This window comes from Micromonospora sp. NPDC049175, assembly GCF_043197345.1.
Classification (GTDB): Bacteria; Actinomycetota; Actinomycetes; order Mycobacteriales; family Micromonosporaceae; genus Micromonospora.
In genome coordinates this window covers 380,064-437,734 of sequence record NZ_JBICSY010000003.1, presented here as the reverse complement: position 1 = coordinate 437,734, position 57,671 = coordinate 380,064, and the positions used below count along the sequence as shown (strand labels likewise).

43 protein-coding genes and 1 pseudogene (2 of these 44 cut by a window edge) are annotated in these 57,671 nt (G+C 72.6%); 26 read left to right on the top strand and 18 right to left on the bottom strand.

Going from position 1 to position 57,671, the window contains the following annotated elements; translation table 11 throughout:
* From ACGFH8_RS15800 to ACGFH8_RS15790, 3 genes are all read left to right on the top strand, one after another.
* On the top strand, nucleotides 1-1,891 hold the 3' portion of the coding sequence (locus ACGFH8_RS15800) for a DEAD/DEAH box helicase (protein ID WP_393367538.1). Its footprint begins 623 nt before the window's first position; 1,891 of the gene's 2,514 nt are visible here — the last part of the coding sequence; its start codon lies beyond the left edge, outside the window; the stop codon is at nucleotides 1,889-1,891.
* 156 nt (nucleotides 1,892-2,047) lie between these two features.
* Complete coding sequence (locus ACGFH8_RS15795) at nucleotides 2,048-2,692, top strand: hypothetical protein (RefSeq protein ID WP_393367536.1); 645 nt, start codon at nucleotides 2,048-2,050, stop codon at nucleotides 2,690-2,692.
* Nucleotides 2,693-3,056: 364 nt separating this feature from the next.
* Complete coding sequence (locus ACGFH8_RS15790) at nucleotides 3,057-3,962, top strand: endonuclease domain-containing protein (RefSeq protein WP_393367535.1); 906 nt, start codon at nucleotides 3,057-3,059, stop codon at nucleotides 3,960-3,962.
* Nucleotides 3,963-4,125: 163 nt separating this feature from the next.
* On the opposite strand, the gene ACGFH8_RS15785 is transcribed toward ACGFH8_RS15790, so the two are convergent.
* The 5 genes from ACGFH8_RS15785 to ACGFH8_RS15765 all read right to left on the bottom strand — a co-directional run bounded on the left by ACGFH8_RS15785 (nucleotide 4,126) and on the right by ACGFH8_RS15765 (nucleotide 10,396).
* Nucleotides 4,126-5,073, bottom strand: coding sequence for an ABC transporter substrate-binding protein (locus ACGFH8_RS15785; protein ID WP_393367533.1), 948 nt, complete (start codon nucleotides 5,071-5,073; stop codon nucleotides 4,126-4,128).
* A gap of 62 nt (nucleotides 5,074-5,135) precedes the next feature.
* Complete coding sequence (locus tag ACGFH8_RS15780; protein WP_393367531.1) at nucleotides 5,136-6,071, bottom strand: ABC transporter ATP-binding protein; 936 nt, start codon at nucleotides 6,069-6,071, stop codon at nucleotides 5,136-5,138.
* A 20-nt stretch (nucleotides 6,072-6,091) separates the two neighbouring features.
* Nucleotides 6,092-7,363 (bottom strand): iron chelate uptake ABC transporter family permease subunit, encoded by a 1,272-nt coding sequence (locus ACGFH8_RS15775; RefSeq protein ID WP_393367529.1) that lies wholly within the window; start codon nucleotides 7,361-7,363, stop codon nucleotides 6,092-6,094.
* On the bottom strand, nucleotides 7,360-8,400 hold the full coding sequence (locus tag ACGFH8_RS15770) for a FecCD family ABC transporter permease (RefSeq protein ID WP_393367528.1): 1,041 nt from the start codon (nucleotides 8,398-8,400) through the stop codon (nucleotides 7,360-7,362). The genes ACGFH8_RS15775 and ACGFH8_RS15770 overlap by 4 nt, the downstream gene beginning before the upstream one ends.
* A 61-nt stretch (nucleotides 8,401-8,461) precedes the next feature.
* Nucleotides 8,462-10,396, bottom strand: a complete 1,935-nt coding sequence (locus tag ACGFH8_RS15765) for a multicopper oxidase family protein (protein WP_393367526.1) — start codon at nucleotides 10,394-10,396, stop codon at nucleotides 8,462-8,464.
* 129 nt (nucleotides 10,397-10,525) lie between these two features.
* Here ACGFH8_RS15765 and ACGFH8_RS15760 point away from each other — a divergent pair, with 129 nt between their 5' ends.
* A complete protein-coding gene (locus ACGFH8_RS15760; protein WP_393367524.1) occupies nucleotides 10,526-10,885 on the top strand; it encodes a YciI family protein in 360 nt (119 codons plus the stop codon).
* A 46-nt stretch (nucleotides 10,886-10,931) separates the two neighbouring features.
* On the opposite strand, the gene ACGFH8_RS15755 is transcribed toward ACGFH8_RS15760, so the two are convergent.
* Entirely contained in the window at nucleotides 10,932-11,300 is a 369-nt protein-coding gene (locus ACGFH8_RS15755) for a cytidine deaminase family protein (protein ID WP_393367522.1), read from the bottom strand.
* Between the two features lie 166 nt (nucleotides 11,301-11,466).
* On the opposite strand from ACGFH8_RS15755, the gene hrpA reads away from it, so the two are divergent.
* Nucleotides 11,467-15,537 carry an ATP-dependent RNA helicase HrpA gene (gene hrpA, locus ACGFH8_RS15750; protein WP_393367520.1) on the top strand — a complete coding sequence of 1,357 codons (4,071 nt, stop codon included), beginning with the start codon at nucleotides 11,467-11,469 and terminating at the stop codon, nucleotides 15,535-15,537.
* A 19-nt stretch (nucleotides 15,538-15,556) separates the two neighbouring features.
* Here the strand turns inward: hrpA and rfbB are convergent, their stop codons facing one another.
* Together rfbB and ACGFH8_RS15740 are read right to left on the bottom strand one after the other, a co-directional pair.
* Nucleotides 15,557-16,597, bottom strand: coding sequence for a dTDP-glucose 4,6-dehydratase (gene rfbB, locus ACGFH8_RS15745; RefSeq protein ID WP_393367518.1), 1,041 nt, complete (start codon nucleotides 16,595-16,597; stop codon nucleotides 15,557-15,559).
* 160 nt (nucleotides 16,598-16,757) lie between these two features.
* On the bottom strand, nucleotides 16,758-17,687 hold the full coding sequence (locus tag ACGFH8_RS15740) for a LysR family transcriptional regulator (protein ID WP_393367516.1): 930 nt from the start codon (nucleotides 17,685-17,687) through the stop codon (nucleotides 16,758-16,760).
* A 35-nt stretch (nucleotides 17,688-17,722) separates the two neighbouring features.
* On the opposite strand from ACGFH8_RS15740, the gene ACGFH8_RS15735 reads away from it, so the two are divergent.
* From ACGFH8_RS15735 to ACGFH8_RS15705, 7 genes are all read left to right on the top strand, one after another.
* The gene (locus tag ACGFH8_RS15735) at nucleotides 17,723-18,454 is read left to right on the top strand and encodes a succinate dehydrogenase cytochrome b subunit (RefSeq protein ID WP_393367515.1); all 732 of its coding nucleotides are present in this window, start codon (nucleotides 17,723-17,725) and stop codon (nucleotides 18,452-18,454) included.
* 1 nt (nucleotide 18,455) lies between these two features.
* On the top strand, nucleotides 18,456-20,393 hold the full coding sequence (locus ACGFH8_RS15730; protein ID WP_393367513.1) for a fumarate reductase/succinate dehydrogenase flavoprotein subunit: 1,938 nt from the start codon (nucleotides 18,456-18,458) through the stop codon (nucleotides 20,391-20,393).
* A complete protein-coding gene (locus ACGFH8_RS15725; RefSeq protein ID WP_357245649.1) occupies nucleotides 20,390-21,154 on the top strand; it encodes a succinate dehydrogenase/fumarate reductase iron-sulfur subunit in 765 nt (254 codons plus the stop codon). Before ACGFH8_RS15730 ends, ACGFH8_RS15725 begins: the two co-directional genes overlap by 4 nt.
* A 1,492-nt stretch (nucleotides 21,155-22,646) precedes the next feature.
* The gene (locus ACGFH8_RS15720; RefSeq protein WP_393367511.1) at nucleotides 22,647-23,831 is read left to right on the top strand and encodes a zinc-dependent alcohol dehydrogenase; all 1,185 of its coding nucleotides are present in this window, start codon (nucleotides 22,647-22,649) and stop codon (nucleotides 23,829-23,831) included.
* Nucleotides 23,828-24,778, top strand: coding sequence for an SDR family NAD(P)-dependent oxidoreductase (locus ACGFH8_RS15715; protein ID WP_393367509.1), 951 nt, complete (start codon nucleotides 23,828-23,830; stop codon nucleotides 24,776-24,778). The genes ACGFH8_RS15720 and ACGFH8_RS15715 overlap by 4 nt, the downstream gene beginning before the upstream one ends.
* A 111-nt stretch (nucleotides 24,779-24,889) precedes the next feature.
* A complete protein-coding gene (locus tag ACGFH8_RS15710; protein WP_393367507.1) occupies nucleotides 24,890-25,903 on the top strand; it encodes a serine hydrolase in 1,014 nt (337 codons plus the stop codon).
* A gap of 289 nt (nucleotides 25,904-26,192) precedes the next feature.
* Nucleotides 26,193-27,353 (top strand): MBL fold metallo-hydrolase, encoded by a 1,161-nt coding sequence (locus ACGFH8_RS15705; RefSeq protein ID WP_393367505.1) that lies wholly within the window; start codon nucleotides 26,193-26,195, stop codon nucleotides 27,351-27,353.
* A 13-nt stretch (nucleotides 27,354-27,366) separates the two neighbouring features.
* Here the strand turns inward: ACGFH8_RS15705 and ACGFH8_RS15700 are convergent, their stop codons facing one another.
* Nucleotides 27,367-28,878 carry a deoxyguanosinetriphosphate triphosphohydrolase family protein gene (locus ACGFH8_RS15700; protein WP_393367504.1) on the bottom strand — a complete coding sequence of 504 codons (1,512 nt, stop codon included), beginning with the start codon at nucleotides 28,876-28,878 and terminating at the stop codon, nucleotides 27,367-27,369.
* A gap of 154 nt (nucleotides 28,879-29,032) precedes the next feature.
* Here ACGFH8_RS15700 and ACGFH8_RS15695 point away from each other — a divergent pair, with 154 nt between their 5' ends.
* The 7 genes from ACGFH8_RS15695 to ACGFH8_RS15665 all read left to right on the top strand — a co-directional run bounded on the left by ACGFH8_RS15695 (nucleotide 29,033) and on the right by ACGFH8_RS15665 (nucleotide 37,749).
* A complete protein-coding gene (locus ACGFH8_RS15695) occupies nucleotides 29,033-31,624 on the top strand; it encodes a Tex family protein (protein WP_393367502.1) in 2,592 nt (863 codons plus the stop codon).
* Nucleotides 31,625-32,482: 858 nt separating this feature from the next.
* Nucleotides 32,483-33,367: an aminoglycoside phosphotransferase family protein gene (locus tag ACGFH8_RS15690; protein ID WP_393367960.1), complete on the top strand. Its 885-nt coding sequence runs from the start codon at nucleotides 32,483-32,485 to the stop codon at nucleotides 33,365-33,367.
* A gap of 23 nt (nucleotides 33,368-33,390) precedes the next feature.
* Complete coding sequence (locus ACGFH8_RS15685; protein ID WP_393367500.1) at nucleotides 33,391-33,849, top strand: hypothetical protein; 459 nt, start codon at nucleotides 33,391-33,393, stop codon at nucleotides 33,847-33,849.
* Between the two features lie 249 nt (nucleotides 33,850-34,098).
* The gene (locus ACGFH8_RS15680) at nucleotides 34,099-35,256 is read left to right on the top strand and encodes a DegT/DnrJ/EryC1/StrS family aminotransferase (RefSeq protein ID WP_393367499.1); all 1,158 of its coding nucleotides are present in this window, start codon (nucleotides 34,099-34,101) and stop codon (nucleotides 35,254-35,256) included.
* Entirely contained in the window at nucleotides 35,253-35,906 is a 654-nt protein-coding gene (locus ACGFH8_RS15675) for a sugar transferase (RefSeq protein ID WP_393367497.1), read from the top strand. Before ACGFH8_RS15680 ends, ACGFH8_RS15675 begins: the two co-directional genes overlap by 4 nt.
* A complete protein-coding gene (locus ACGFH8_RS15670; protein WP_393367495.1) occupies nucleotides 35,903-36,550 on the top strand; it encodes a NeuD/PglB/VioB family sugar acetyltransferase in 648 nt (215 codons plus the stop codon). Before ACGFH8_RS15675 ends, ACGFH8_RS15670 begins: the two co-directional genes overlap by 4 nt.
* Nucleotides 36,547-37,749, top strand: coding sequence for a glycosyltransferase (locus tag ACGFH8_RS15665; protein ID WP_393367493.1), 1,203 nt, complete (start codon nucleotides 36,547-36,549; stop codon nucleotides 37,747-37,749). The genes ACGFH8_RS15670 and ACGFH8_RS15665 overlap by 4 nt, the downstream gene beginning before the upstream one ends.
* Before the next feature lie 60 nt (nucleotides 37,750-37,809).
* Here ACGFH8_RS15665 and wecB read toward each other — a convergent pair whose 3' ends face one another.
* From wecB to ACGFH8_RS15650, 3 genes are read right to left on the bottom strand one after another with little or no spacing between them, the layout of a single operon-like run.
* The gene (gene wecB, locus ACGFH8_RS15660) at nucleotides 37,810-38,934 is read right to left on the bottom strand and encodes a non-hydrolyzing UDP-N-acetylglucosamine 2-epimerase (protein ID WP_393367492.1); all 1,125 of its coding nucleotides are present in this window, start codon (nucleotides 38,932-38,934) and stop codon (nucleotides 37,810-37,812) included.
* Nucleotides 38,935-38,956: 22 nt separating this feature from the next.
* A complete protein-coding gene (locus tag ACGFH8_RS15655; protein ID WP_393367490.1) occupies nucleotides 38,957-40,081 on the bottom strand; it encodes an NAD-dependent epimerase/dehydratase family protein in 1,125 nt (374 codons plus the stop codon).
* Nucleotides 40,075-41,115, bottom strand: coding sequence for a polysaccharide biosynthesis protein (locus ACGFH8_RS15650; protein ID WP_393367488.1), 1,041 nt, complete (start codon nucleotides 41,113-41,115; stop codon nucleotides 40,075-40,077). Before ACGFH8_RS15650 ends, ACGFH8_RS15655 begins: the two co-directional genes overlap by 7 nt.
* Nucleotides 41,116-41,379: 264 nt before the next feature.
* Here ACGFH8_RS15650 and ACGFH8_RS15645 point away from each other — a divergent pair, with 264 nt between their 5' ends.
* Complete coding sequence (locus ACGFH8_RS15645) at nucleotides 41,380-42,768, top strand: O-antigen ligase family protein (protein WP_393367487.1); 1,389 nt, start codon at nucleotides 41,380-41,382, stop codon at nucleotides 42,766-42,768.
* A 6-nt stretch (nucleotides 42,769-42,774) separates the two neighbouring features.
* Here ACGFH8_RS15645 and ACGFH8_RS15640 read toward each other — a convergent pair whose 3' ends face one another.
* The 3 genes from ACGFH8_RS15640 to ACGFH8_RS15630 are packed head-to-tail and all read right to left on the bottom strand — an operon-like array spanning nucleotide 42,775 to nucleotide 46,536.
* Nucleotides 42,775-44,187 carry a glycosyl transferase family 1 gene (locus tag ACGFH8_RS15640; RefSeq protein WP_393367485.1) on the bottom strand — a complete coding sequence of 471 codons (1,413 nt, stop codon included), beginning with the start codon at nucleotides 44,185-44,187 and terminating at the stop codon, nucleotides 42,775-42,777.
* Nucleotides 44,177-45,583 (bottom strand): lipopolysaccharide biosynthesis protein, encoded by a 1,407-nt coding sequence (locus tag ACGFH8_RS15635; RefSeq protein WP_393367483.1) that lies wholly within the window; start codon nucleotides 45,581-45,583, stop codon nucleotides 44,177-44,179. The genes ACGFH8_RS15640 and ACGFH8_RS15635 overlap by 11 nt, the downstream gene beginning before the upstream one ends.
* A gap of 8 nt (nucleotides 45,584-45,591) precedes the next feature.
* A complete protein-coding gene (locus tag ACGFH8_RS15630) occupies nucleotides 45,592-46,536 on the bottom strand; it encodes an NAD-dependent epimerase/dehydratase family protein (RefSeq protein WP_393367482.1) in 945 nt (314 codons plus the stop codon).
* A 208-nt stretch (nucleotides 46,537-46,744) separates the two neighbouring features.
* On the opposite strand from ACGFH8_RS15630, the gene ACGFH8_RS15625 reads away from it, so the two are divergent.
* On the top strand, nucleotides 46,745-47,980 hold the full coding sequence (locus ACGFH8_RS15625; protein WP_393367480.1) for a glycosyltransferase family 4 protein: 1,236 nt from the start codon (nucleotides 46,745-46,747) through the stop codon (nucleotides 47,978-47,980).
* Here ACGFH8_RS15625 and ACGFH8_RS15620 read toward each other — a convergent pair.
* The gene (locus ACGFH8_RS15620; RefSeq protein ID WP_393367478.1) at nucleotides 47,896-49,218 is read right to left on the bottom strand and encodes a glycosyltransferase; all 1,323 of its coding nucleotides are present in this window, start codon (nucleotides 49,216-49,218) and stop codon (nucleotides 47,896-47,898) included. The genes ACGFH8_RS15625 and ACGFH8_RS15620 overlap by 85 nt on opposite strands.
* 2 nt (nucleotides 49,219-49,220) lie before the next feature.
* Nucleotides 49,221-50,297, bottom strand: coding sequence for a glycosyltransferase family 4 protein (locus tag ACGFH8_RS15615; protein ID WP_393367477.1), 1,077 nt, complete (start codon nucleotides 50,295-50,297; stop codon nucleotides 49,221-49,223).
* Between the two features lie 242 nt (nucleotides 50,298-50,539).
* On the opposite strand from ACGFH8_RS15615, the pseudogene ACGFH8_RS15610 reads away from it, so the two are divergent.
* A pseudogene (locus tag ACGFH8_RS15610) lies at nucleotides 50,540-51,601 on the top strand (glycosyltransferase); the annotation flags it as partial.
* 20 nt (nucleotides 51,602-51,621) lie between these two features.
* Here ACGFH8_RS15610 and ACGFH8_RS15605 read toward each other — a convergent pair.
* Nucleotides 51,622-52,320, bottom strand: coding sequence for an acyltransferase (locus ACGFH8_RS15605; protein ID WP_393367475.1), 699 nt, complete (start codon nucleotides 52,318-52,320; stop codon nucleotides 51,622-51,624).
* 148 nt (nucleotides 52,321-52,468) lie between these two features.
* Here ACGFH8_RS15605 and ACGFH8_RS15600 point away from each other — a divergent pair, with 148 nt between their 5' ends.
* The 4 genes from ACGFH8_RS15600 to ACGFH8_RS15585 all read left to right on the top strand — a co-directional run.
* Nucleotides 52,469-53,551 (top strand): hypothetical protein, encoded by a 1,083-nt coding sequence (locus tag ACGFH8_RS15600; RefSeq protein WP_393367473.1) that lies wholly within the window; start codon nucleotides 52,469-52,471, stop codon nucleotides 53,549-53,551.
* 337 nt (nucleotides 53,552-53,888) lie between these two features.
* Nucleotides 53,889-55,037 (top strand): DegT/DnrJ/EryC1/StrS family aminotransferase, encoded by a 1,149-nt coding sequence (locus tag ACGFH8_RS15595; RefSeq protein WP_393367471.1) that lies wholly within the window; start codon nucleotides 53,889-53,891, stop codon nucleotides 55,035-55,037.
* A 148-nt stretch (nucleotides 55,038-55,185) separates the two neighbouring features.
* The gene (locus ACGFH8_RS15590) at nucleotides 55,186-57,060 is read left to right on the top strand and encodes a polysaccharide biosynthesis protein (RefSeq protein WP_393367469.1); all 1,875 of its coding nucleotides are present in this window, start codon (nucleotides 55,186-55,188) and stop codon (nucleotides 57,058-57,060) included.
* 139 nt (nucleotides 57,061-57,199) lie between these two features.
* Nucleotides 57,200-57,671: the start of a lipopolysaccharide biosynthesis protein gene (locus tag ACGFH8_RS15585; RefSeq protein ID WP_393367467.1), read on the top strand. The gene runs 947 nt beyond the window's last position; 472 of the gene's 1,419 nt are visible here — the first part of the coding sequence; its start codon is at nucleotides 57,200-57,202; the stop codon falls past the right edge of the window.

Genomic DNA, 57,671 nt, shown 5'->3' with positions numbered 1-57,671 from the left:
CTTCTCGTACGCCATGACGCCGCTGCACGAGACACTGGAAGAGCTGCTGGAGACCAAGCAGGCCCCGGTGTACGTCGTGCACTTCACCCAGGCCGCCGCGCTGGAACGCGCGCAGGCGCTGATGAGCGTCAACGTCTGTTCCCGGGCCGAGAAGGACATGATCGCCGAGGCCATCGGTGCCTTCCGGTTCACGTCCGGCTTCGGCAAGACGTTGTCCCGGTTGGTCCGGCACGGCATCGGCGTGCACCACGCCGGCATGCTGCCCAAGTACCGCCGCCTGGTGGAGACCCTCGCCCAGGCCGGCCTGCTCAAGGTCATCTGCGGCACCGACACCCTCGGCGTCGGCATCAACGTGCCGATCCGCACCGTGCTGTTCACCGGCCTGTCCAAGTACGACGGGGTCCGTACCCGGCTGCTCAAGAACCGGGAGTTCCACCAGATCGCCGGGCGGGCCGGTCGGGCCGGGTACGACACCATCGGCCGGGTCGTGGTGCAGGCCCCCGAGCACGTCATCGACAACGAGAAGGCCCTCGCGAAGGCCGGCGACGACCCGAAGAAGCGGCGCAAGGTGGTCCGCAAGAAGCCGCCGGAGGGCTCGATCGGTTGGGGCCAGCCGACCTTCGACCGGCTTGTCGACGCCGAGCCGGAGCCGCTGACCTCCAGCTTCCAGGTCAGTCACTCGATGCTGCTCAACGTCATCGGCCGGCCCGGGGACGCGTTCGGCGCGATGCGGCACCTGCTCACCGACAACCACGAGGAGCCCGCCGCCCAGCGCCGGCACATCCGCCGGGCGATCGCCATCTACCGGGCGTTGCGCGCCGGTGGGGTCGTGGAGGAGCTGCCCGAGCCGGACGAGACCGGCCGGCGGATCCGACTCACCGTCGACCTCCAGCTCGACTTCGCGCTCAACCAGCCGCTCTCCCCCCTCGCGCTGGCCACCATCGAGCTGCTCGACGCCGAGTCCCCGTCGTACGCGCTCGACGTGCTGAGCGTGATCGAGTCGATCCTCGACGACCCCCGGCAGATCCTGTCCGCGCAGCAGTTCAAGGCGCGCGGCGAGGCGGTCGCCGCGATGAAGGCCGAGGGCATCGAGTACGAGGCCCGCCTCGAACTGCTCGACGAGGTGACCCACCCGAAGCCCCTCGCCGAGCTGCTGGAGGCCGCGTACGAGATGTACCGGCAGGGCCACCCGTGGGTCGCCGACCACCAGCTCTCCCCCAAGGCCGTCGTCCGCGACATGTTCGAGCGGGCGATGACCTTCACCGAGTACGTGCAGTTCTACGGGCTGACCCGCTCGGAGGGCCTCGTCCTGCGTTACCTGGCCGACGCGTACAAGACGCTGCGCCAGACCGTGCCCGAGGACGCCAAGACCGAGGAGCTGATCGACCTCATCGAGTGGCTGGGCGAGCTGGTCCGCCAGGTCGACTCCAGCCTGATCGACGAGTGGGAGCGGCTGCGCAACCCGTCCGACGTGGCCGAGGTGGCCCAGGCGCACGCCGCGCTCACCGACCGGCCGCCCGCGGTGACCCGCAACGCGCGGGCGTTCCGGGTGCTGGTGCGCAACGCGCTGTTCCGCCGCGTGGAGCTGGCCGCGCTGCGCCGCTGGGACCTGCTCGCCGAGTTGGACGCCGGCGACGGCTGGGACTACGACGCGTGGGCCGACGCGCTGGCGCCGTACTTCGAGGAGTACGACTCGATCGGCGTCGGACCGGACGCCCGAGGCCCGGCACTGCTCATGATCGAGCAGGGCCGGGAGCGGTGGACCGTCCGGCAGAGCTTCGACGACCCCAACGGCGACCACGACTGGGGCATCAGCGCCGAGATCGACCTCGTGGCCTCCGACGAGGTCGGCGCCGCGGTCGTCCGGATCACGGACGTCGGCCAGCTCTAGCAGCCGTCTCGACAGGGGGTCGTCCGCACGCCGGGCGGCCCCCTTTGTCGCGTTTTCCGCACCCCCGTTTTCGCTGGGCGATGTCAGACCCGTCGATTAGAATGTATGTACTAATCGAGTTCCTGACCTGCAGGATTACGACTAGGGAGGACGCCCGTGACCGCTCCCGCCTCCACGCCCCTCACCCCGTACGCCACGCTGCTCGGCTTCACCCGCTACGTCGACCGCACCGGCCCCACCAAGGCGACCTTCGTGGGCGGGCTGCGCAAGCAGCGCGCCAGTCGGTCCGGCTTCAACCCGCACGGCCAGTTCGTCAAGGCGCTCAAGGCCGACATCGCCTTCCACACCGGCGGCACGCACCTGACCGGGGTGGTCGACGTGGTCAAGCCACGCTGGCGCCCGCTCTACCAGGCGCTCGTCCCCGGTGCCACGGCCTGGCTGCACTCCCTCGGCGAGCCCGCCGCCGTCGATCTCGCCCAGACCCGCGACGCCCTGGCCATGCTGGGCGACCTGCCCGTCAAGATCAACCCCCACTTCGGGGTACGCCACGCCGACGGTCGCGCCGAAGCGGTCCGCCTGCACTTCGACGAGACCCCACCGAGCGAGGAATCGGTGCTCGCCACCCTGCACCTGATGGCCCGACACATGGACGCGGTGCTCCCGCACGCCGAGCCGGTCCTGGTCGACGTCCGCCGTGGCCAGGCCCACCGCATGCCCAGCGACGCCAAGCCCGACCAGATCGAACGCTGGCTGTCCGGCGAAGCCGCCGCCTTCCGCGCGATCTGGTCCACCGCCGCCTAACCCCTCCCCTCCCCCCTCCACTCCACGCCCCCACCGCACCCGCAGCCCACACTCCCGACCCGCCCGCACCCACCCCACCCGCACCCACCCGCACCCGCACCCGCACCCGCACCCACCCCACCCACGCCCACGCCCACGCCCACGCCCACGCCCACGCCCACGCCCACCCCACCCGCGCCTCGCGCGGGCGGCCCAGCAAGATCGTGCTCGATCCAGGATGTAGTGGCATCCCTGCTCAGGGAGGCCACTACATCCGTGTTCGAGCGCGATCATGGGGATAACGATGTGCGCGGCAACCGACGCACGACCGATGGTTATCCACAGGGGCAGCGCAGCGCGCGGTTGATCGGTCAGCCTGGAGCGCATGCCGAAAGCTCCTCGACGCCCGCCGCAGTTGTGTGGTCGGGTCTTCCGCGGCTCGGTCGCCGTCTCACGCGGTCTGTTGAGCCGAAACGACCTCCGCAGTTCCGCGTGGCGGCCACTGTTCCGGGACATCTACGCCGATGCCGGGGTCCGGGTCACGCACGGAGTCAGGTGCGCCGCCGTCGGGCGTTGGCTGATCCCACCAGGAGCGGCCATCGCGGGCCGCTCCGCGGCAGCCCTGTACGGCTGCCCGGCACCGACGGCGAGCGAGCCAGTAGACGTGTTGGTCCCACGAACCGCCCGGACCGGGCCGAGCGCCGGTCTCCGGATCCACCACGGAGAGTTCGACCCCGGCGACGCGGTGGACAGGGCCGGGCTCAGGGTGACAAGTCCCGCGCGGACCTGCTGGGATCTCGCCCGGTGGCTCGACGTGGTCGAGGCGGTGGTCGTCCTCGACAGCATGCTGGCCAGGCGGCTCACCAACGTGCAAGCCCTCCGCGAGTACGCGCTGAACCGGGCCGGTCGACGCGGCTGGCGGTCCCTGCTGCGTGCGGTCGACCTGGCCGACGCCGGCGCGGAGTCACCCCAGGAGTCGCGCACCCGCGTGCGGCTGGTGCTCGCCGGCCTGCCCCGCCCTCACACGCAGTGGGTCGTGGCCGACCAGGGTCGGTTCGTCGCTCGGCTCGACCTGGCCTGGCCCGAGTTCAAGGTGGCGGTGGAATATGACGGGCTCTGGCACGACGATCCCGAGCAGTTCCAACGGGACCGCCGGCGGCTCAACCGACTGCTCGGCGACGGGTGGATCGTGCTGCACGTGACTGCCCGGCGCCTCCGCGACGACTTCGACGGGTTTCTCGCCGAGGTCAGGGCAGCCCTCCAAGCTCGCTCCCGCGCCACCCGGTCGTGATGATCGCGCTCGAACATGGATGTAGTGGCCTCCCTGAGCGGGGATGCCACTACATCCTGGATCGAGCGCGATCATCGCCCGGCACGGGCGTGCGGCGTGCGCCGCGTCGGCGTGCGGCGTGCGGCGTGCGGCGTGCGGCGTGCGGCGTGCGGCGTGCGGCGGGTTAGGCGGCGGGGAGGTACTTGGCGAGGTCGTCGAGGATCTTGTTGGCGGCGCCGACGCCGATGCCGGTCATCCAGACCTCGTCGGAGACGGAGTACGCCTTGCCGGCCTTGACCGCGCCCAGACCCTTCCAGAGCGTGCCGCCGGCCACCTTGGCCTGCTCGGCGGCGGCCTTGTCGCCGTACGCGGTCACGAAGATGACGTCACCGTCGACCTCGTTGACCCGCTCGGGGCTGACCAGGTCGAAGCGCTTGTCCTCCTTGTTGGCGAGCAGCTGCCGCTCGGGGCGCCCCAGTCCGGTGTCGCCGAGGACGATGCCGGAGAAGGAGTCGGGGCCGTACACCCGGATGTTGCCCGGGAGGAAGCGCACGATCGACACCTTGCGCGCGGCGGCGTCGCCGAGGGTCGCGCCGAACTCCTTGGCCCGCTTCTCGTACGCGCCGAGCAGGTCCTTGGCCTGCTGCTCGCGTCCGAGCGCCTTGCCGTCGAGGAGGAAGTTGTCCTTCCAGGTGATGCCCACCTTGTCGGTGAACACGGTCGGCGCGATGGCGGACAGTTCGTCGTAGAACTTCTCCTGGCGGAACTTGCTGCCGAGGATGAGGTCGGGCTTGAGTGCGTTGATCGCCTCCAGGTCGGGCTCGGCGAGCACCCCGACCGTCTTGATGGTGGCGAGTTTGTCCGCGCCGAAGTAGGTCGGCCAGCTCTTGGCCTCACCTGCGGTGGCCGCGCCGACGGGCGTGACGCCCAGCGAGAGCGCCGTGTCGATCTTGTCGGTGTCGAGCACGACGACGCGCTTGGGGTCCGCCGGGACCTTTGTGGTGCCCATGGCGTGGGTGATCTCCCGGGTCTCCCCGGTGGTGGAGCCGGCGACCGGGTCGCTCTCACCACAGGCGGTGAGACCGACGCCGAGGGCGACGGCCACGGTGAGAGCGGCGACGAGACGACGCATCAGAGTCCTTTCGAGGGGTACGAGCCGACGAGCGGGGTGGCCGCGTCGCCGGTGGTGGCGGGTCAGGCGTCCGGTACCGACGCTTTCGACGAATCGGGGTAGTCCGCGTCGACGGGCGTGGTGCGCGGCACGGCACGGAACGGCTGACGCGGTCCGGCGACCGGGCCGCGAGACGTCCCCGCCGCGGCGGGCGCGTCGGTGGACGACCGGATCGGGGAGTTGCCCCCGGTATGGGCGGGCACCACGAGCGGCGCGCCGGTCACCGGACAGGGCACGACCACGCAGGCCAGCCCGAAGACGTCGCGGACCAGGTCGGCGGTGAGGATCTCCCGGGGCGGTCCGGCGGCGACCACTGCGCCGTCGCGCATCGCGACCAGGTGGTCGGCGTACCGGGCGGCCTGGTTCAAATCGTGCAGCACGGCGACCACTGTGCGACCCCGCTCGACGCGCAGCCGGTGCAGGAGGTCCAGCACCTCCACCTGGTGGGCCAGGTCGAGGAAGGTGGTCGGCTCGTCCAACAGCAGGGCGTCGGTGTCCTGGGCGAGCGTCATGGCGATCCACACCCGCTGCCGCTGACCGCCGGAGAGGCTGTCCACCGGCCGGTCCGCCAGGTCGGTCACGTCGGCCAGGGCCATCGCCTCGTCCACCGCCGCGCCGTCCTCCGACGACCACTGCCGCCACCAGCGCTGGTAGGGCTGCCGGCCGCGGCCGACCAGGTCCGCCACGGTGACGCCCTCGGGCACCAGCGGGCTCTGCGGCAGGACGCCGAGCCGGCGGGCGACCTCCCGGGTGGGCAGGTCGCGGATCGCGGTGCCGTCCAGCAGCACCGTGCCCCGGCGCGGGTTGAGCAGCCGGGCCATCGTGCGCAGCAGGGTGGACTTGCCGCACGCGTTCGGCCCGACGATCACGGTGAACGCGTCGGTGGGCAGGTCCAGGTCGAGGCCGTCGAGCACGGTCCGCTCGTCGTAGCCGGCGACCAGGTCGCGGGTGGAGAGCATCACACGACTCCTTGGGGGCGTCACGACGACCGCCGCCGTCCGCGCAGCAGCAGGAAGATGAGGTACGGGCCACCGATCGCCGCGGTCAGCACCCCGGCGGGCAGTTGCGTGGGCGCGAACAGCCGCCGACCGGCCAGGTCCGCCAGCACCAGCAGCAGCGCGCCCAGCAGCGCCGCGCAGACGAGCGGTGGCCGTTCGGCGCGTACCAGCCGCCGGGCCACCTGGGGGGCGACAAGCGCGACGAAGTCGACGGCGCCGACCTGGGCGGTGACCATCGCCGCGACGACCACGCCGGTGCCGGCCAGGCCGATCCGGCGCGCCACCGGGCGCAACCCGACGCCCCGGGCGGTGTCGTCGTCCAGGGCGGTGCTGTTCAGCGCCCAACCGGCCCAGGCCAGCACCGGCAGCAGCACCAGCAGGGTGCCCGCGATCCAGGCGGCCTCGGTCCAGCCCTTGCCGGCGAGGGTGCCGATCAGCCAGATCTGCGCGCGCAGCCCGTCGATCGGGTCGGCGGTGAGCATGACCACCTCGGTCAGGGCCCGGAAGGCGAACGCCACCGCCACGCCGGCGAGGACGAACCGCTGCGCGGCCAGCCCGTGCCGGGCGCCCAGGGCGAACAGCAGCACCGCCGCGAGCAGCCCGCCCACGAGCGCGGTGGGTGCCACGAGCACGGCGGCCATTCCGCTGGTCAGGGCAACCGTGGCGGCCAGGCCGGCGCCCTGGGTGATGCCGATGACGTCCGGGCTGGCGAGCGGGTTGCGGGCCACGCTCTGGATCAGGGTGCCGGCCACGCCGAAGGCCGCGCCGGCGACCGCCGCCAGCACGACCCGCGGCAGCCGAAGATCAAAGACAACGAGGTCGTACGGGGTGCCCGCGCCGGAGAGCGCGCGCAGCACGTCGGCCGGGGCGACGTACGGGGTGCCCAGCGAGAGGCTGAGCACGACGGCCAGCAGGAGCAGCACGGTCAGCACGGCGGCCACCAGCACCGCGCGGCGGCGGACCAGCAGGCTGACCGGGCCGATCCGCAGCAGCGACCGTCCGGGCAGCGAGGCGTGGCCGGCGCCAGACGAGGCGGCAGCCACCGAGGCCGGCAGGCCGGCCGAGCCGGTCGAGCCAGCCGAGCCGGTCGAGCCAGCCGAGCCGGTCGAGCCAGCCGAGCCGGTCGAGCCAGCCGAGCCGGTCGAGCCAGCCGAGCCGGCGGGACCAGCCGAGCCGGCGGGACCAGCCGGGTCGGAGGGACCAGCCGGGTCGGAGGGACCGGCCGGGTCGGAGGGACGGTGTGCGGTGGTCACGCGGTCACCACCCGGGCGCGGCGGACCAGGACCGCCAGCAGCGGCGCTCCGATCAGCGCGGTGACGATTCCGGCGGGTATCTCGCCGGGTGGGGCGACGAGCCGGCCGACGACGTCGGCGCCGAGCAGCAGCGCCGGGCCGAGCAGGGCGGAGACGGCGAGGGTCCAGCGGTGGTCCGCGCCGACCAGGGCACGGGCCAGGTGCGGCACGGCCAGCCCGACGAAGGCGACAGGTCCGGCCGCGGCCACCGCGGCGCCGGTCAGCAGCACCGCGGCGAGCCCACCGCCGAGTCGGACCAGGCCGATGCGGTGGCCGAGGCCGCGGGCCACGTCGTCGCCGAGGGCCAACGCGTCCAGGCCTCGGGCCACCAGGGCGGCCAGCAGCAGACCGGCGAGGACGAAGGGCAGCACCTGCGCGGTGACCGACAGGTCGCGGCCGGCGAGCCCGCCGACGACCCAGAACCGGTACTCCTCGAAGGTGCGGGCGTCGATGCTGAGCAGCGCGTACACCCCGGAGGCCAGGCTGGCGTCGAGCGCCGCGCCGACAAGCGCGAGGGTGACCGGGCTGGCGCCCTCGCGGGCCCGGGTGGCGATGGCGAAGACCAGCAGCCCGGCGATCAGCGCTCCGGCGATGCCGAACCAGACGTACCCGGCGAGCGTGCCGACGCCGAAGACGGAGATGGCGAGCACCACGCCGAACGACGCGCCCGCGCTGATGCCGAGGATGCGCGGCTCGGCGAGGGGGTTGCGGGTGAGCGCCTGGAACAGCACACCGGCCACGGCGAGCGCGAGACCGACGGCGAGGCCGAGCGCGGTACGGGGCATACGCAGCTCGCGAACGATGGTGCTGGCGTCGCCGCCGTCCGGTGCGACGAGGGCATGCCAGACCTGGTCGACGTCGAGGTGTCGGCTGCCGAGCGCGAGGCTGGCCAGCACGGCGAGCAGCAACACCAGGGCGGCCCCGACGGTGACGGCCAGCCGGCGGCGGGTGCGGGACCGGCCGCGGACCTGGGTCGGCCGGCTGGCGAGCGCGGTCACGAATCTCCCTGCACGATCGGGCTTAGGTTCGCCTAACCTTAGCCGACCTGCGGAAAGCGACCTAACCAGCGTCGGTCGATGCCGGCGCGGACGTCTCCGGCACGCCTGCCGTGCCACCGTCCCCGGCCTCCGCGCCACCGCCCGGCAGCACGTTCAGCGGTCGCATCATCTCGTTGTCCTCGTGTTCCAGCAGGTGGCAGTGCCAGGCGTAGCGGCCCGGCAGGTCGAAGCGCGCCTTGATCCGGGTCACCTCCCAGGGGTATGCGAGCACGGTGTCCATCCGTCCCCGCTCCTCCGGCGCCGGCCGCACCCGGCCCGAATGCCCTCGGCCGAGCAGCTCGAACTGGGCCTGGTGCAGGTGGACCGGATGGACGAGCCGGGTGAAGTTGCGGACCTCCCACACCTCGGTGGCGCCCAGGGTGGGCTGCTCGGTCGCCGGGTCGCTCCAGCGCATCGGCCGGCCCCGACCACGCTCGTCGAGGGTGCCGAGCAGCATCGTCATCGACCCCGACGGGCCGGACATCCGCTCGTTGAGTGACAGCCGCCGGACCCGCTCGGCCGCCGGCAGCCGGGGGCGCGACGGCAGCCGAAGCTGCTCCGGCGGCACGCTCGGGTCCGCGCCGGTCGCGGCGGTGACCACGAAGCGCAGCACCTGCCCGGTGGTCCGCGGGTCGGCCGGCGGGAAGTCCACACCGGGCCGGCCCCCGCGGTACGCCCAGTCGGGCCCCTCGTTGACGAGGTACAGCTCGGTGCCGACGGGCACGTCGCTGAAGTCGATGATCGCGTCGACCCGCTGGGCGGGGCCGAGGGCCACCCGTTCGTGCGGCACCGGCTCGGGCAGGAACCCGCCGTCGCTGCCGATCTGCCAGACCGGCAGCACCGGGCGGGCCGGTCGCGCCCTGGCGTGGGCGGCCACGCTCAGCAGCAGAAAACGGCTGTTGCAGCCGTTGAGCAGGCGGAACCGGTAACGCTGGCGCTGCACCGTGAGGCTGGGCCAGGTGCGGCCGTTGACCACGATGGTGGAGCCGACACCGGGTGACGAGTGCCCGCCCGGATAGAGCAGGTCGCCGTCGGCGGTGAAGCTCCGGTCCTGGATCATCAGCGGAATGTCGCGGTAGCGGGCGTCCGGCGGATCGTCGTGGGCCGGGCCGGGGCCGGGCAGCACCCCGTCCGGCAGGTCGCCGGCACCGCCGAGCAGGTAGAAACCGGCCGGTCCGGCGTAGACGTTCTGGGCGGTGACCCCCAACGTGTGGTCGTGGTACCAGAGGGTGGCGGGCGCCTGATCGTTGGCGTACTCGAAGGTGGCGGCGCCCGCCCCCCAGCGCAGACCGGAACGCTCGGTGAAGCGGGACCGGAACTCGTCGTACGCGCTGCCGCAGACGGCGAAGTCGGACGGCAGGTCGCGGGCCACCGGCAGGTACCACGCCTCGGCGTGCCCGTCGCTCTCCTGCGGGCTGTGTCCACCGTGCAGATGCACCACCTGGGGCACCGGCCCGCGGTATCCCCGCGGGTCGCCGTCGCGGTGCCCGTGCTGGTCCCGTTCCGCGGTTCCGCCCGCCGGGTTGGCCCAGTGCAGGGTGGGGTCGACCGGCAGCAGGTGCGGCAGGAAGTCACCCCGGCCGTCGACGAGCTGGTTGATCCAGGTCACCCGTACCGGATGGTCCACCCGGGCCACGATGCTGGGCGCCGGGTAGCCGAAGCTGCCGGGATGGGCCGGGGAGCCGTAGCCCCACACGGTCGTCCGCGGCCAGGACGCCGGCAGGATCTGCTGGCGGAACTGTCGCACCGCGATGACGTACGTGTCCCGCTCGGGACCGGTCTCCACCGCCGGCATGGCCGGTGGAATCCGCAACGGCGCGACGTACTTGGGGATGTCCGCGGCGTGCAGCGGCGCCGCCCCGGCGAGCGCGTGGCCCGCGGCCGTGGAGCCCGCCGGGACCAGCACCGCGGCACCACCGGCGGCACCGGCGGCGAGCAGTCCTCGTCTGGTGACCATGCCACACCTCCCATTCGCGTCCGATCCTCGATAAGAGAATGAGTTTCGCGGACGGGAACAAGTGCGACAGAACGCCGATGACACCCATAAGAGGGACGTTCCGCTGCGATCGGGCCATAGGCTGTCACCATGCGATTCGACCAGCACACGGTCGTCCTCCTGGTCCGACCGTCGGATCCGCCGGACCTGCCACCGGAGGCGCGCGACCGGGTGCACCGCGCCCACCTGGACCATCAGGCGGGGTTCGTGGAGCAGGGGCTGGTGCTGGCGGCCGGGCCGCTGCTGGACGCCGACGACGGCCAACTGCGGGGCTTCGTCGTGTTCTCGATCTCCGCGGAGGAGGTGCGCGGGCTCTACGCCGACGATCCGGCCGTCCGCGCCGGCCTGCTCGTCGCACGGGTGACGAGTTGGATGGTTCCGGAGGGCAACGTGCGGTTCGAGAGCGTGCCGATGCCTCGGTCGATGCTGGAGGCGGCCGCGGGCGACTGAGACCAGCCGAGCATGCCCTCGGTGGTCGGGCGCGGGCCCTCGGTGGTCAGCCGAGCAGATCCTCGACCGGGGCCACCCGCAGGTCGTCCGCCGTGCCGATGATCACCCGCAGCGACGGGAAGTAGGCGCCGAGCACCTGCCCGCACCTGTCGCAGGGCTCGACGACCTCGCGTCCACGGTCGGCGACCGTGACGATCGTCTCCAACTCGGTGACGCCCTGGGTGGCGGCGGCGCCGATCACGACCAGTTCGGCGCAGGTGTCCCCGCTGTCGTGCCGGACGTTCACGCCCGTGAAGACCCGCCCGTCCACGGTCCGGGCCGCCGACGCGACCGTGTGGTGCGGGCTGCGGCAGCGCAGCTTGGCGACAGCCGTTGCGGCCTGCACCAACGCGCGGTCGGTGTCGCGCATCTCCATCCGGCTCCCCCAGCGCTCGACGTCGGCCGCCAACTCTAGGGCCCGCTCGTGGCCGCGAAGGGACCGGAGGTGCCAGCCGGGCGGGCGGTCGGTAGCCGGGCGGAGAGCCGGCCACCCGGTAACCCAGGGGCGCTACGCCGCGAGGCTGCCTATCCTTGGGCACGACATGCAGAATCCAACCGCCTCCGTCGCGACCGACCCGGTCCGCGAGCTGCACCGCCGCCTGATCCCTCTGATGTTCCGCGACCAGCGCCGGCTCCAGCGGCGCCTCGACGGTGCCCGCAAGCTGCGCGACCCGCAGCGCCGGGAGGCGGCACTGGCCGAGATCACCGCCGACCTGGTCCGGGCCGAGCAGCGGCTCGCCACCCGCCGAGCGGCGGTGCCGGTGATCACGTACCCGGCGGGGTTGCCGGTCAGTGAGCGCAAGGACGACATCGCCGCCGCCATCCGCGATCACCAGGTGGTGATCGTGGCGGGCGAGACCGGCTCCGGCAAGACCACCCAGCTGCCCAAGATCTGCCTGGAGTTGGGGCGCGGGGTGCACGGCCTGATCGGGCACACCCAGCCCCGGCGGTTGGCGGCCCGGACGGTGGCCGACCGGATCGCCGACGAGCTGGGCACCGAGCTGGGTGACGTGGTCGGCTACAAGGTGCGCTTCAGCGATCAGGTGAGCGAGCGCAGCCTGGTCAAGCTGATGACCGACGGCATCCTGCTGGCCGAGTTGCAGACCGACCGGATGCTGCGCCAGTACGACACGTTGATCATCGACGAGGCGCACGAGCGCAGCCTCAACATCGACTTCATCCTCGGGTACCTGCGGGAGCTGCTGCCCCGCCGACCCGACCTCAAGGTGATCATCACCTCGGCGACCATCGAGACCGACCGGTTCGCCCGGCACTTCGCCGGTCCGCCCACGGCCGACGAGCCGGAGGGCGTGCCCGCGCCGGTGGTCGAGGTCTCCGGCCGCACCTACCCGGTGGAGGTGCGCTACCGGCCGCTGCTCGAACTCGCCGAGGGCGAGGAGGACGGCGACGGCGACGAGGAGACCGTCCGCGACCAGATCCAGGCGATCGGCGACGCCGTCGAGGAGCTGGCCGCCGAGGGTCCCGGCGACATCCTGGTCTTCCTCAGCGGCGAACGCGAGATCCGGGACACCGCCGACGCGCTCGCCAAACTGGTGCAGACCAAGCGCTCGCTGCTCGGCACCGAGATCCTGCCGCTGTACGCCCGGCTCTCCAGCGCCGAGCAGCACCGCGTCTTCGCCGCGCACACCTCGCGGCGGGTGGTGCTCGCCACGAACGTCGCGGAGACCTCGCTGACCGTGCCCGGCATCAAGTACGTGGTGGACCCGGGCACCGCCCGGATCTCCCGCTACTCCAGCCGGCTCAAGGTGCAGCGGCTGCCGATCGAGCCGGTCTCCCAGGCGTCGGCCAACCAGCGCAAGGGCCGCTGTGGGCGTACCTCGGACGGCATCTGCATCCGCCTCTACGACGAGCAGGACTTCCTGTCCCGGCCCGAGTTCACCGACCCGGAGATCCTGCGTACCAACCTGGCGTCGGTCATCCTCCAGATGACCGCGATCGGGCTCGGCGACCTGGCCGCGTTCCCGTTCATCGACCCACCGGACAAGCGCAACATCACCGACGGCGTCAACCTGCTGCACGAGCTGGGCGCGCTGGACCCGACCGAGGCCGACCCGGCGAAGCGGCTCACCACGTTGGGCCGGCGGCTGGCCCAGTTGCCCGTCGACCCGCGGCTGGCCCGGATGGTGGTGGAGGGCGAACGCAACGGCTGCGCCACCGAGGTGTTGGTGATCGCCGCCGCGCTCTCCATCCAGGACCCGCGCGAGCGGCCGGCGGAGAAGCAGGCCCAGGCCGACCAGGCGCACGCCCGGTTCGCCGACAAGGAGTCGGACTTCGTCGCCTACCTCAACCTGTGGCGCTACCTGCGGGAGCAGCAGCGGGAGCTGTCCTCCAGCGCGTTCCGCCGGATGTGCAAGGCGGAGTACCTGAACTACCTGCGGATCCGCGAGTGGCAGGACATCGTCGGCCAGTTGCGGCAGGTGCTGCGTACCCCGGCCGACGGCGACCGGCGCGGTGGGCGACCGGCGCGCGACACCGCCGACGGCGCGGACGCCGGCCGGGGGGAGAGCCGGCGCGGCGGCGCGGACCTGCCGGAGGAGTTCGACACCCAGAAGGTGCACCAGTCGCTGCTGCCCGGCCTGCTGTCGCACATCGGCCTGAAGGACGCCCAGAAACACGAGTACCTGGGCGCCCGGGGGGCGAAGTTCGCCGTCTTCCCCGGCTCGGCGCTGTTCAAGAAGCCGCCGCGTTGGGTGATGGCCGCCGAGTTGGTGGAGACCTCCCGACTCTGGGGCCGCATCGCCGGCCGGGTCGAGCCGGAGTGGGTCGAGCCCCTCGCACAGCACCTGGTCAAACGCAGCTACAGCGAGCCGCACTGGGAGAAGAAGCAGGCCGCCGTGATGGCCTACGAGAAGGTCACCCTGTACGGCGTCCCGCTCGTCACCTCCCGCAAGGTCAACTTCGGTCGGATCGACCCGGTGTTGAGCCGGGAGCTGTTCATCAGGCACGCCCTGGTGGAGGGCGACTGGCAGACCCACCACCAGTTCTGGGCGGACAACAAGCGGCTGCTCGCCGAGATCGAGGAGTTGGAGAGCCGGGCGCGACGCCGGGACATCCTGGTCGACGACGAGACCATCTTCGGCTTCTACGACCAGCGGATCCCCGCCGACGTGTCCTCCGGGCGGCACTTCGACAGCTGGTGGAAGAAGACCCGCCGGGAGCAGCCGGACCTGCTCACCTTCACCCGCGACGTGCTTGTCAACGACGGTCGGCCGGGGGTCGACGAGGACGACTACCCGGACGAGTGGCAGGCCGACGGGGTGCGCCTGCCACTGACGTACCGGTTCGAGCCGGGCACGCCGACCGACGGCGTCACCGTGGACATTCCGCTGCCGCTGCTCAACCAGGTGCCGGCGGAGAGTTTCGACTGGCAGGTGCCGGGGCTGCGCGAGGAGACGGTGATCGCGCTGATCCGCTCGCTGCCCAAGGCGATCCGCCGCAACTTCGTGCCGGTGCCGGACTACGCCCGCGCCGCGCTGGCGGCGATCACCCCCGGCGACGCGTCGCTGCTGGACGCGCTCACCCGTGAGCTGCGCCGGATGACCGGGGTCACCGTGCCCCGCGACGCCTGGGAGCCGGACAAGCTCCCCGCCCACCTCCGGGTGACCTTCCGGGTCCTGGGCGACGACGACAAGCCGGTCGCCGAGGGCAAGGACCTGCCGGCCCTGCAACGCCAACTCCGCCAGGAGGTACGCCAGGTGGTGGCGGCCGCCGCGCCGGAGGTGGCCCGTACCGGGCTGCGCGAGTGGAGCATCGGCACCCTGCCCCGGACCATCGAGCAGGTCCGTGCCGGTTACGCGGTCACCGCGTACCCGGCGCTCGTCGACGAGGGCGCCACCGTCGGGGTGAAGGTGTTCGACTCCCCCGCCGAGGCGGAGGCGGCGCACTGGGCCGGCACCCGTCGGCTGTTGCGACTCACCGTGCCGTCGCCCGCCCGGTTCCTGCAGGGGCGGCTCAGCAACGAGGCGAAGCTGGCGCTGAGTCGCAACCCGCACGGCGGCGTGCAGGAGCTGATCGAGGACGCGGCCGGCGCGGCGATCGACCGGCTGATCGGCGACGCCGGCGGGCCGGCCTGGGACGCCGAGGGCTTCGCGGCGCTGCGCGAGAAGGTCCGGGCCGACCTGGTCGACACGGTGGTCGAGGTGATGGACCGGGTCCGCCGGGTGCTCGCCGCCGCGTACGCCGTCGAACAGCGACTCGGCGCCACCCGCAACCTCGCCGTGGTGGCCGCGCTCGCCGACATCCGCAAACAGCTCGCCGGTCTGGTGCACGCCGGTTTCATCACGGAGGCCGGGTACGCCCGACTGCCCGACCTGCTGCGCTATCTCAGCGCCATCGAGCGTCGGTTGGAACGTCTCGGCGGCAATCCGCAGCGGGACCGCCAGCAGCAGGACCGCGTCGCGGTGGTGCAGAAGGAGTACGACGACCTGCTCGCCGCGCTGCCACCGGCCCGCCGACAGGCGACCGCCGTGCGGCAGATCCGCTGGATGATCGAGGAGTTGCGGGTGAACGTGTTCGCCCAGGCGCTGGGCACCCCGTACCCCGTCTCGGAACAGCGGATCTACCGGGCGATGGACGACGCCGAGGGCCGCTGACACCAGCGGCTCGCGGCGGTCAGCGCGCGTGCACGGAGAGCCCCCGCGGGCCTGCCACGGTCCGGACGGCGCTGGTCAGCGCCGTGCCGCGGGCCGGCGCGGCGGCGGGCGACCACCAGGCCCGGTTCTCCCGGTACCAGTGGAAGACCTCGCTCAGCCCGTCCTCGAACCGGATCTGCGGCGCGAAGCCGAGCTCATCGGTGATCTTGCGATAGTCCAGCGAGTAACGCTGGTCCTGCACCTTGCGGTCGGGCACGTGCCGGACCCGCTCCCAGCCGGCGCCGGCCAGCCGCAGGATCCGCTCGGCGAGGGCGCGGTTGGTGAGTTCGAGGTCACCACCGATGTTGTAGACCTCGCCGGCCCGGCCCTTGGCCAGCACCAGGGCGATGGCCCGGCAATGGTCGTCCACGTGCAGCCACTCGCGCACCGCGCTGCCGTCGCCGTGCAGGGTGATGTCCTGACCGGTGAGCAGACTGGTGACGAAGCGCGGGATGACCTTCTCCACATGCTGGTACGGGCCGTAGTTGTTGGCGCAGCGGGTGATCGACACGTCCACGTCGTACGTGCGCCAGTAGGACCGGACCACACAGTCGCTGGCGGCCTTCGACGCCGCGTACGGGGAGTTGGGCTCCAGCACGCAGTTCTCGTTCCAGGAGCCCGTGCTGATCGACCCGTACACCTCGTCGGTGGAGACGTGCACGACCCGCCCGACGCCACCGCTGACACACGCGGCCAGCAGGTGGTGCGAGCCCATCACGTTCGTCTCGAAGAACGGCGCCGGGTCGTCGATGGACCGGTCGACGTGGGACTCGGCGGCGAAGTGCACCACGGCGTCGTGCCCCGGCACCACGTCGGCGAGCAACTGCCGGTCGCAGATGTCCCCGCGGACGAACGTCAGGCGGGGGTGCGCGGCCGGCAGGTTGGCCCGGTCACTGGCGTACGTCAGCTTGTCGATCACGGTCACGTCGCAGTGCTCGAACCCGGTGTACCGCCCGCCGAGCAGACTGCGCGCGAAATGTGACCCGATGAAGCCAGCACCGCCGGTAACCAGGATCCTCATGGATGCCTCCCTGCCGGCGAGAAACGGCGTCGGCGCGTCATGCTGAGACGAATGGGGCTTTTGCCCGCAAGGAACCACCTTAGGTGACACGCACCGACACGGACGGTGATATCTGCGCCTTAAGCATGAATTAACCCAGTGGGTCGATTACCGGACCCGATCAGAGCGGATCCACCCCCGGCGGAAGGTCGTCACCGTCGATCGCCGCCTGGATGTAGTCGAGCAGGATCCGCCGCAGTTCCCGGCCGGCGTGGGTCGGCACGACGTCGCGCCGACGGGCCACCGCGATGGTCCGCCGCACGCCGGGCGGGGCGAGGGGGGTGATCCGCACGCCCGGCCGGCGAGCCAGCACGATGCCGGGTACGAGCGCGATGCCGAGCCCCGCCTCGACGAAACTCAGCACCGCGTCCATCTCGCCGCCGTCCACCGCAAACGTCGGTTCGAAGCCCGCGTCGCGGCACGCCTGGATGGTGGCGTCGCGCAGGTCGTACCCCTCCCGGAACATCACCATCGGCTGGTCGCGCAGGTCGGTGATGCGCAGCTCCCCGGTCGTCGACGCGGTCGCCACCTCCCCCACCGAGGCCACCACCAGGCTCTCGCGCAGGATCGGGTCGACGCGCAGGCCCGGATCGGCGCCCTGGGCCGGCATGATGATCAGCGCCAGGTCGAGGTCGCCGCGCAGCAGGTCGCGGACGAGGTCCTGGGAGCCGCCCTCCTCGACGCGCAGGTCGATGGTGGGGTGGGCGTCGCGGAACCGGCGCAGCACCGGCGGGGCGAGCGAGGTGGCCAGGCTCGGGGTGGCCCCGAGCCGGACCCGGCCCCGGCGCAGCCCGACCAGCTCCTGCACCTCCCGGGTCGCGGTCTCCACGTCGGCGAGGATCCGGGTGGCCAACGGCAGCAGCACCTCACCCGCCGCGGTGAGCGCGATGTTGCCCCTTACCCGTTCGAACAGGGGTGCCCCGAGGTCGGCCTCCAGAGCGTGAATTTGCTTACTGAGAGACGGCTGAGTGATGCCCACGATGTCGGCGGCTTGGGTGAAATGTCGTACTTCGGCCACCGCGACGAAGTACCTGAGCTGATGGAGCTGCATCTACATAGCCTACGGCTATCAACACTACGAGTTTGATGCATTGGACGACTGATCGAAGTGCTCCTAGCGTCGGTCCTGTGGTAATCACGAGAACTCGGTCGCCCATCCGCTCGAACGTCGGCCTGAAGGCCGTCATGGCGGTGACGGGCATCCTGCTGGCGCTGTTCCTCATCGCGCACATGTTCGGGAACCTGAAGGTGTTCACGGGGGAGACCTCGTTCGACCACTACGCGCACTGGCTGCGCGACATCGGCAAGCCGCTGCTGCCCGGCGTCTGGTTCCTGTGGATCCTCCGTACCGTGCTGGTGGTGGCGGTCGTCGCCCACATCGTGGCGGCCACCGTGCTGGCCCGGCGCGCCCGCGCGGCCCGCCCGGTCAAGTACGCCCACCGCAAGAAGGTCAACGGCAGCTACGCGGCCCGCACCATGCGGTGGGGCGGCGTGATCATCCTGCTCTTCGTGATCTACCACCTGCTGGACCTGACCACCGGCACCCTGAACCCGGTCGGCGACGCCAGCAAGCCGTACGGCAACGTCGTCGCCGACTTCGCACCGGAGCGCTGGTACGTCACGCTCTTCTACACGCTCGCCATCCTCGCGGTGGGCTTCCACCTGCGCCACGGCGCGTTCAGCGCGTTCCGCAGCCTCGGCCAGCAGACGCCGCGCGGCGAGCGTCGGGCGCGTACCGCCGCGCTCGTCTTCGCCGTGCTGCTGTGCGCCGGATACCTGGTGGTCCCGTTCGCCGTACTCACCGGATTGGTGTCCTGACATGGAACTCTTCACCGAGGGCGACCCGATCGCCGACACCAGGGCTCCCGCCGGCCCGGTCGAGAAGCGTTGGGAGACCCGACGCTTCGAGGCCAAGCTGGTCAACCCCGCCAACCGCCGCAAGATGACGGTGATCGTGGTCGGCACCGGCCTGGCCGGCGGCTCCGCCGCCGCGACCCTGGCCGAGCAGGGCTACCACGTCAAGTCCTACTGCTACCAGGACAGCCCGCGCCGGGCGCACTCCATCGCGGCCCAGGGCGGCATCAACGCGGCGAAGAACTACCGCAACGACGGCGACTCCGTCCACCGGCTGTTCTACGACACCGTCAAGGGTGGCGACTTCCGCTCCCGCGAGTCGAACGTGCACCGGCTCGCCGAGGTGTCCGTCAACATCATCGACCAGTGCGTCGCCCAGGGCGTGCCGTTCGCCCGCGAGTACGGCGGTCTGCTGGACACCCGCTCCTTCGGCGGCGCCCAGGTGCAGCGCACCTTCTACGCCCGGGGCCAGACGGGCCAGCAACTGCTGCTCGGCGCGTACCAGGCCCTCGAACGGCAGATCGGCCTCGGCAACGTCGAGATGAACGCCCGGCACGAGATGCTGGAGCTGGTCCTCGTCGACGGCAAGGCCCGCGGCATCGTCGTCCGGGACCTGGTCACCGGCGAGATCAGCACCGAGATGGCCGACGCCGTCGTGCTCGCCTCCGGCGGCTACGGCAACGTCTTCTACCTCTCCACGAACGCCAAGGGCTGCAACGTCACCGCCACCTGGCGGGCCCACCGCAAGGGCGCGTACTTCGCCAACCCCTGCTACACCCAGATCCACCCGACCTGCATCCCCGTCTCCGGCGACCACCAGTCGAAGCTGACCCTGATGAGCGAGTCGCTGCGCAACGACGGCCGGGTCTGGGTGCCGAAGACCAAGGGCGACGACCGCAGCCCGAAGGACATTCCCGAGGACGAGCGGGACTACTACCTGGAGCGGATCTACCCCTCCTTCGGCAACCTGGTCCCCCGCGACATCGCCTCCCGCGCCGCGAAGAACGTGTGCGACGAGGGTCGGGGCGTCGGCCCGACGAAGCTCGGCGTCTACCTCGACTTCGCCGACGCCATCGGCCGGCTCGGTCGCAAGGCCATCGAGGCCAAGTACGGCAACCTCTTCGAGATGTACGAGCGGATCACCGGCGAGGACCCGTACGAGGTGCCGATGCGGATCTACCCCGCCGTGCACTACACGATGGGCGGCCTGTGGGTCGACTACGACCTCCAGTCGAACATCCCCGGCCTGTTCGTGATCGGCGAGGCGAACTTCTCCGACCACGGCGCCAACCGCCTCGGCGCCTCGGCGCTGATGCAGGGCCTCGCCGACGGCTACTTCGTACTGCCCACCACCATCGCCAACTACCTGGCCTCCGGCCCGTTGGAGAAGGTCGACGCCAGCCACCCGGCGGCCGTCGAGGCGCGCACCGACGTCGAGGACCGCGTCCAGCGGCTGCTCGCGGTCGACGGCGACCGGACCGTGGACTCGTTCCACCGGGAACTGGGCCAGATCATGTGGGAACACTGCGGCATGGAACGCAGCGAGGCCGGGCTGCGCAAGGCGATCGACGAGATCCGCGCCCTGCGCGAGCAGTTCTGGCAGCGGGTCAAGGTGTCCGGCACCGGCGAGGAGCTGAACCAGTCGCTGGAGAAGGCCGGCCGCGTCGCCGACTTCTTCGAGCTGGCCGAGCTGATGTGCATCGACGCCCTGCACCGCGAGGAGTCCTGCGGCGGCCACTTCCGGGCCGAGCACCAGACCTCCGACGGTGAGGCGCAGCGCGACGACGACCGGTTCGCGTACGTGGCGGCCTGGGAGTTCACCGCCACCGGTGAGCCCTCGGTGCTGCACAAGGAAGACCTGAAGTTCGAATACGTCCACCCCACGCAGCGGAGCTACAAGTGAACCTGACCCTGCGCATCTGGCGCCAGAAGGGCCCTGAGGACAAGGGTCGGATGGTGACCTACCCGGTCGACGACGTGTCCCCGGACATGTCCTTCCTGGAGATGCTCGACGTACTCAACGAGCGGCTCATCCTCGCCGGCGAGGACCCGGTCGCCTTCGACCACGACTGCCGCGAGGGCATCTGCGGCATGTGCGGCCTGATGATCAACGGCGACGCGCACGGGCCCCAGCGCGGCACCACCGCCTGCCAACTGCACATGCGGCAGTTCACCGACGGCGAGACGATCGACATCGAGCCGTGGCGGGCCAGCGCCTTCCCGGTCATCAAGGACCTGGTGGTCAACCGGGGCGCCTTCGACAAGATCATCGCCGCCGGTGGTTACATCACCGCGCCGACCGGCAGCGCGCCCGAGGCCCACTCCACCCCGGTCGCCAAGGCCAACGCCGACGCCGCCTTCGAGTCGGCGGCCTGCATCGGCTGCGGCGCGTGCGTGGCAGCCTGCCCCAACGGCTCCGGCATGCTCTTCACCGCCGCCAAGCTCACCCAACTCTCGCTGCTGCCGCAGGGCCAGCCCGAGCGCTACACCCGGGTCATCGGCATGGTCGACGCGCACGACGAGGCCGGCTTCGGCGGCTGCACAAACGCCGGCGAATGCACCCCGGCCTGCCCGAAGGGCATCCCGCTGAACACCATCGGCCGCCTCAACCGCGACTACCTCGCGGCCACCGCCAAGGGGGCCGGCAACACCCCCGGCTCCTGAGGCGCCGACCACCTGGACCGCCGTACCCTTCGCAAGGGGGTACGGCGGTCTGGCGTTTGTCCTGCTTCGGGCTTCGGGCTTTGGGCTTGGTTGCGGGTGGGGCTGGGGCGACCGTCCCCGGCTCCGGGCGGTCAGGCTTGATCCCTCCGCCGGGGACGGTCGCCCCAGCCCTGACGTTGGTCACGGCCCGTCCGCCGGTTGCGCTCCTGCTGGGGTACGCCGACAGCGGCCTACCGACGCCCCGTCAAAGACAGCCCACCTCGCCCCCGCCACACCTAGCCCCGCCACACCTCGCCCCCGCCACACCTCGCCTCGTCATGCCTCGCCCCGACGTGCCTCGCCCCCACGTGCCTCGCCCCCACGTGCCTCGCCCCGACACCGACCTCCTCACCCCCGTCACGCTTCGCCTCATCGCACCTGTCTGCTCCGATGTGTCCCGCCTCGGACCGCCTCGCCCAGTCCCGCCTCGCCCCACCGCACCTGCTGGGCTCCGATGTGTCCCGCTCGCCCCTCTACATCGCATGATCCACTCGCATTTCAGGACGTCGGCCTGTCAACGGGCCTCGAATGCCGCGACTTCAAGGAACGCGAGTGGATCAAGTCGATCTCGGCCTGGATGAGCCGCAAACCAGGGCGACAAATACCCTCAAGGCAAGCATTTCGCTGCTCGATGCGCGGCTCGTTGACCCGTCCCCGAAGCGCACAAGCAACAGCCACCGACGGACCCGCCCACCGGCCCGCCCCATCAACCCGGCCCACGAGCCAGGGGCACGGACCCGGGGCACGGACCCGGGGCACCAACCCGGGGGCACCAACCCTGGGCACGGACCCGGGGCACGGACCCGGGGCACCAACCCGGGGGCACCAACCCGGGGCACGGACCCGGGGCACCAACCCGGGGCACAGACCCGGGGCACCAACCCGGGGCACAGACCCGGGGCACCAACCCGGGGCACAGACCCGGGGCACGGCCGGAGTCGCAGGTCAGCTCACGGGTCAGCTCACCGAGCGCACGGCGGCGATATGCCGATTCGTCATGACGGCTCGTAGCTCCAGCCCGGCCAGGCCGCTTGATCGACTCGCGTTCAATGAAGTCGCGGTTTCCGAGGCGCGTTGACGGCCCGACTTCAAAGAACCCGAGTGGATCATGTCCACGCTGGGAGATGCGCCGGGTGCGCCCGGGTTGGGAGCGAGCCGGGTACGGGCAGTGGCCACCCACGGGCTGGGGGCGACCGTGCCCGGCGGAGGGATCAAGCCTGACCGCCCGGAGCCGGGCACGGTCGCCCCCAGCCCTGACCGCAACCACCGACCACCAACCACGGACCACCGACCACCAAGACCACCGACCACCAAGACCACCGGCACACCCGACACCAGGGCCAACAGGACCGCCAGCGCCAACGCCCCTCGAACCCTGCCCCTCGGGCGCGGCCGGTTCAACTCCTCTCTCCCGGGTAGCAGTCAGGCAGCGACCAAGGGGAGGTAACCAGTCATGAAGGCGTTGACCTGGCAGGGCAAGCGGGACGTACGGGTCGAGGAGGTGCCGGATCCGCGGATCGAGGAGCCGACCGACGCGATCGTGAAGATCACGTCGACTGCGATCTGTGGTTCCGACCTGCACCTGTACGAGGTGCTCGGGCCGTACCTCAAGCCCGGTGACGTCCTGGGCCACGAACCGATGGGCATCGTCCAGGAGGTCGGGTCGGGGGTGACCGGGCTCAAGCCGGGCGACCGGGTGGTGGTGCCGTTCAACATCTCCTGCGGGAGTTGCTGGATGTGCCAACGCCAGCTCTACGCCCAGTGCGAGACCACCCAGGTCACCAGCGAGGGCAAGGGTGCGGCGTTGTTCGGTTACACCTCGCTCTACGGTTCGGTGCCCGGTGGGCAGGCCGAGTACCTGCGTGTCCCGCAGGCCCACTTCGGGCCGATCAAGATCCCGGAGACTGGCGCGGACGAGCGGTACCTCTACCTGTCCGACATCCTGCCCACCGCGTGGCAGGCCGTGAAGTACGCGGACACTCCACCCGGCGGCACCCTTGCCGTCTTCGGGTTGGGCCCGGTCGGGCAGTTCTGCGCCCGGATCGGCCGCCACCTCGGAGCCGGCCGGGTGATCGGGTTGGATCTGGTGCCGGAGCGGCTGGAGTTGGCCCGTCGGCACGGCATCGAGGTGCTCGACGTCCGTGAGCTGTCCGACGTGCCGGGCGCGCTCATCGACCTGGTCGACGGGCGCGGCCCGGACGCGGTGATCGACGCGGTCGGGATGGAGGCGCACGGTTCCCCGGGGGGCAAGTTGGCCCACGCCGCCGTCGGGCTGCTGCCGGACAAGCTGGCGCAGGTGATGACCGACAAGGGCGCCCTGGATCGGCTGTCGGTTCTGCATGCCGCCGTCAAGGCGGTCCGGCGCGGCGGCACCGTGTCGATCTCCGGCGTGTACGGCGGTGAGGTGGACCCGATGCCGCTGATGGAGATGTTCGATCGGGGCATCCAACTGCGGATGGGGCAGTGTCACGTGCGTCGGTGGACCGACGAGATCCTGCCGCTGCTCGCCGGTGACGACGACCCGCTGGGCGTCGAGGACCTGCGTACCCACCGGGTGCCGCTGGTTCGTGCCCCGCAGGCGTACGAGATGTTCCAGAAGAAGGAGGACGGCTGCATCAAGGTCGTGCTCGAACCGTGAGTCGGGTGGTGGTGGTCGTCGGCGCGAGCAGCGGAATCGGCCGGGCGACAGCCCGGGCGTTCGCCGAGCGCGGCGACCGCCTCGTCCTCGCCGCCCGTGCGACCACCACCCTGGTCGAGGTACGCGCGGAGTGCGCCGAGGTACGCGCGGAGTGCGCCGACGTCGATGTGCTGACCGTGCCGACCGACGTCACCGTGCCGGGCGCGTTGGAGGCGCTGGCGGACGCGGCGCTCGACCGGTTCGGCCGGATCGACGTCTGGGTGCACACGGCCGCGGTGATGGCCTACGGGCGCTTCGACGAGTTACCCGAACGGGTCTTCGACCAGGTGGTACGGACCGATCTGCTCGGCGCCGCCGGCTCGGTCCGGGTGGCGCTGCGGCACTTCCGGGCCGCCGGGGCCGGCACGGTCATCCTCACCGGCTCGGTGCTCGGGCACATCACGGCGCCGTACATGAGCGCGTACGTGGCGAGCAAGTGGGGGTTGCAGGGTCTGGTCCGGACGGTGCAGCAGGAGTTGCGCGACAGCCCGCAGGTCCGGCTGTGCCTGGTCAACCCGGGCAGCGTGGACACGCCCGTATACCAGCAGGCGGCCAACTATCTGGGCCGGATCGGCCGGCCCCCACCGCCGATCGCCAGCCCGCAGCGGGTGGCTCGTGCCATCGTGGACTGTGTGGACCGGCCCCGCCGGGAGATCTCCGTGGGCCGGCTCAACGTGCTGCTGCGGGCCGGCTTCACCGTACTGCCGGGGGTCTACGACGTGTTGGTCGGACCGCTGATGCGGGCGATGGGCCTCAGTGGACGGCCGACCGTCGCCCACGACGGCTCGGTCTTCACCCCGAACCCGGCCGGCGAGGCCGTACGCGGCGGTCACCTGCCCGACCTGCGGCAACTCGTGGCGGGGCCGGCGAGCGCGGTGGGGGCCGCGCTGCGCCGACGGCTCGGCTGATCTGTTCGGGAGTGTTTGCGACAGTTTGGAGTCGTCGTGCGTCGATCAACTCGCCTAGGGTGGTGGGCCAGCAAGCGCTCTGGCGCTCCACTATGGGGGAGACGATCGACCATGCGACTGAATCGCAGAACGGCACTCGGTCTGGGCACGATGGCTACCGCCGGGACGGTGTTGGGCGCCGCGTCGCCGGCGAGCGCCGCGTCGCCGGCGAGCACCAACGAGACCACACCGACCACGCCCGCCCGGGCCGCCCAGCGGGTCGCCTCCGTGTTCACCAGGCACAGCACCGAAGCCGGTGGCAACTGGCAGGCGTACGTCAGCGTCGCCGACCCGGCCGGTGCGCCGGTGGTCGCGGTGCAGGCCGACGCGGACCGGCGGATCGAGGCGTACAGCGTCAACAAGATCGCGGTTGCCACGGCGGTGCTCGACAAGGTCGACCGGGGGCTGCTCACCCTGGACCAGCAGGTCGAGGTGAGCGCGGCGATCGTCGTGCCGGGCGGCGACGGCATCTTCAGCCTGGACGGCGCGTACCCGAGCCTGGTGACCATCGGGCACGTGCTGGCCAACCTGCTGACCGTCTCGGACGACACGGCGGTCCGGCTCTGCGGCCTGGTCGCTCCGGCCGCTGAGATCAACTCCATCCTGGTCGCCAAGGGCTTCCCGAACACCCAGGTCCAGCCGGTGGCCAACCCGAACCGGTTCTTCCTCGGCACCAGCACCCCCCGGGAGACGCACGACCTGCTGCGCGCGCTGGTCGCCGGCACGCTGCTCTCCCCCGCCTCGACGACGTACCTGCTGGGCATCCTGCGCTCCCCGGTGGCGTTCACCGACGGCATCCGGCGCACCATGTCCTCCGACGAGCGGGCCCGGATCGCCACCAAGGCCGGCTGGTACGCCGACGCCCGGCACGAGGCCGGCGTGATCTTCGACCGCTCCGGCGTGGCGGTGCTCACCTACGCGCTCTTCGCCGACGGGCAGGCCGACCCGGACAACTTCGGCGCGACCCACCCGGCGGTGCAGGCCCGCGCCGCCATGGGCCCCAAGTTCCTGGCCGCGGTGGACCGCATCGCGGGCGTGGGCAAGACGTTCCGGATCACCGCCCGCCGCCCCAGCAACGGCGGCTAGGGCGCGTGTCAAAGTCCTGGGTCGAGCCGAGGCGGAGTCCAGGCGGCGATCCGGCAAGGCGGAGATTGGTCCGGATACAACACCGGTATCCGGACCAATCTCCAACGCGGCCGGTCGTCGTCTGGGCCCGCCGCAGGCCGGCCAGAGGCTTTGACACACGCCCTGGGGCACTCTCCGCCCCATCCCGGGTCGGTCGCCGCTGTTGGCGACCGACCCGGCGTGGCGACCGCCGAGGCACACTCCGGCGCGGGTGACTACCGTGTAGGGCGGACACGTCGGAGGGACGGCAATGGCACGAGCGCGGAGCACGGACGTCGAACGGTCGCTCGGTCGGCGGATGCGGGGAGCGGCGGGACTTGCGGCGCTGGCCGGCCTGGCCTGGGTCGCCCGGGATGTGCCGGCGGCCCTCGGTGGCCGGCTCAGCGGGGCCCGGGCCGAACGGGCGGCCCGCTCGCCCCAGTTCCGCGAGGGCACCTTCCACAACCGGGCCGGCACCCGCACCATGGTCACCGAGCCGGGGCGCAACCTGCTCCGCGAGCTGATCTTCGGCAAGCAGAAGCGGCGTCCCACCGCACCCGTGCCGCTGCTGCGCCCCAGCGCGTCCGTGCCGCCCGGGTCCGCAAGCGCGCCGGAGACCGCCGACGAACTCGCCATCGTCTGGTACGGCCACGCCTCGACCCTGATCGAGATCGAGGGCCGGCGGGTGCTGCTCGACCCGGTCTGGAGCGACAGGTGCTCGCCGTCCGGCCTGGTCGGCCCGCGCCGGCTGCACGAGCCGCCGGTACGCCTCGACGAGCTGCCCCCACTGGACGCCATCCTGATCTCGCACGACCACTACGACCACCTCGACATGGCCACCGTGCGAGCGCTGCTGGCCGGGCAGTCCGCGCCGTTCCTGGTGCCGCTCGGCGTGGGCGCGCACCTGGACCGCTGGGGCGTGCCCGCCGAGCGGATCATCGAGCTGGACTGGTCCGAGTCGCACCAGGTGGCCGGCCTGGAGATCACCGCCACCGCCGCCCAGCACTTCTCCGGTCGGGGGTTGCGCCGCGACGGCACGCTCTGGAGTTCCTGGGTGGTGGCCGGGGCGCGCCGCAAGGTCTTCTACACCGGCGACTCCGGCTACTTCGACGGGTACGCGGAGATCGGCGCCGAGCACGGCCCGTTCGACGTGACGCTCATGCAGATCGGCGCGTACGACAGTGCCTGGCCGACGATCCACATGTTCCCCGAGGAGGCCGTCACCGCCCACCTCGACCTGCGCGGCGGCCTGTTCGTCCCGGTGCACTGGGCGACGTTCAACCTGGCCCTGCACGACTGGTCCGAGCCGGTCGACCGGCTGTGGGCCGAGGCGAAGGCCCGCGACGTGCGGCTCGCCGTGCCCCGCCCGGGCGAGCGGGTGGTGGTCGACGAGCCGCCCGCCGTCGACGGCTGGTGGCAGTCGGTCGCCTGAGCGGGCCGGCCGCTCAGAGCACGAACGCGTCGGTCCAGAGTGCGCCGGACCGGCCGGAGAGCGCGTCCAGCATGGCCACCGCCTGACCGTCGGTGAGCTGGGCGACGAAATCCACGATGGCCCGGCCCCGGGCCCGACCGATCCGGTCCGGGGTACGCGGGTGCAGCTCCGCCTCGGCCAGCTCGACCAGGTCGTGCAGCCGGCGGGGCAACCGGGACTCCTCCTCCGGGTCGAGCAGCCACTCCCAGAGCGCCTCGACGAGGGTGCCCAGCAGCCGGGCCTGGCCCCGCTGGTGCAGGGCGAGATCCGGGCGGGCCAGCACGAAGCGGTGGTGGACGAACTTGAGCACCTGGACCTCGTGCCACTGCGCGCAGCCCAGCAGCACGTGCCCGGAACGCACCGACGGCTTGTCGGTGACCGTGATCGCCTCGACGAAGCGGGTGGACCAGCGGGCGGAGAACCGCGCCACGTACTGCTCGGCCTCGATCGAGCCGTCGAACGGCATCGCCAGCAGCCCGTCGACCAGTTCCTCGCGGACGTGCTCGACAGCGGCGGCGAAGGCGTCGTCGTCGGCGATCCACGCGTCCTTGCGGTGCAACTGCCGACGTAGCCGCTCGATCGCCGCACCGGGTCGTCGCGCCGCGGTGGCCAGCGCCGCGTCGGTGATCGCCCGGAGTTGGCCGCTCTCGCGCTGCCAGGCCATCAGCTCGGCGGAGACCGACCCCTGCTGGAGCACGCCGACCCGGTAGAAGTCCTCCACGTCGTGGATGGCGTACGCGATGTCGTCGGCGGTGTCCATCACGGACGCCTCCACGGTCTGCTGCCAGTCCGGGATGCGGCCGGCGAACGGCTCCCGTGCCTGCCGCAGGTCGTCCAGTTCGGTGCGGTACGCGCCGAACTTCGACGAGCCGCTCTCCGGGTCGTCCGGCGGCGGCGTGGCTCCGCGCGGCGGCGGGACCATCGTGCGCGGGTGCGGATCGGGGTGGTCCAGCCGGGTCCACGGGTACTTCAGCATCGCGGCGCGGACCGCGGCGGTCAGGTCCAACCCGGTGGTGGCGGCGCCCCGGATCTCGGTGCTGGTGACGATCCGGTACGACTGGGCGTTGCCCTCGAACCCATCGGCGAGGTCGAGGCGTTGACGGGCCAGCCGGTCCAGTACCCGCTCCCCCAGGTGCCCGAACGGCGGGTGGCCGAGGTCGTGGGCGAGCGCGGCGGCCTCCACCACGTTGGGGTCGCAGCCGCCGAGCCTGTCCAGCAGGTCACGGGAGCGCTCGTCGGTCATCAGCCGCTCGGCGATCGACCGGCCGACCTGGGCGACCTTGAGGCTGTGGGTGAGCCGGTTGTGCACCAGCAGGCCCGAACCGACCGGGCTGATGACCTGGGTGACGCCGCCCAGGCGGGCGAAGAACGGCGAGCCGACGATCCGGTCCCGGTCGGCGCGGAACGGGTCCGCGGCGAGGTCGCCGAGGGCGCGGGCGCTGCCGCCGAAGAGTCGGCGTGCGCGCGGCTCCGCAGGTGTTTCCATGATCGCAACGCTAGCGCAGGCCCGGCGGGGCCGTCCGGGGGTCGCCCGGCCGGGCACGGCGGTTCGGTCCTCCGCCCCGGCCGGGCGCGGCGACAGCGCCCCGGCCGGCCCGGCAGAATGCAGGCGTACCCACTCCCGAAGGCGGATCGAGATCGTGACCCAGTCTGTTCATCAGCGGATCGCCGACGAGCTCGGCGTGGCCGAGCGTCAGGTGCGGGCGGCCGTGGAGCTGCTCGACGGCGGCGCCACCGTGCCGTTCATCGCCCGTTACCGCAAGGAGGCCACCGGCCTGCTCGACGACACCCAGCTGCGCACCCTGGAGGAGCGGCTGCGCTATCTGCGCGAGCTGGACGAGCGGCGGGCGGCGGTGCTGGAGTCGATCCGCGGTCAGGGCAAGTTGGACGAGGCGCTGGAAGCGCAGATCATGGCGGCCGACTCGAAGTCCCGGCTGGAGGACATCTACCTGCCGTACAAGCCGAAGCGGCGGACCCGGGCGCAGATCGCCCGGGAGGCCGGGCTCGCGCCGCTGGCCGAGTCGCTGCTGGGCGACCCCACCCAGGACCCGCGGGCCACCGCCGCCGGCTTCGTCGACGCGGACAAGGGCGTCGCGGACGCCGCCGCCGCGCTGGAGGGCGCGCGCGCCATCCTGATCGAGACCTTCGCCGAGGACGCCGACCTGATCGGCACGCTGCGCGAGCAGATGTGGTCGCGAGGCCGTCTGGTGTCCCGGGTACGCGAGGGCCAGGAGGCGGCCGGCGCCAAGTTCGCCGACTACTTCGACTTCTCCGAGCCGTACCCGAAGCTGCCCTCGCACCGCATCCTCGCCATGTTCCGGGGCGAGAAGGAGGGCATGCTCGACCTGACCATGGAGTCGGAGGAGGCGGGCGAGGCGGACGCCGTACCGACCGGCCCGACCCGGTACGAGGCGGCCATCGCCGGCCGGTTCGGGGTGTCCGACGCGGGCCGCCCCGCCGACCGCTGGCTGACCGACACGGTCCGCTGGGCGTGGCGAACCCGGATCCTCATCCACCTCGGCGCGGACCTGCGGATGCGGCTGTGGCAGGCGGCCGAGGAGGAGGCGGTACGCGTCTTCGCCACCAACCTGCGGGACCTGCTGCTCGCCGCTCCGGCCGGCACCCGCCCGACGATGGGCCTGGACCCGGGTCTGCGGACCGGTGTGAAGGTGGCCGTGGTGGACGCCACCGGCAAGGTGCTCGCCACCGACACCATCTATCCGCACGAGCCGCGTCGGCAGTGGGACGCGTCGGTCGAGACCCTGGCCCGGCTGGCCGGGGCGCACGGGGTGGAGCTGATCGCGATCGGCAACGGCACCGCCTCGCGGGAGACCGACAAACTGGCCGGCGACCTGATCAAGCGGTACCCGCAGCTCAACCTGACGAAGGTGATGGTCTCCGAGGCCGGCGCGTCGGTCTACTCCGCCTCCGCGTACGCCTCGCAGGAGCTGCCGGGGATGGACGTGTCGCTGCGCGGGGCGGTGTCCATCGCCCGCCGCCTCCAGGATCCGCTCGCCGAGCTGGTCAAGATCGACCCACGCTCCATCGGCGTCGGCCAGTACCAGCACGACCTGTCCGAGGTGAAGCTGTCCCGGTCGCTGGACGCGGTCGTGGAGGACTGCGTCAACGCGGTCGGGGTGGACGTCAACACCGCCTCCGCGCCGCTGCTGACCCGGGTCTCCGGAATCGGCGCCGGCCTGGCCGAGAACATCGTGCTGCACCGGGACGCCAACGGGCCGTTCCGCTCGCGTACCGAGCTGAAGAAGGTGGCGCGGCTCGGGCCGAAGGCGTTCGAGCAGTGCGCCGGCTTCCTGCGCATCCCCGACGGCGACGACCCGCTGGACTCCTCCAGCGTGCACCCCGAGGCGTACCCGGTGGTGCGCCGGATCCTCTCCAGCACCGGGCAGGACCTGCGCTCCGTGATCGGCAGGAGCGCGATCCTGCGCGGGCTTCGGGCGACCGACTTCGTCGACGACAGGTTCGGCCTGCCCACCGTCACCGACATCCTCGCCGAGTTGGAGAAGCCGGGCCGGGATCCCCGCCCGGAGTTCCGCACCGCCACCTTCGTCGAGGGCGTGGAGAAGATCAGCGACCTGACGTCGGGCATGGTGCTGGAGGGTGTGGTCACGAACGTGGCCGCGTTCGGCGCGTTCGTCGACGTCGGGGTGCACCAGGACGGGTTGGTGCACGTCTCCGCGATGTCCCGGACCTTCGTGAAGGACCCCCGCGAGGTGGTCAAGTCCGGCGACGTGGTCAAGGTCCGGGTGCTCGACGTGGACGTACCCCGTAAGCGGATCTCACTGACCCTGCGCCTGGAGGACGACCCGGCCGCCGCCGGTGGTGGTGGCCGGACGAGTCAGGAGGGCCGCGGCGGCCCGGCGCAGCGCGGACCGCAGGGTGGACGCGGCGGGCCGGACGGTCGCGGCGGGCCGGACGGTCGCGGCGGGCAGGACGGTCGCGGCGGCGCCGGGGGCGGCCAGGGTGGGTCCGGCGGTGGCGGCAGGTCCGGCGGACAGGGCAGGTCGGGCGGATCCGGCGGACAAGGCGGACAGGACGGGTCCGGCGGACAAGGCGGGCGCGGCGGACAGGGCGGGTCCGGCGGACAAGGCGGGTCCGGCGGACAGAGCGGGCGCGGCGGACAGGGCGCACGGGGCGGGCAGCAGCGGCAGGGCGCACCGGCGCCGGCCAACGACGCGATGGCGGAGGCCCTGCGCCGCGCCGGGTTGGCCTGATCCATCTGGCGCGAGGAGGCGACGGGATGCTCGGCGGGGGTGGTCAGTTTCGGCGCGGGGCGGGGCGAGACGCGCGGTGACCGACTCGTCGGGCCACCGGCGGACACTGTCGACCTGCCCCACCGGTGGGGCGGGGCGGGACGTCAGGTGACCGACTCGTCGGGCCACCGGCGGACACTGTCGACCTGCCCCACCAGCGGGGCGGGGCGCGCGGTGACCGCAGCGTTCCCCGCCGCGGCCCGGCTGGTGTCCGACACCCGCTCCTCGAACGACCGCCGCCTGACCCACCCACCCGCGCGCCCGTAAGGACGCCGGTTTCGGTATAGATCTTGGACACTTTCCGTTAGCGCGCGCTAACGGAAAGTGTCCAAGATCTGGAGTTGTCGGCGATTCCAGGCGAGCACGCCCCAGATCTGGGGCAGCTCGACAGGGCACATTCGAGGGTCGGGGTCTGAGCGCGGCCATCCGTGACTGAGCCAGCCAGGGGCGGGCGGCAGGCAGGCGGCGGGCGCGCGGGCAGCAGACGCGCGGGCAGCAGGCGCACGGGCAACAGACGCGCCGGCAACAGGCACGCGGGCAGCAGACGCGCGGGCAGCAGACGCGCGGGCAGCAGGCGCACGGGCAACAGACGCGCCGGCAACAGGCACGCGGGCAGCAGACGCGCGGGCAGCAGGCACGCGGCGGGCGGCGGGCAGCGGGCAGCGGGCAGCAGGCACGCGGCGGGCGGCGGGCAGCGGGCAGCGGGCAGCGGGCACGCGGCGGGCAGCGGGCAGCGGGCAGCGGGCGGCGGGCGGCGGGCGGCGGGCGGGAAATTGGGTCGCCCAGCCGCGGGGTCTGGGTGATGATCTCGCGGTGCGGATGCATGCCGACCAGGTGGACGTGAGCGCGGACGTGGTTGCCGCGCTGGTGGCCGAACAGTTTCCGCGCTGGCGAGGGTTGCCGGTGCGCCCCCTCCGTTCGGCCGGCACCGTGAACACCCTGTTCCGGCTCGGCCCGGAGATCGTGCTGCGGTTTCCGTTGCGGCCCGGCGCCGATCCCCTGCTGCACGACACGCTGCGGCAGGAGCAGGAACACGCCGTGCTGCTCGCCGCGCATCTGCCGGTCGCGGTGCCCGAACCGCTCGCCCTCGGCGCGCCGGGCGACGGGTACCCCGGGTCGTGGACGGCGTACCGGTTCATCCCCGGCGAGACGGCCCAGCCCGACCGGATCGGCGACCCGGACGTCTTCGCCCGTGACCTGGCCGCTGTCGTGGTCGCCCTGCGCGGCATCGACACCGGCGGACGGTCCTGGCCGGGGTTCGGTCGGGGCGGACCGCTCGTGGAGCGGGATGCCGACGTCCGGGCCGCCCTCGCCGTCAGCGGCGACCTCACCGACACCGCGGCGCTCGCCGAGGTGTGGGACAGGTGCCGCGACGCGCGCCGGGACGACCCGGCCGACGTGTGGATCCACGCCGACCTGATGCCGGGCAACCTGCTGGTTCGCGACGGCCGGCTGGCCGCGGTCATCGACCTGGAGTCGGTGAAGATCGGCGATCCCGCGGTGGATCTGATGCCGGCGTGGAACCTGTTGGACGCCGGGTCGCGGGAGACGTACCGGCGGGCGTTGGGCGTGGACGACGCCACCTGGGAGCGGGGGCGCGGCTGGGCCCTGGAGCAGGCGATCAACGCGCTGCCGTACTACGTCGACACCAACCCGGTGATGGCCGGGATCGCCCGGCAGACCCTGCTGGCCGTACTCGACTGAGTCGGGTCGCGTACCGTCGGCTCGTGGGTGAGGGCGACGGCCGCGAGTGGCGGGAGCGGCAGCGGCACGCGGTGCGGGCACACGCCGACGCGGACGCGCGGCGACGGGCCGCCGAGCAGGCGGAGGCGGCCGAGTTGGTGGCCTGGTTCGTGGCCGAGGCGACCCGTCGGGGGCTGCCCACCACCCGGCTGGTGGCCCGGGGTTACGACGGGCGGGGACGCTACCGGACAGGGCTGACCGGCTGGTACGTCGACCGGGCCGAAACCCGCGCGGTGGACGTGGCCGGCCGGTTCCACCTGTTGACGGTGCCCGGCGGCGTGCGGGCCCGGCTTTTCGGCGTCGACCCGCAGCCCAGCGCGGCGCCGTTGGTCGTCGGCGCGGGAGGCCGCGACGGCGAGTCGATCCCGTTGCGGACGTTGCTCACCCGGCTGCTGGACGGCGGGACGGGTTCCACGAGCGGGCCCGCCGCCCCGCGAGGGTAAGCAGCCCAGCCAATCACCCACGGGTGCGGCGCTCGTTCTCCCTGGTGTGGACATCTCGCCAGCGCGGCCGGCGGCACTCTGCCGGGCCGTGCCCGGGGCGAGCCGGACGCGAGGACCGATCGGGTGGAATCGCGGCGTTGTCGGCCAAAACACTCGCGAGGTGCCATACCGGCTGATACAACCACTGTGGTCTTCCCTATCGTCCGATCGGAGGCGCCGCCCGTGGATCTGATCCACCACCGTCCGCCCGTGGCGCGCAGCGGCGGCCCAGGCGTGGCCGACCCGGTCTTCCTGTCCCCGCCGGACGTGGGTGAGGTGGAGGAGTCCTACCTGCTGCGAGCCATCCGGGCCGGGCGCTTCGACCCGGACGGGCCGGAGCTGGGCGCGTTCGAACGGGAACTCGCCGCACGGGTCGGCGTCGGCCACGCGCTGGGGCTCTCCTCCGGCACCGCCGCCCTGCACCTGGCGCTGCTCGCCGTCGGCGCGGGGCCGGAGACGGTGGTGGTGGTACCCACGCTCACGTTCGCCGCCACCGCCAACGCGGTCACCTACACCGGCGCCGAACCGGTCTTCGTGGACTGCGACGCGTCCACCGGCAATCTCGACGTCGACCTGCTCGCCGACCTGCTCGGTCGTCTCGTCGACGAGGGCCGACGGGTCGCCGCCGTGCTGAGCGTGGACATCAACGGCCGGTGCGCCGACTACGACCGGCTGTTGCCACTCTGCGCGGCCGTCGGCGTCCCGGTGGTGGAGGACGCGGCGCAGGCGCTCGGTTCGACCTACCGGGGGCGGTGTGCCGGCACGTTCGGCCGGGTCGGGATCTACTCGTTCAGTCACAACAAGGTGATGACCACCACGGGTGGCGGGATGCTCGTCTCCGACGACCCCGCGCTCGTCACCCGAGCCCGGCACCTGGCCACCCAGGCCCGCGAGCCGGTGTCGCACTACGAGCACCGCGACGTGGGCTACAACTACCGGCTCAGCACGTTGCTTGCCGCGCTCGGCCGTGCCCAGCTCACCCGACTGGACGACATGATCGCCCGGCGGCGGGTCCTGCGCGACAGGTACGCCGGGCTCTTCGGCGGCGTGCCCGGCACCCGGATCCTCGGCGCCGGTGACCCCGGCTCGAACTGTTGGCTGACCTCCGTCGTGGTCGAACCGGAGCGGACCGGCTGGCAGCCCGGCCACCTCGCCGAGCACCTGGCCGGCCACGGCGTGGAGTGCCGCCCGATGTGGAAACCGATGCACCGCCAACCGGTGTACGCCGACCGCCAGGTCGCCCAGACCGGCGCCGCCGACAGCCTCTTCGCCACCAGCCTGTCCCTGCCCAGCGGCTCCGCCCTCACCGACGACCAGGTCGAGCGCGTGCTCGCCGCGATCACCGAGTTTCTGGACGGACACCGATGAACCGGCCCTACGACGTCGTCAAACGAGTGCTGGACGTGGCCCTGGCCGCCATCGGCCTGCTGCTGGCGAGCCCGGTGCTCGCCGTGGTGGCGCTGGCGGTCCTGGTCACCATGGGCCGGCCCGTGCTGTTCCGGCAGGCCCGCCCGGGTCGGCACGGCCGGCTGTTCCACCTGGTCAAGTTCCGTTCGATGACCGTCGGCGGCGAGGACGAGGCGCCCGCCAACGACGGCGTCCGACTCACCACGTTCGGCAGGTGGTTGCGGACGACGAGCCTCGACGAGTTGCCCCAACTGTGGAACGTGCTGCGCGGCGAGATGAGCCTGGTCGGGCCGCGTCCGCTGCTGCCCGCGTACCTGAGCCGCTACAGCCCGGAGCAGCTCCGCCGGCACGACGTGCGGCCGGGCATCACAGGTCTCCAACAGGTGTACGGGCGCAACGCGCTGAGCTGGGATGAGCGCTTCGCCCTCGACGTGCGCTACGTGCGGCACCGCTCGCTCGGCCTGGACCTGCGGATCCTGCTGCGCACGGTACGCACCGTCCTGCTCCGGGAGGGGATCACCGCGGCCGGTGCGGCCACCGCACACGAGTTCCTCGGCCCGGCCGAGCTGGCCACCGCCGGCGGTCGCGGGCCGGTAGAGGGCCGCCGGTGAGCCTGGACCTCGTCATCGTCGGCTGCGGCGGGCACGGCCGGGAGGTGCTCGGCATCGTCCGGGCCGTCAACGCCGCCGCCACCGGCGGCCCGGTGTGGCGGGTCCTCGGCTTCGTCGACGACAGGCCCAGCGAGGTCAACCTGAAGCGGGTGCGGCGGCTGGAGGTGCCCTACCTCGGCGGCACCGCCCGTCTGGGCGAGCAGCCCGCCGGCACACACCTGGCGCTGGGCATCGGGGATCCGGCCGCCCGGCGATCGGTGGACCAGCGGCTCACCGCGTACCGGCTGCCGGCGGCGGTGCTTGTGCACCCGGACGCCACGGTCGGCCCGGACACCGTCTACGGCGAAGGCCTGATCGTGTTTCCCGGCGCCCGGGTCACCACGAACGTCACGCTCGGTCGGCACGTGCACCTCAATCAGAACAGCGCGGTGGCGCACGACTGCGCGCTTGGCGACCACGTGTCGGTCAACCCGTTGGGGGCGGTCTCCGGCGACTGCCAGCTTGGTGACGGGGTGCTGATCGGGGCCGGTGCCGTGGTGTTGCAGAGGTTGCGGGTCGGCGCGGGCGCCACCGTCGGCGCCGGCGCCTGCGTGGTCCGGGACGTACCCGCCGGCGCGGTGGTCAAGGGAGTTCCGGCCCGGTGAGCGTCGGTCCCCGCGCGCACCGGCCACTCGGCGTCCGCCAGCTCCGGATCGCGGTGCTCGTCAAGACCAACACCGGCGGGATGTGGCTGCTGCCGCAGGTCGAGGAGTTGCGGCACCGGGGGCACGAGGTGACAGTCGTGCTGCCGCAGGGGGCCGGCCGGCTCACCGACGAGTTGGAGCGCCGCGGCGTCGACGTGCTCAGCTCCCCGTACGACTTCACACTGGGCCGCGCGCCCATCGGGCTCCTGCTGCTGCGCGCGCTGTTACGCCGGCTGCGCCCGGACGTGGTGCAGTACCACCTGATCGCCTCGGCGTACGCGGTGCGACTGGCCACGCTGGGCCTGCCGGTACGCCGCGTACACATGGTGGCCAACCCGGCGTACCTGGAATCTCGGTTGGTCCGCTCGGTGGAGCGGTTGCTGTGGCGGCTTGACGACGTGCTGATCTGCGGCTGCCGGTACGCCTCGGCCCGGTACGGCGAGTTGGGGTGTCCGCCGCAGCGTCGCCCGGTCGCGGTGTACGGGGTGGACACCGACGCGTTCAGCCCGGACGCCACGGGCCCGGACCAGCGGGCCAAGCTGCGCGCCGAGTTGGGCATCGACCAGGGCGCATTCCTGGCGGTGATGGTCGCGCACGTCTACCCACCGAGGTGGTTCATCCACGCGGGTCGGGGGGTCAAGGGCCACGAGGTGCTCCTGGCCGCCTGGCGGACGTTCCGTCGCCGGCACCCGGACGCGCACCTGCTGCTCGTCGGTGGCGGCTGGACGGCTGCCGGTGAGGACTACCGGCGGCGGCTCGGTGAACGCTTCGGCGTCGCCGGCGACCCCGGGATCACCTGGGTGGAGTCGGTCGCAGACGTGCGGCCCTGTTACGCCGCCGCGGACGTCAGCGTGTCCCCGTCACTCGGCGACGGGCCGGGCGCGGCGGTCCAGGCTGGCGCGATGGGTGTGCCCAGCATCGTCAGCGCTGCCGGTGGTCTGCCCGAGGCGGTGACCGAGCGTTCCGGCTGGGTCGTCCCGCCCGGTGATCCGGCGGCCCTGGTGGCGGCGCTCGACTCGGCGTACCAGGGTTGGGTCGCGGGCCGGCTCGGCCTGTGCGGCCGGTTGGCCCGCCGGCACATCCTGACGTCCTTCGACGACCTGCGGGCGGCGGCCGAGGTGGCGGACATCGTCGAGGACGTGGCGGGCCGGCGGCGTTGAGCACACCGCCGGCGGCCGGTGGCCGGTCCCGCCGGACCACCGACCGCCCACGGTGGCGGCTCAGTGCCGGATGCCGGCCCAGTCGTGGTGCCGGCGCACGGTGGAGAGGATGAAGTCGACCACCCGCCGTGAGGTGTCCGGCACCTGGTAGTCGGCCGGGCAGGGCACGCCGTCCGCGGCGACCTGCGCCACCGTCACCTCGACCGCCTCGACCACTCCCCGCGGGTCGAGACCGGTCATGATGATCCCGCCCGCGTCGAGCGCCTCGGGGCGTTCGATGGACTCGCGCAGGGTCACCGCGGGGAAGCCGAGGATGGCAGCCTCCTCGCTTATCGTCCCGCTGTCGGACAGGGTGCAGAACGCCTTCGTCTGCAGGTGGACGTAGTCGAGCAGACCGAACGGGTCGTGGAAGGCGATGCCGTCCAGCGCGGTGGCGTCCGGGGCGAGCGCCTCCAGCCGCTTGCGGGTGCGCGGGTGGGTGGAGACCAGCACCGGGTAGCCCCAGCGGTCGCGGACCGCGACCAGGCAGTCCAGCAGCCGTCGCAGCCGGTCGGGCCGGTCCACGTTCTCCTCCCGGTGTGCGCTGACCAGGAAGTACCCGCCTTCGTCCAGCTCCAGCTGCCGAAGGATCGTCGAGCTGGCGATCGGTGCCCGGTAGTGCTCCAGCACCTCCCGCATCGGTGAGCCGGTGTGCAGGATCCGGCGCGGGTGCAGGCCCTCGGCGAGCAGGTTACGCCTGGCGTGTTCGGTGTAGACCAGGTTGAAGTCAGCGACGTGGTCGACGAGTCGCCGGTTCGTCTCCTCCGGCACGTTGAGGTCGAAGCACCGGTTGCCGGCCTCCATGTGGTAGACCGGCACCCGCATGCGCCGGGCCATCAGTGCCGCGATGCAGCTGTTGGTGTCGCCGAGCACGAGCAGCGCGTCCGGCCGCAGCTCGGCGATCGCCGCCTCCATGCCGACCAGGACGCCGCCGAGCACCCGGCCCAGCGAGGTGGTGTCGACGCGCAGGAACCGGTCCGGTTCGCGCAGGCGCAGCTCGCTGAAGAACACGTCGGAGAGGGTCGTGTCCCAGTTCTGCCCGGTGTGCACGAGCACGTGGTCGACGGTGTCGTCCAACCGGCTGAGCACCCGGGACAGTCGGATGATCTCGGGACGGGTGCCGACAACCGTCATCACCCTGGTCATGTGCTCTCCCTCCGTACGTCACTCACCGGGCGCCCACCGGCACCAGGTGTTCGTCGCCGACCGGCTCCGGCCACGTGTCGGGCCGTTCCGGGTCGAACAGCTCGTTGGTCCAGAAGAGGGTGAGCAGCTCGTCCGGGCCGGTGTTGGTGATGTTGTGCGCCCACATGGTCGGCATGTCGACGACCACGGGTTGGTCACCGCGCACCGGAAAACGGACGACGTCGGTGTCGCCGACGCGGCGCAGGCTGATCTCCGCGGTGCCGCGCAGCACCACGAACCGCTCCACCTTGGCCAGGTGGAAGTGCTCGCCCCGGGTGATCCCCGGTCGGGTGGTGGAGCAGAACGTCTGCCCCGCTCCTCCGTGCGCCTTGACCGTCTCGACGAGCGCCCCGCGGGCGTCGGCGCGGCTGGGCAGGGCCAACGGGTAGTGCGCCGGGAAGCAGTGTGACCGGTAGGTGTTGAACAGCCGCACGTCGTGCCTGTCGCGCAGCGGCGGGATCTCGCCGGTGCGGTAGATGCCGGCGTACGAGGCGAGTTGGTCGGCGAGGTCACGGACCCCGATCCGCAGTGCCGGCAGCGCCGGGTCCCAGGAGCCGCCCGCGGCGACGCCGACCAGTCGGGCGGCGGCGTCGGTGACGTGCACCAGGTCCAGCTGTCGGTCGGCGTGCACCTCCGGCTGGCCGCCCTCGGCGAGGACCCGGCAGAAGGTGGCGACGGCCGAGTTGTACCAGGGTCGGCCGTGCTCGCCGTACAGGTTGGGCAGCAGCAGGTCGTCCAGGGGCACGCCGGTCTCGGCGAGGATGCCGGCGGCGGTGGCCTTGGCGTCGCCGTAGGGGGTGCCGTTGCCGGCCTGCACCGAGTTGGCGAAGACCACCTGGGCGGGCGGGTCCGGGCAGGCCCGCAGGCCGTTGGCGAGTTGGGCGGCGAGGTGGACGTTTCCGGCGGCCACGTCGGCGGGCTCACCCCGGTTGACCCCGGCCAGGTGCAGCACCCGGTCCACCCCGGCGATCCTGCGGGCGACCACCGCCGGGTCGGCCAGATCGGTACGGGTCAGCACGACAGGTTCGGGCCAGCCGAGCGCGCGCAGCAGGACCCGCACGTGCCAGCCGAGGAAACCGCCCGCGCCGGTGACGGCGAGGCTCAGCACGCCAGCACCGGGTCCCGCAGCGCCAGCTCCGCCCGGATCTCCGGCAGCGACCTGAGCAGCCGCACCACATCGGGTACGCCGAGACGGGTGGCGTTCGCCGAGTTGAAGTCCTCGCCGGGCCGTTCGCCCAGCTCGCCCTCGGAGACGTAGAGCGCGTAGTTGAGGTCCCGCGCGTCCAACGGCACCCGGTAGAAGTCCCCGAAGTCGTCGGCCTGGGCCAGCTCCTCCCGGCTCGCGAGGGTCTCGTGTGACTTCTCGCTGTGTCGTACGCCGATGATGTCCAGCTTGAACGGCACGTCGAACAGCTGGCAGACGGCTTCGGCGAGGTCGCTGATCGTGCAGGCGGCGGCCTTGCGGATGAACACGTCACCGGGGCGGGCGTGGTGGAAGGCGTGCTCGACCAGGTCGACCGAGTCGGCGAGCGACATCAGGAAGCGGGTCATGGCCGGGTCGGTGACGGTGGGCGCGCGGCCGGCCTTGATCTGCTCGATGAAGAGCGGGATCACCGAGCCGCGCGAGTACATCACGTTGCCGTACCGGACGCAGGACACGGTGGTGGCGCTGTTCGGGTTGTTGCGGGCGTACGCCTGGGCGACCTTCTCCATCAGCGCCTTGCTCATGCCCATCGCGTTGACCGGGTAGACGGCCTTGTCGGTGCTGAGCACGACGACCGAGCTGACGCCGTTGTGGGCGGCGGCCTCGACCACGTTGCCGCTGCCGAGGATGTTGGTGCGGACCGCCTCCAGGGGGAAGAACTCGCAGGACGGCACCTGCTTGAGCGCCGCCGCGTGGAAGACGAAGTCGACGCCCCGCGTGGCCCGCAGCACCGTGTCGATGTCCCGGACGTCGCCGACGTGGTAGCGCACCCGCCCGTCCCCGATGGACCGCCGCATGGCGTCCTGCTTGGCCTCGTCCCGGCTGAGGATCCGCACCTCGGCGACGTCCCGGTCGAGCAGTCGTCGGGCCATGGTCTGTCCGAAGGATCCGGTCCCACCGGTGATCAGCACCCGGCGGCCCGCGGTCTTCACGCTCATTGGTTCTCCCGTTCGTCACCCGACGGGCGGGTTTCACCCGTCGACCCGGCGCGGCACAGCGCTGCGCGCTGTGGCGCGGGCGCCGGTCTCCGGCGGTCAGGCGGAAGCCCGCCGGATGCGGCACCCGGGTCAACGAGAGGCCCCAGCAGCAGATACGTGTTTGGGCGGCAAACGGGCCAAACGAGCTATAGGGCACTCGGAAAACATGTCGGCGTATGCAGTGATTTGGCCACTTCGTACCTCTGCACCTGGTAGAACGGTTCCGTGCCTCGCCGAGCCTGTCCAGACGGGCGCGAGGCGCACACGTTGGCCGACGCGCCACCGCGACACCACCCGACCCACGCCCTGCGACACCACCACACCGCTGGCGCACGGCTGGTGCCCGCCCCGTTGGCCCCACCCGGACGGCGACCCGCGGCGCCGCCCGGCCCCTCGCCCGTCGCGCCCACCGGCAGCCTGCCCGCCGTGCTGGTCCTGTGTGTCGCCGCCTACCTGGTGGCCCGCCCACCGTGGTGGTCGTTCAACTACGTGGCGATCCTCGCCGTGCTGGCCGTCGTGCTGACCGGCCGGTTGCCCCGGCTACGGCCGGTCGACACCGTCGCGCTGCTCACCGCTGGCTGGGCTGTCGCCAGCCTGCTCTGGACCAGCCACGCCGACATCACCGGGCCCGCCGCCTACCGCTACGCCTCGGTCAGCCTGCTCTTCGTGGCCTGCCGACACGTCGTCCGGGGCCGCCGGGACGTGCTGCTGGTCGGCTGGACCTTCCTGCTCGGCTGCGCGGTGGTCGCCGTCGAGGTGGCCACCGGCGCCCGCGCCCAGGGACAGGTGCTGCTCTTCGCCGAGCGCTACGGCATCGACGGCCGGGAGGTGAACGGCACCGCGTACACCCTGGCCGCCGGGGTGGTGCTGGCCCTGGTGCTCGCCGCGGCCGGCGCGCACCGGCCGGTGCTGCGCCTCGCGCCGCTGGCCCTGGCCGTGCTGCTCGGGTACGGCGTGCTGCTCACCGGCTCGCGCGGCGCGGCGATCGGCATCATGGCTGGTCTCGGCGGCGCGCTGGCCGCCCGCGTGGCGCCCCGACTGACCGGGGTCACCGTCGCCGGGCTCGCCGCCGCGCTCGTCGTCCTGGTGCCGTTCGGGCTGGCACCCCGGGCCGAGCTGCTCTGGCTCGACAACCTGTACGGACGCCCCACCGGCGACATCTCCGGGCGACTGTCGATCTGGCCCTACGCGCTGTCGACCTGGTCGGAGTCACCGCTCAACGGATCCGGCGCGGGGGTCTTCATCAGCACCAACCCGTACGAGATCGGGCCGCACAACCTGCTGCTCACCGTCGGCAACGACCTGGGGCTGGTCGGCGTGCTGCTCTACTTCGGCGCGATGGCCGCGGCGCTCGTCGGCACGGCCCGTACCGGCCGAGCCGGGCTGCTGCTGGCCTGCGCGTTCACAGGCGTCATGCTGCCGATCTGGCTGACCGGCCAGTGGGAGACGTCGCTCGCCTTCTGGCTGGTGCTGGCACTGGTCACCGTCCTGCCGGGGATCTGGGGTCCGCCGGCGGCGCCCCGGCACGCCCGCGCCCGCCGCCAGCGCCCGGAGCCGGTCGCGCCGCCCGGCACCAGCGTCGGCGGCACGGTCCAGGCCAGCCGCTACCGCTGACGCGCGTCAGTCGGCGTCCGCGTCCGCGAGCGCCCCGGCCCGGGGCGCCGGTGGGCGGTTCGTCGGACGGGTCGCCGCCTCCCGCAGCACCTCGGCGAAGCGGGCCGCCACCTGGTCGGCGCGGTGGTGCCGCACCGCGTACGCCAGCCCGCGAGAGCCGAGCCGAGCCCGTAGCCCGGCGTCGGCGCAGAGCGGGGTGAGCGCGCCCACCAGCGCCGCCGGGTCGTCGTCGCCGACCACCGCGCCGGCGTCGGCCGCCGCCAGGTGCGCCATCGAGGCCAGTTCGGCCGGGCCGAACCCGAGGATCGGACGGCCGGACGCCAGGTACTGCGGGATCTTGGTGGACAGCGAGTAGCGGGTGTAGCGGCGGTGCTCGGCGGCGAACGACTCGACGTGCACCAACACGTCGGCACGGCGCAGCGCACCGGCGACCTCGGCGCTGGCCAAGGATCGACCCAGGCGCACCGCGGGCAGCCCGGTGAACGCGCCGGCGTACCGCGCGAGGTCGGTCGCCGGGGCGTGCACGGTCAGCCGGGCGGGCGTCCCCTGGGCCGCCAACCGAACGACGGCCTCGCCGACGCGGCGCAGCGAGCGCCACCGGTCCAGGTGCAACCCGCCCACGTAGACCAGCTCGACCGGAGCGCCCGCCGGGCGGTCCGGCGCGGGCCGGTCGGGGTCGGCGAAGTCGGCGGCGTCCACGCAGTTGCCGAAGGCGGCGAACGGCAACCGGTAGCGGCGTTCGAACTCCCGCGCCATCGCCGGGCTGATCCCCATGCCGTAGGAGGCGTGCCGCAGGACGTCCCGGAAGCCGGCACGGACGGCGAGCCGGGGCAGCCCCAGCACCTGACCGCCGGCGTAGAGCGTGGTCGGCCAGTCGTCCATGAAGTGCGGCACCAGGGGCACCCGGCACTCCTGCGCGGCGGCGACGGCGAGGCGCATCATCCGGATGCTGCCGAGCGTGGTGTAGATGACGTCCGGCCGCTGCTCCCGCAGCCACCGGCGGACGTCTTCGGGCACGCGGACCGGGCTGAGGTCGACGAAGGCACGGAGCTGGGTGCGCAGCCGGGCACGCACCGGGCCGGGCCCGGGATCGCGCGCCGGGCCGGTCGCACCGGGCGCACCTGCCGAACCGGGCACACCTGGCGAACCGGCCGCGCCGCGCACCACGGCCCGCACCGGCCGGCGGACGCGTTCCCACTGCCGGAACAGGTGGTACTCCACCGGGGCGTTGCGCGGCGCGAACCGGGCGAACGTGCCGACGGCGTCCGGGCCCGGGGCGCGGTCCTCGGCGTAGAGCTGGGCGAGCCGCTCGGACGGCCAGCCGGTGAACAGGTTCGACAGGGTGATGCCGGTGCCGGTGGAGCGGTCGAACACGGCCGCGCTCACCACCAGCACGCGGGGATACTCGTCAGCGCGCACGTTCGGACACCACTTCTCCCTCGACGGCCGGGCCGCGGTGCAGACGCAGCGTCCGGCGATATCCGTACAGCGCCGCCGGCACGACGGTCAGCGCGTAACCGGCGGCGCCGACCCAGGGCACGGCGGCGACGGCGATCCGGTCGGCCGCGTACCACTTGCCGAGCACCGACAGCACCAGGAACGCGCCCCAGCCGAGCAACTGCGGGACGAGGACGCCGCCGGCGTTCTGCACCATGAACCGTGGCGAGAGCGCCGACTGCAGCAGCCACCAGACGCCCAGCCCGGCCAGCAGCCACCTGTCGCCGCCCATCGGCACCGGCAGCCAGGCCGCGAAGAGCCACTCACCGAAGGCGACGACCACGGCGGCCGGCAGGCCGGCGGCGAGCACCGACAACACGGTCATCCGGCGGGTGGTACGGCGGACCCAGTCCACCTGGCCCTGGGCCAACGCCTCGCCGTTGGCCGGCCACAGTGGCACGTTGACCAGGACGACGAGCTGGCCGAGTTGGGACAGCAGCTTCGCGGGCACCACGTATCCGGCGACGGCGGACAGGCCGAGCGCGTGCGCGATGATCAGCGTGTCGGCGTTCGTGGCGAACGAGATGACCACGGTCAGCACGAAGAACAGCCCACTGAGCCGGGTCAGCTCCCGGGCGGCGCGGGCCTGTACGGCCCTCGGCGTGGGTCGGATCCGCGGCTCCTGACGGCCGAAGAACCAGAGCGTGTTGAGCAGGTTGACGAGCAGCGGCGCGGCCACCGACAGGGCGACCACCAGGATCGGTGACCAGTCGGCCCAGACCACGCCGAGCACCGCGCCGAGCGCGGCCACACTGCCCGCGGTCTGCCAGACGTTGCTCCGGCCGACCTGCTGGTAGGCGTACTGGACGCGGGTGATCAGGCTGAGTGGGACGTTGAGCGCGAACGCGGTGAGACAGATCAGCGAGATCATCCGGGTCTGCTCCGGGCTGACCTGACCCGTCACGTTGAACAGCGCCGACCAGGGCACGGCTCCGGCGAAGATCCAGAGCAGGGCGGTGAGGGTGAGCGCGAGCCCCGACAGGGTCAGGTACGCGCTGGAGATGTAGCGACGGGCCCGCGCGGTGTCGCCGTGCGCGTAGCAGGGGGCGAGCTTCGTCATCAGCCCGCTGCCCAGCCCCAGGTCGGCGAAGGCCGCCATGCCGGCGAGCGCGGCCACCGCCATCCACAGGCCGTACAGGTCGTTGCCGAAGTAGGGCAGCGTCACCGGCACCAGGACGATCGGCACGACGAGCCCCACCGCCCGGCTGAGCAGCGCCGTCGCGACCCCGGAGAGCAGCCGGCGACCCCGGTCGGGGTGGCGACGGTGCGCGCCCGGTGGACGGGCGCGCGTGGTCCGCTCGACGACCCCGGACGTCATCGACGGCCCTACTGACTCGCGAGCGCGTGACCCGCCATCCAGGACACCGTGCGCTCCAGGCCGGTGCGCAACGGCACCGGTCGCACCCCGGGGAACAGCTCCCGCAGGCGGGTGCAGTCGGCCTGCGAGTCCCGCACGTCGCCCGGGCGTGGCGCCTCGTGCACGACCGGCAGCGGCCGGCCCATGATGTCCTCCAACTCGGCGATCAGGTCGAGTAGGGAGATCCGCGCGCCGAAGGCCAGGTTCACCACGTCGGTGGTGGACACCCGACGGACGATGGCGTCGACGATCACCGAGGTGACACTGCCGACGAACGTGAAGTCGCGGGCCTGCCGCCCGTCGCCGTGCACGCGGAGCGGCTCGCCGGCGAGCGCGGCGGTGACGAAGCGGGGCAGCACCGCGGCGTACGCGTGGTGCGCGGCCTGCCGGGGGCCGTAGACGTTGAAGAAGCGGAACGGCAGCACGCCCATGTCGTAGCAGGCGGCGTAGGCGACCGCGTACGCCTCGGCGGCCAACTTGGAGACCGCGTACGGGGAGACCGGGATGGGGCGCAGCTCCTCCTGGCGGGGCAGCACCGGGTTCGCGCCGTAGACCGACGACGAGGACGCGAGGATCACCTGCGGGACGTGGTGCCGGCGAGCGGCCTCCAGCACCATCAGCGTCCCGGTGGCGTTGGCGTGGTGGCTGGGCAGCGGCCGGTCGATGGAGCGCGGCACGGAGCCGAGGGCGCCCAGGTGCACCACGGTGGCCGCGCCGGTGAACGTCTCGTCCAGCAGGTCCGGGTCGAGCACGGTGCCCCGGTGCAGCCGGACGGGCTGGTCGTGCAGGTTGTCCAGCAGGCCGGTGGAGAGGTCGTCGACGACCACGACGTCGGTCACCTGGGGTGTCTTGTCGAGCGCCCGTACCAGGTTGGCGCCGATGAACCCGGCGCCACCTGTCACGACTACCTTCAACGCGTCTCCCCGTTCGGTTCGGCCCGGGCGACCGGCGGTGCGATGCCCGCCCGGCAGTGGCAGCGGTCGCACTGCGGCCACGTGTGTGACAACGAGCGCTGTTCGCACAAGTCACGCGAATCGGACGCCTCCACGCGTGTCCTTCATTCCCTTCCGCCAGTTGTCTGCCCAGGTGGGACGAGTTGACGTCGACGGGAGTGCCGGGCACATGCGAATCGGACTGATCAGTCAGTGGTATCCGCCGGAGAGCGCCTTCGTGCCTGGTCAACTGGCCACGGAGCTGGCCCGACGCGGCCACGAGGTGCGGGTGCTGACCACCTTTCCGAGCCTGCCGCTGGGGCGGACCTACCCGGGCTGGCGGCAGCGCTGGAACCACCGGGCCACCGATCGCGGGGTGACCGTTCGCCGGGTGCCCGCGTACCCGAGTCACGACCGTTCCGGCCTGCGCCGGGCGGCGAGCTATCTCTCCTTCGCCACCACCAGCACCCTGGCGGCCCCGCGTCACCTGCGCGGCGTCGACGCGCTCTACGTCTACCACCCGCCACCCACCGCGTACGCCGCCGCCGGTCTGCTGCGGCTGCTGCGTGGCGTCCCGACGGTGCTGCACGTGCAGGACCTGTGGCCGGAGTCGGTGACGGCGTCCGGGATGGCCCCACCGGGGCTGGCCGGGCGGGCCATGGAACGGGTCCTGGTCGGCACGATGCGCCGGATCTACCGCGCCTGCGCCGGCATCGCGGTGATCGCGCCCGCCATGGCGGAGCAGGTGATCGAGCGGGGTGTCGACCCGGACGCGGTGCGGACGGTGTTCAACTGGACCGACGAGGCGCTGTTCCGGCCGGTGCCCGGCACCGACTCGGCGCGGGCGACGATCGGGCACCGGGGGCGGGTGACGGTGATGTTCGCCGGCAACCTGGGTGTGTTGCAGGGCGTCGACGTCGCCATCCGCGCGGCCGCGGCGGCGCCGGACGCGGTGGACCTGGTCTTCGTCGGCACCGGGCTGGGCGCGGAACAGGCCCGTCGGCTCGCCGACGAGCTGGGCGCGGACAACGTGCGGTTCGTCGGTCGCCGCCCGGCCGCCGAGATGGCCGAGCTGTACGCCGCCGCCGACTACCAGTTGGTCATGCTGCGCGACCTGCCGTGGCTGCGCGGGACGGTGCCCTCGAAGTTGCAGGCCGCGCTGGCCTGCGGCGCGCCGGTGCTGATGTCGGCCGACGGCGACGCCGCCCGGTTGGTCAGCGCGGGCGAGGCGGGCCTGGTCTGCCCGCCGGACGACTGGCGGGCGTTGGCCGACCAGTTCACCGCCGCGGCCCAGGTGTCGCCCGAGCAGCGGGCGGCGATGGGCCGGCGGGGTCGTCAGCTCTACCTGGACCGGATGTCGTTGCGGGTCGGCGTCGACCAGATCGAGGACCTGCTCAGCAAGGCCGCGGCGCGCGGCCGGGGTTGAGGGGCCTGCCCGTCGGGCGGCCCGACCAGGCCGGCGAGGAAGTCGCGCACGCGGCGCCCCTGTGCGCCCGGGTTACGCGTCTCCCGCACGAAGCGGGCCCCGCCGGCGCCCAGCGCCCGGGCCTCGTCCGTGGGCAGGGCCAACACCCGACCCACGGCGGTACGCAGCCCGTCGGCGGTGTCCGGCTCGGCGAAGGACAGCCACGGCGCGTAGTCCCCGGGAATGCCGGGCAGTCGGGTGCTCACCACCGGCACCCCGGCGGCGAGGTACTCGATGATCTTCGACGGGAAGGACCAGCGGACGAAGTCCTGCTCCACCGGGCGCGGGTTCACCAGCACGGCCGCTCGGGCCAGCCGGGGCAGCAACTCCGCCCGGGGCAGCAGCGCCGGGGGCACGATGCGCCGATCCAGGGCGGCCTGGTCGCGCAGCCAACCCGCCAGCTCACCCCGGCCGTACACACACAGCCGCAGGTCGTTCCCGGGCAGCCCGCGGAACGCCTCGACCAGCCGGTCGACGCCGTAGGCGCGGCTCAGGCCCCCCGCGTACACGATGTCCCTGGTCGGACCGGGCGGACCCGGCGGCGGCACCACCGGTAGCTCCGGCGGGTCGGCGGAACAGATGCCCTCCAGCACCAACCGGGGCCGGCCGGGCGCGAAGTCCTCGGCGAGCGCGGCGGTCAGCGCGATCACCCCCGAGCAGCGGGCGAGGGCGGCCCGGACCAGCGCGACGTCGAGCCCGCGCAGCAGCCGGACCAGCCGACCGTCGGTGGGCAGCGCGACACCCGGCGGGTCGGTGAGCACCGGCACCACGTGGACGCCGCGGCTGCGGGCCCGCAGCACACCGAACCAGAGGAACGGCGAGTGCACGCCGTGCACCAGCAGCACCTCGGCGTCCCGCTCGCGCAGCGCCCGACCGCCGGTACGCCAGGCGGCCACGAACCGGGTGAGGTGCTTGAGGCCGAGCAGGTTGACGAACGCCAGCAGCTGCCCGTCCACGTCGTCCTGTCGGAACCGCCCCGCACGGAAGCGGACCTGCCTGTTGCCCGGCCAGGTGGACACCGGCGCCGCGGAGAGCAGGTGCACCGGACAGTCGGCGGCCCGCAGGCTCCGCACCAGGCCCCACGCGAAGGTGTGCGTCTGGGTGGGCATGATGGTGTCCCGGGCGGTGATCTCGGCGAGCACGTCGTCCGGCACCGTGAAGCCCAGCAGGGTGACTCGCGGGCCGGGTCGCTGCGCCACCGTCACTCCCCGAGGATCTGCCGGTAGACCCGGTCCAGGCGACCGAGCATGACGTCGAGGCTGTAGTCCTCGGCCACCACCTTGCGACCCAGCTCCCCCAGGTGGCGCCGCTCGGCGGGGTCGTCCAGCAGCGGCGTCAGCGCCGCGGCCAGGGCATCCGGGTCACCGGCCGGCACCAGCCGGCCGCCGCCGGAGCGCAGCACCTCGACGTTGCCGCCCACCGCCGAGGCGACCACCGGCAGCCCGTACGCCATCGCCTCCAGCAGCGCGTTGGAGAGGTTCTCGTGCCGGGTCGGGAAGACGAAGAGATCCGCCGCGGCGAGCAGGTCGGGGACGTCGAGACGGTTGCCGAGCAGGCGCACCTCGACCTGGCCGGCGTCGGCCAGCGCGGCGGCGATCCCGTCCCGGTCGGGCCCGTCGCCGGCGACCAGCACCACCCGGCGGGTGGCCGACGGCGGCAGCCGGCGCAGCGCGTCGGCGAGGACGTCGTACCCCTTCTCCCAGGTCAGCCGGGACACCGCGATCATCGCCACGTCGTCGGGGCGCAGGCCCAGCTCGGCGCGGACCCGGTCCCGGGCGGCGCGCGGACGGGCGGGCAGCGGAACGCCGTTGGGGATCACCCCGACGAACTTCGCGCCCAGGCCGCCCAGGAAGTCCCGGCCGGCGGCGTACGCGCAGACGGTGCCGACGTGGGTGGCCAGCCGCAGCGTCACGGGCTCGGCCCCGTGCACGAGCAGTCGTCGCCGCCAGGGGCGACCCGGCTGACGCAGGTCACGTACGGTGCCGTGCACGGTGACCAGGACCCGCGGGCAGCCGGCGAGGCGGGCGGCGAGGACGCCGTGGAAGCCCTCGTTCTGCAAGCCCCGGACGTGCACCAGATCCGGGCGGACCCGTCGCAGCAGCCGCACCCACTCCCGCAGCAGCGGCACGTTCAGACTGCCGTTGCCGGCGTGCTGGTGCATCCGGACGAACTCGTAGCTGTCGGCCAGGGGCGAGGCGAGCACCCGCCGCACGGCGGTCAGCGGGCCGTTGGCGCCGGGAGCGCCCGCCGAGTGCTGCACCACCACCGGTCGGCTCACGACGGGACTCCGGCCGACGCCTGGCGACGCCCGGTGTCGCGCACGGCTGCACGCTGCATGTCTCCCCATTTCGACGGCCGCCTAGACTAAGCAGTCATAGTGGCACAAATAACCTAAAATTCCTCAGGGGGTAGACCGTGGGCGAGCCCACCACCGGCACGGACCTGATCCCCGCCCTACGGCCCAGCGCGGGGCCAGCGGTGTTGGCGCTGGCCGCGTACCGGTTTCCGCACGGTGACGCGATGTCCAACCGGCTTCTGCACCTGGCCCGGTCGGCCACCCCGCCGGGCGGAGTGACACTCGTGGTCAACGACTGGCCGGACGACGGGTCGCGCCCACCGAGCGCGGTGGACCTGCCCCCCGACGTCCGCCTGATCACGCTGCCCCGACGCCGGCTGGGCGGCGGGGTGCTGGGCCGCTGGTCGCACAGGCGCGCCCGCCCGCTGCGGGTGCTGGCCGCGCTGCGCCGCGCGGGCGTCCGTCCGGGCGAGCTGGCGGGCGTCCACCTGCCGCTCGGGCTGTGGGACCTCACGACCTGGGCGGTGCTGCGAGTGGCGGTGCGGTGCCCGGTGACAGTGGACGTGCTGGAGCGGCACGACCGGGCACAGTTTCCCCGAGGCTGGCGGACGCCGTACTTCCTCCGGCACCGCTGGGCGTCCTTCTGGGCCGGACGACTCGCCGACCAGTTCATCGTCATCTCCGAGCTGCTGGAGCGGCACTTCGTGCGCCTGGGCCGGCCGACCCTCGTGGTGCCGCCCCAGGTCGACCCCGCCGACTACGCCGACCCCGCACCGGCCTCGCTCGGCGACGGGCTCCGACTGCTCTACGCCGGGTCGGCCGGCGCGAAGGACCAGTTGGCCGTGGTGCTGGAGGGCATCCGCCTCCTCGCGCCCGCCGAGCGTGCCCGGGTACGCCTGGTGATCGCCGGGATCAGCCGGGAGCAGGCCGGCAGGCTCTCCGACCTGGGGGAGGCCTGGTCGGCCGACCTCGACGACCAGGTGAGCTTCCTCGGCCGGGTGCCGCGCGAGGCGGTGCTCGCCGAGTTGCGCCGGGCGCACTTCTCCGTGCTGGTCCGCCCGTCGGCCGGGTACGCGCAGGCGGGCTTCCCCTCCAAGGTGCCGGAGAGCCTCGCCGCCGGCTGCCCGGTGCTGCTCAACCTCACGAGCGATCTGCGGCGCTACCTCGTGGACGGTCGCGAGGGCATCCTGCTCGACGGCTCGGCAGCCGAGGATGTCCGGCGCGGCATCGAGCGGGCGCTGCGTCTCGACGACGCGGCCTGGCGGGCGATGAGCCGCGCGGCCCGGGAGCGGGCCCACTGTTTCGACTATCGCGGCTGGACGCCCGTGGTCAGCGACTTCGTCACGGGCGTCGGACGCGGCTCGGGCGCCGGCAGCTCGGCGAGGCCGGCCATCTCGGCGGCGGTCAGCCGACGGTCGACCGGGTAGAGCTGCCGCTCGTGGGCCTGGATGGTCTCCACCGGCCACCGCAGCCGGATCACCCGGGCCGGGTTGCCGGCGGTCACCGCGTACGGCGGCACCGACCGGGTGACCACCGCACCGGCGCCGATCACGGCGCCCCGGCCGATGGTCACCCCGTGCAGGATCACCGCCCGGGTGCCCACCCACACGTCGTCGCCGATGGTCACGCCCCGGTCGTGGCTGTCGTCGCCGGCCTCCTTCTCGACCGCGATCATCGGTACGCCGACCTGCTCGATGCGGTGGTTGCCACCCCGGATCGTCACCTCGGGGCCGAACATCACGTTGTCACCGATGCGGATCCGACTCCGGGCCGCCACCAGGATCGGCCGGTATCCGAGGTCCACGTTGTCGCCGACCTCGATCGACTCGCAGGTGTACACACCGTTCGGGTCGAACGTGAAGTTGTCTCCGCGGGCCGCGAACCGGCCGGCGAGCGCAAGACCCCGGATCGCCCGACGGGCCCGCGCCCCCGTGCACAGGAGACGGTCGAGTGCCCCGATCACCGGGCCGAGCAGCGTTCCAGGTTGGTCACGGCGGACGCGCATCAGACCCCCACCCGCTCGGGCACCACACGCATGTCGCCCCCGCATCTCCGCCGTTTGTCCAGGTCGGTACCGGGGCCGATGGTATCCTCATCAACCTCCACAATAGGTGCGTAACGCTCGAAAGCTGCGTAGGCGCAGAGAGTCCGAGATGACCAGAATCCTGATCCTGACCGACTACCGCGGCACGTTCTACTCCACCGCCCGCACCCAGCACGGGCTGTGCACGATGGACGTCGACCGGATCACCGCGTACCTCGCCGGCGCCGGCCTCGCGCCGGAGGTCATCCGCCTCGCGGACCTGGACCTGAGCGACGATCTGCGCGGTGTCCCGGTGCTCTACACCTCCTCGGAGGATCGCGGGCTGTCCTACAAGAGTTGGATCGAGGACCTGGTGCTGGCGTTGGAGACCCGCGGCGCCCAGGTCCTTCCGGGCCACCGCTACCTGCGCGCGCACCACAACAAGGTGATGATGGAGGCGCTGCGCACCCACCTCTTCCCCGCGGACGCCCGGCGCCTGGGCACCCGCTCCTTCGGCACCTACGAGGAACTCGCCGAGGCGACCCTGGACGGGCCATGGCCGAAGGTGCTCAAGTCCGCCTACGGCGCCGGCTCCCAGTTCGTGGCCCGCGCCGCCAACCGAACGGAACTGCTGCGCGCCGCCCGCACCCTCAGCCGCACCCACGACCACGCGGAGTCCGTTCGCGAGCACGGCAGACGGCTGCTTCGCCGCGCCCACCACCCACGCTCGCTGCACCGACAGAAGTTCCTGGTGCAGGCGCTGATTCCGGGACTGACCGGCGACTTCAAGGTGCTGAAGATGGGCGGTCGCTACTACACCCTCTACCGCCGTAACCGGCCCGGCGACTTCCGGGCCAGCGGCAGCGGCGACTTCGACTTCCAGGACATGGCCGGCGTCGACCGCGACGCGCTGCTGGACTACGCCGAGCAGGTCTGCGACGTCCTCGGCACCCCGCTCGCGTCGCTGGACATCGGCCACAGCGGCGACCGCTTCCACCTGATCGAGTTCCAGTGCCTGCACTTCGGCACCGTCACCGCGGAGAGGTCGACCGGCTACCACGTCCGGACGGGCGCGGCGTGGCAGTACGTCGACGAGGAGTGCGACATCGAGGCGGTGTTCTGCGCGGCCATCGTCGGCCACCTTCGACGCCCCGGGCCCGCACTGCCGGCGCAGCCGACCCGATCGGCCACCTCGCGGCCGTCGACCCACTGACGTCGAGCGCGCCCACTCGGTGACCTGAGCGGCGGCACAACCCCCCACCGAAGGGGCCACCCCTCCCCTCGCCCGACCGGCCAGTCTTCCCCTCGCCCGACCGGCCGTTGCGACGCTCGCGGCTCGCGCCGCCGACCGCGGGGCCGCAGAAGGCAGCCGAGCTGGCCGTGTCCGACTGCGGGTTTTGGGGTTGATCGGGGGAATGCGGGTTGAGTGTCACCAATCAGGGTCGTCATCCGATTTCTGCCCCGATGGGCCGCTCACCCGGCGTTGTCCCCGACGCCGTTGGAGGTCAGATCGTGCCCATGCCTGGTGGTCCCTCGACCGGCGGTGCCCGATGAGCGACACGGTGTACCTGTCGCCACCCGACATCGGGCCACTCGAGGAGTCGTACCTGATCGCCGCCCTGCGCTCGGGCTGGGTCGCGCCCGTCGGCCCGGACCTGGAGGCGTTCGAGCGGGACGTCGCCGCCCGGGTCGGCACCGAGGGCGCCGTGGCCGTCAACTCGGGGACGGCGGCTCTGCACCTCGCCCTGCTCGGTGTCGGTGTCGGCCCCGGCGACGTGGTCATCGTGCCCACGCTCACCTTCGTCGCCACCGCCAACGCGGCCCGCTACATCGGGGCGCGGCCGGTCTTTGTCGACTGCGATCCCCGCACCGGCAACGTGGACGTCGCCCTCGTCGACGAGGCGCTGCGACGGCTGCGCGCGCGCGGCGAGCGGGTCGGCGCGGTCGTTCCCGTCGACATGTTCGGCAGCTGCGCCGACTACCGGGCACTGATCCCGGTCTGTGCCGACGCCGACGTCCCGGTGGTGGAGGACGCCGCGGAGGCCCTCGGCGCCCGCCACGGCGGACAGGCCGCCGGCTCCTTCGGGCGCGCCGGCGTGCTCTCCTTCAACGGCAACAAGATCATGACCACCTCCGGCGGCGGGATGCTGGTGTCCGACGACGCCGCGCTCCTCACCCGGGCCCGCCACCTCGCGACCCAGGCCCGCGAACCCGCGCGGCACTACGAGCACCGCGAGACGGGTTACAACTACCGGCTCAGCAACCTGCTCGCGGCGCTCGGCCGGGCCCAGTTGCTGCGGCTGGACGCGATGATCGCCCGCCGTCGACACCTGCGCGACCTCTACGCCAAGCTCTTCGCCCCGGTGCCGGGTGTCCGGCTGCTCGGCGCGGAGGACGGCGAGTCCAACTGTTGGCTCACCGTCCTCACCGTCGAGCCGAAGCGGTGCGGCTGGCGGGCCGACGACCTGGCGGACCACCTGGCCGAGCGCGACATCGAGACCCGGCCGGTGTGGAAGCCCATGCACCTGCAGCCCATGCACGACGGCGCGGAGAGCCTGCTCACCGGCGCGGCGGAGCGACTGTTCACTGACGGGCTCACGCTGCCCAGCGGAAGCGCCCTCACCGAGCCGCAGATCGCCCGGGTGTCCGGCGCGATCGAGGAGTTCCTGAGCCGCCGGACGGGAGCCGGCCCGGTGTGACGACCGGGTGGCGCGGGAGGCGATCGGTGCACAAATCTCCCATAAACCGCCTAAAAATATGAGACTGCCTGTAACAAGGACAAAGGGCGTTAAGTCCCTTCTGCCGTACGCGGCGGAAGCGGTCGCAGACGGGTCAGGGAGCCAGCACATGTCGCAGGAGACCGAGCACACGGAGCACGCGGACCGCTCGACACGGCGGGCCCGGGCCCGTCGCCGCACCGCAGGCTTCCTCGCCACCGACACCACCGCCTGGGTCAGCGGCTTCGCCGCGGCCGTCTGGACCCGGTTCGAGTTCGACCTCCCGGCGGGCCAACTGGGCCGGGCCGCGGCGATCGGCCTGCTCGCCGCGGTCGTGCACGTGGCCGTGGCGGCGGTCCGCCGGCTCTACTCCGGACGACACCCGCTGGGCAGCCTGCAGGAGGTTCAGGGCGTCGCCGGCACCGCCATCTCGACGGCGGCCATCGTGCTGATCGGCCTGCTGTCCTCCGGTGAACGGCCGGTACCGGCGAGCACCCCGCTGGTCGGCGGCGCCCTCGCCCTGCTGCTGATGCTCGGCGCCCGGTTCGCGTACCGGCACCGCCGGGACCTCTCCATGCGCCCCGACGTGCGGTCGTCGACACCCGTGCTGCTGTTCGGGATGGGCAACGCCGGGCAGGAGCTGCTGCGGGCGATGGTCGGCGACCCGCGCGGCCGGTACCTGCCGGTGGGCGCCCTCGACGACGATCCCGACAAGCGCGACCTGCGCATCCGGCGGGTACGGGTGCTCGGCGGGCGGGACGACGTCGACGCCGCGGTCCGCCGCACCGGCGCGAAGGCGGTCATCTTCTCGGTGGCCAACGCCGACGCGGCGCTGATCCGGCAGATCCGCGAGGCCACGCTCACCGCGGGAGCGGTGTTCAAGGTGCTGCCCCCCGTGCGGGACCTGGTCGACCACCGGATCACCGTCACCGACGTCCGGGACGTGCAGATCGGCGATCTGCTCGGCCGCCGCCAGGTGATCGGTGACCTCCCGCTGAACACGAACAGCCTGACCGGGCGGCGGGTCCTGGTCACCGGCGCCGGCGGGTCGATCGGCTCGGAGCTCTGCCGGCAGGTGATGAAGGCCGACCCGGGTGAGCTGATGATGCTGGACCGGGACGAGTCGGCCCTGCACGGCCTGCAGATGTCGCTCGCCGGCCGAGCCCTGCTGGACAGCCCCGAGCTGATCCTCGCCGACCTGCGCGACGACGAGGGTCTCCGCCGGATCATCCGGGAACGCCGTCCGGAGATCATCCTGCACGCGGCGGCGCTCAAGCACCTGACCCTCTTGCAGCGGTACCCCGGCGAGGCGGTCAAGACGAACGTGTGGGGCACCCTGTCGGTGCTGGACGCCTGCCAGGACGTGGCCAAGTTCGTCAACATCTCCACCGACAAGGCGGCCGACCCGATCAGCGTGCTCGGGTACTCCAAGCGGATCACCGAGCGACTGACCGCGCACGCCGCGTCCCGGTTTCCGGGGACCTTCCTCAGCGTCCGCTTCGGCAACGTGCTCAGCAGTCGCGGCTCGGTGGTGACGGCCTTCCAGCGCCAGATCGAGGATGCCAAGCCGCTGACCGTCACCCACCCGGACGTCACCCGCTACCTGATGACCGTGCAGGAGGCGGTCCACCTGGTGCTCCAGGCCGCCGAGATCGGCCGGGACGGGGAGGCGCTGGTGCTGGACATGGGTGAGCCGGTCCGCATCGCCGACCTGGCCCGGCAGATGGCCGAGCAGGCGTCCAGCCAGGTGCCGATCGTCTACACCGGCCTGCGTCCCGGCGAGAAGCTGCACGAGGACCTGTTCGGCGCCGGCGAGGTCGACACCCGGCCGTTCCACCCGCTGGTGTCCCACGTGGCCGTGCCGGGGCTCGACCCGATGGAGGTGAGCGGGCTCGACCCGTACGACGACGCGGCGAAGATCGCCGAGCACCTGGCGCTGCTCTGCGCCCAACCGATCGACCCGACGGTGGGCGGCCCGGTGGGCGTACCCCTGCAGTCCCGGTGACCGGCGGGCGCGGACGGTGGCCGGGAGCCGCACCCAAATCCCCTCACCGGCAGTTATGACCGTGAGGAACCCCAACGCGAGGCCGCGTCGCGGCAGCCGCCTCCCTCCGGCGTTCGCCGCAGACCGACAGGACCGAGAGATGCGGACCCGGGACGGCAGGTCTCAGCGGTACGAGCCGCTGCACGCCGCATCGCCCAGGCCGCGGCACGCGGTGCAGACCGTCGCGCGACCCGCGCCGGCGCCCCCCGCTCCCCCGGGCCCGAAACGCGGTCGTCGACTGCTGTCCTGGATCGCCACCGCCGCGCTGAGCCGGGTGGTAAGCGCTCTCGTGCCACTCGTCCTCCTCCCCGTGACCCTGTCCTACCTGGGCACCGACCTGTACGGACTGTGGGCCGCGGTGCTGGCCGTCACCGGGATGGTGGCCTTCGCGGACCTGGGCGTCGGTCTCGGGCTCATGACGAGGCTCGCGCCCTGTCGGGTCGACGGCGACTCGGACGCGGCCCGACGGTACGTCTCCAGCGCCTACGCGGCGGTCTGCGGGGTGGCGCTGCCGACGTGTGGCCTGCTCTGGCTGTTCGGTGGGTTCATCCCGTGGCCGCTGCTCTTCAACG

Excerpts from the sequence above, each read along its gene's own strand:
- ACGFH8_RS15780 (WP_393367531.1), bottom strand. The coding sequence starts at position 6,071 with ATGCTCTCCACCCGCGACCTGGTCGCCGGCTACGACGAGCGGACCGTG.
- hrpA (WP_393367520.1), top strand. The coding sequence starts at position 11,467 with ATGCAGAATCCAACCGCCTCCGTCGCGACCGACCCGGTCCGCGAGCTG.
- ACGFH8_RS15790 (WP_393367535.1), top strand. The coding sequence starts at position 3,057 with ATGCCGAAAGCTCCTCGACGCCCGCCGCAGTTGTGTGGTCGGGTCTTC.
- ACGFH8_RS15675 (WP_393367497.1), top strand. The coding sequence starts at position 35,253 with ATGAACCGGCCCTACGACGTCGTCAAACGAGTGCTGGACGTGGCCCTG.
- ACGFH8_RS15590 (WP_393367469.1), top strand. The coding sequence starts at position 55,186 with ATGTCGCAGGAGACCGAGCACACGGAGCACGCGGACCGCTCGACACGG.
- ACGFH8_RS15740 (WP_393367516.1), bottom strand. The coding sequence starts at position 17,687 with ATGCAGCTCCATCAGCTCAGGTACTTCGTCGCGGTGGCCGAAGTACGA.
- ACGFH8_RS15755 (WP_393367522.1), bottom strand. The coding sequence starts at position 11,300 with ATGGAGATGCGCGACACCGACCGCGCGTTGGTGCAGGCCGCAACGGCT.
- ACGFH8_RS15650 (WP_393367488.1), bottom strand. The coding sequence starts at position 41,115 with ATGAGCGTGAAGACCGCGGGCCGCCGGGTGCTGATCACCGGTGGGACC.
- ACGFH8_RS15765 (WP_393367526.1), bottom strand. The coding sequence starts at position 10,396 with ATGGTCACCAGACGAGGACTGCTCGCCGCCGGTGCCGCCGGTGGTGCC.
- ACGFH8_RS15760 (WP_393367524.1), top strand. The coding sequence starts at position 10,526 with ATGCGATTCGACCAGCACACGGTCGTCCTCCTGGTCCGACCGTCGGAT.
- ACGFH8_RS15720 (WP_393367511.1), top strand. The coding sequence starts at position 22,647 with ATGAAGGCGTTGACCTGGCAGGGCAAGCGGGACGTACGGGTCGAGGAG.
- ACGFH8_RS15700 (WP_393367504.1), bottom strand. The coding sequence starts at position 28,878 with ATGGAAACACCTGCGGAGCCGCGCGCACGCCGACTCTTCGGCGGCAGC.
- ACGFH8_RS15705 (WP_393367505.1), top strand. The coding sequence starts at position 26,193 with ATGGCACGAGCGCGGAGCACGGACGTCGAACGGTCGCTCGGTCGGCGG.
- ACGFH8_RS15600 (WP_393367473.1), top strand. The coding sequence starts at position 52,469 with ATGACCAGAATCCTGATCCTGACCGACTACCGCGGCACGTTCTACTCC.
- ACGFH8_RS15605 (WP_393367475.1), bottom strand. The coding sequence starts at position 52,320 with ATGCGCGTCCGCCGTGACCAACCTGGAACGCTGCTCGGCCCGGTGATC.
- ACGFH8_RS15635 (WP_393367483.1), bottom strand. The coding sequence starts at position 45,583 with ATGACGTCCGGGGTCGTCGAGCGGACCACGCGCGCCCGTCCACCGGGC.
- wecB (WP_393367492.1), bottom strand. The coding sequence starts at position 38,934 with ATGACCAGGGTGATGACGGTTGTCGGCACCCGTCCCGAGATCATCCGA.
- ACGFH8_RS15730 (WP_393367513.1), top strand. The coding sequence starts at position 18,456 with ATGGAACTCTTCACCGAGGGCGACCCGATCGCCGACACCAGGGCTCCC.
- ACGFH8_RS15595 (WP_393367471.1), top strand. The coding sequence starts at position 53,889 with ATGAGCGACACGGTGTACCTGTCGCCACCCGACATCGGGCCACTCGAG.
- ACGFH8_RS15625 (WP_393367480.1), top strand. The coding sequence starts at position 46,745 with ATGCGAATCGGACTGATCAGTCAGTGGTATCCGCCGGAGAGCGCCTTC.
- ACGFH8_RS15690 (WP_393367960.1), top strand. The coding sequence starts at position 32,483 with ATGCATGCCGACCAGGTGGACGTGAGCGCGGACGTGGTTGCCGCGCTG.
- ACGFH8_RS15710 (WP_393367507.1), top strand. The coding sequence starts at position 24,890 with ATGCGACTGAATCGCAGAACGGCACTCGGTCTGGGCACGATGGCTACC.
- ACGFH8_RS15785 (WP_393367533.1), bottom strand. The coding sequence starts at position 5,073 with ATGCGTCGTCTCGTCGCCGCTCTCACCGTGGCCGTCGCCCTCGGCGTC.
- ACGFH8_RS15735 (WP_393367515.1), top strand. The coding sequence starts at position 17,723 with ATGCATTGGACGACTGATCGAAGTGCTCCTAGCGTCGGTCCTGTGGTA.
- rfbB (WP_393367518.1), bottom strand. The coding sequence starts at position 16,597 with ATGAGGATCCTGGTTACCGGCGGTGCTGGCTTCATCGGGTCACATTTC.